The 54,422-nt window shown below is 45.7% G+C and carries 48 protein-coding genes and 2 pseudogenes; 23 read left to right on the top strand and 27 right to left on the bottom strand.

Translation table 11 applies throughout. The annotated features are described in order from the left end of the window. From BN161_RS13480 to BN161_RS13455, 5 genes and pseudogenes are all read left to right on the top strand, one after another. Positions 1-1,888: pseudogene (locus BN161_RS13480) on the top strand (GLUG motif-containing protein); the annotation flags it as partial. Positions 1,889-1,924: 36 nt separating this feature from the next. Beyond that, a complete protein-coding gene (locus BN161_RS13475; protein ID WP_044267049.1) occupies positions 1,925-2,779 on the top strand; it encodes a hypothetical protein in 855 nt (284 codons plus the stop codon). 205 nt (positions 2,780-2,984) lie between these two features. Next, the gene (locus tag BN161_RS13465; protein WP_125910825.1) at positions 2,985-3,485 is read left to right on the top strand and encodes a helix-turn-helix transcriptional regulator; all 501 of its coding nucleotides are present in this window, start codon (positions 2,985-2,987) and stop codon (positions 3,483-3,485) included. 392 nt (positions 3,486-3,877) lie between these two features. Then, positions 3,878-4,300, top strand: coding sequence for a DUF5053 domain-containing protein (locus BN161_RS13460; RefSeq protein ID WP_052356284.1), 423 nt, complete (start codon positions 3,878-3,880; stop codon positions 4,298-4,300). A 130-nt stretch (positions 4,301-4,430) separates the two neighbouring features. Beyond that, complete coding sequence (locus tag BN161_RS13455) at positions 4,431-6,143, top strand: ATP-binding protein (RefSeq protein ID WP_044267043.1); 1,713 nt, start codon at positions 4,431-4,433, stop codon at positions 6,141-6,143. Between the two features lie 35 nt (positions 6,144-6,178). Here the strand turns inward: BN161_RS13455 and BN161_RS28675 are convergent. Continuing rightward, positions 6,179-6,352, bottom strand: a pseudogene (locus BN161_RS28675) (AAA family ATPase); the annotation flags it as partial. A gap of 179 nt (positions 6,353-6,531) precedes the next feature. On the opposite strand from BN161_RS28675, the gene trhA reads away from it, so the two are divergent. Next, the gene (gene trhA, locus BN161_RS13450) at positions 6,532-7,185 is read left to right on the top strand and encodes a PAQR family membrane homeostasis protein TrhA (protein WP_044267041.1); all 654 of its coding nucleotides are present in this window, start codon (positions 6,532-6,534) and stop codon (positions 7,183-7,185) included. 1 nt (position 7,186) lies between these two features. On the opposite strand, the gene BN161_RS13445 is transcribed toward trhA, so the two are convergent. After that, positions 7,187-7,609, bottom strand: a complete 423-nt coding sequence (locus tag BN161_RS13445) for a hypothetical protein (protein ID WP_044267039.1) — start codon at positions 7,607-7,609, stop codon at positions 7,187-7,189. A gap of 153 nt (positions 7,610-7,762) precedes the next feature. Between BN161_RS13445 and BN161_RS13440 the strand changes: the two genes are divergently transcribed. The 4 genes from BN161_RS13440 (at position 7,763) to BN161_RS13425 (ending at position 12,510) form a co-directional block, all read left to right on the top strand. Next, the gene (locus BN161_RS13440) at positions 7,763-8,584 is read left to right on the top strand and encodes an ABC transporter ATP-binding protein (protein ID WP_044267037.1); all 822 of its coding nucleotides are present in this window, start codon (positions 7,763-7,765) and stop codon (positions 8,582-8,584) included. Positions 8,585-8,811: 227 nt separating this feature from the next. Further along, positions 8,812-9,576 (top strand): hypothetical protein, encoded by a 765-nt coding sequence (locus BN161_RS13435; RefSeq protein ID WP_044267035.1) that lies wholly within the window; start codon positions 8,812-8,814, stop codon positions 9,574-9,576. Positions 9,577-9,579: 3 nt separating this feature from the next. Next, entirely contained in the window at positions 9,580-9,948 is a 369-nt protein-coding gene (locus BN161_RS13430) for a GntR family transcriptional regulator (RefSeq protein WP_044267034.1), read from the top strand. Positions 9,949-10,179: 231 nt separating this feature from the next. Continuing rightward, complete coding sequence (locus tag BN161_RS13425) at positions 10,180-12,510, top strand: TonB-dependent receptor (RefSeq protein ID WP_044267032.1); 2,331 nt, start codon at positions 10,180-10,182, stop codon at positions 12,508-12,510. Positions 12,511-12,879: 369 nt separating this feature from the next. Here BN161_RS13425 and BN161_RS13420 read toward each other — a convergent pair whose 3' ends face one another. Together BN161_RS13420 and BN161_RS13415 are read right to left on the bottom strand one after the other, a co-directional pair. After that, entirely contained in the window at positions 12,880-13,440 is a 561-nt protein-coding gene (locus tag BN161_RS13420) for a nitroreductase family protein (protein WP_044267030.1), read from the bottom strand. Between the two features lie 5 nt (positions 13,441-13,445). Beyond that, positions 13,446-14,573, bottom strand: coding sequence for an HpaII family restriction endonuclease (locus BN161_RS13415; RefSeq protein WP_044267028.1), 1,128 nt, complete (start codon positions 14,571-14,573; stop codon positions 13,446-13,448). A 208-nt stretch (positions 14,574-14,781) separates the two neighbouring features. On the opposite strand from BN161_RS13415, the gene BN161_RS13410 reads away from it, so the two are divergent. Continuing rightward, positions 14,782-14,991: a CDGSH iron-sulfur domain-containing protein gene (locus BN161_RS13410; protein ID WP_007213658.1), complete on the top strand. Its 210-nt coding sequence runs from the start codon at positions 14,782-14,784 to the stop codon at positions 14,989-14,991. Positions 14,992-15,021: 30 nt separating this feature from the next. Here the strand turns inward: BN161_RS13410 and BN161_RS13405 are convergent, their stop codons facing one another. Beyond that, complete coding sequence (locus BN161_RS13405; RefSeq protein ID WP_044267025.1) at positions 15,022-15,624, bottom strand: IMPACT family protein; 603 nt, start codon at positions 15,622-15,624, stop codon at positions 15,022-15,024. A 212-nt stretch (positions 15,625-15,836) separates the two neighbouring features. On the opposite strand from BN161_RS13405, the gene BN161_RS13400 reads away from it, so the two are divergent. Both BN161_RS13400 and BN161_RS13395 read left to right on the top strand, forming a co-directional pair. Then, entirely contained in the window at positions 15,837-16,454 is a 618-nt protein-coding gene (locus BN161_RS13400; RefSeq protein ID WP_044267023.1) for a hypothetical protein, read from the top strand. A gap of 4 nt (positions 16,455-16,458) precedes the next feature. Then, on the top strand, positions 16,459-17,586 hold the full coding sequence (locus BN161_RS13395) for a glycerate kinase family protein (RefSeq protein WP_044267022.1): 1,128 nt from the start codon (positions 16,459-16,461) through the stop codon (positions 17,584-17,586). 27 nt (positions 17,587-17,613) lie between these two features. Here the strand turns inward: BN161_RS13395 and BN161_RS13390 are convergent, their stop codons facing one another. Next, positions 17,614-18,186 carry a flavodoxin family protein gene (locus BN161_RS13390; protein ID WP_044267021.1) on the bottom strand — a complete coding sequence of 191 codons (573 nt, stop codon included), beginning with the start codon at positions 18,184-18,186 and terminating at the stop codon, positions 17,614-17,616. Between the two features lie 13 nt (positions 18,187-18,199). Then, the gene (locus tag BN161_RS13385; protein WP_044267020.1) at positions 18,200-18,601 is read right to left on the bottom strand and encodes an FKBP-type peptidyl-prolyl cis-trans isomerase; all 402 of its coding nucleotides are present in this window, start codon (positions 18,599-18,601) and stop codon (positions 18,200-18,202) included. A 118-nt stretch (positions 18,602-18,719) separates the two neighbouring features. Here BN161_RS13385 and BN161_RS13380 point away from each other — a divergent pair, with 118 nt between their 5' ends. Continuing rightward, a complete protein-coding gene (locus BN161_RS13380) occupies positions 18,720-19,511 on the top strand; it encodes an aspartate dehydrogenase domain-containing protein (protein WP_044267018.1) in 792 nt (263 codons plus the stop codon). A 5-nt stretch (positions 19,512-19,516) separates the two neighbouring features. Here the strand turns inward: BN161_RS13380 and BN161_RS13375 are convergent, their stop codons facing one another. The 3 genes from BN161_RS13375 to BN161_RS13370 all read right to left on the bottom strand — a co-directional run bounded on the left by BN161_RS13375 (position 19,517) and on the right by BN161_RS13370 (position 21,486). Continuing rightward, complete coding sequence (locus tag BN161_RS13375) at positions 19,517-20,401, bottom strand: D-isomer specific 2-hydroxyacid dehydrogenase family protein (RefSeq protein ID WP_044267016.1); 885 nt, start codon at positions 20,399-20,401, stop codon at positions 19,517-19,519. 379 nt (positions 20,402-20,780) lie between these two features. Beyond that, entirely contained in the window at positions 20,781-20,954 is a 174-nt protein-coding gene (locus BN161_RS29860) for a hypothetical protein (RefSeq protein WP_167332539.1), read from the bottom strand. Positions 20,955-21,087: 133 nt separating this feature from the next. Further along, on the bottom strand, positions 21,088-21,486 hold the full coding sequence (locus BN161_RS13370; RefSeq protein WP_081743709.1) for a DUF6249 domain-containing protein: 399 nt from the start codon (positions 21,484-21,486) through the stop codon (positions 21,088-21,090). 143 nt (positions 21,487-21,629) lie between these two features. On the opposite strand from BN161_RS13370, the gene BN161_RS13365 reads away from it, so the two are divergent. Both BN161_RS13365 and BN161_RS13360 read left to right on the top strand, forming a co-directional pair. Then, positions 21,630-22,178, top strand: a complete 549-nt coding sequence (locus BN161_RS13365) for an RNA polymerase sigma factor (protein ID WP_044267014.1) — start codon at positions 21,630-21,632, stop codon at positions 22,176-22,178. Next, entirely contained in the window at positions 22,175-22,549 is a 375-nt protein-coding gene (locus BN161_RS13360; protein WP_044267013.1) for a hypothetical protein, read from the top strand. Before BN161_RS13365 ends, BN161_RS13360 begins: the two co-directional genes overlap by 4 nt. A gap of 59 nt (positions 22,550-22,608) precedes the next feature. On the opposite strand, the gene BN161_RS13355 is transcribed toward BN161_RS13360, so the two are convergent. From BN161_RS13355 to BN161_RS13300, 12 genes are all read right to left on the bottom strand, one after another. Then, on the bottom strand, positions 22,609-23,856 hold the full coding sequence (locus BN161_RS13355) for a DUF1015 domain-containing protein (protein ID WP_044267012.1): 1,248 nt from the start codon (positions 23,854-23,856) through the stop codon (positions 22,609-22,611). 24 nt (positions 23,857-23,880) lie between these two features. Continuing rightward, positions 23,881-24,075, bottom strand: coding sequence for a hypothetical protein (locus tag BN161_RS13350; protein WP_044267011.1), 195 nt, complete (start codon positions 24,073-24,075; stop codon positions 23,881-23,883). Between the two features lie 2 nt (positions 24,076-24,077). After that, positions 24,078-25,001 carry an NAD(P)-dependent oxidoreductase gene (locus BN161_RS13345; RefSeq protein WP_007213644.1) on the bottom strand — a complete coding sequence of 308 codons (924 nt, stop codon included), beginning with the start codon at positions 24,999-25,001 and terminating at the stop codon, positions 24,078-24,080. A gap of 109 nt (positions 25,002-25,110) precedes the next feature. Next, positions 25,111-26,178, bottom strand: coding sequence for a 3-phosphoserine/phosphohydroxythreonine transaminase (gene serC, locus BN161_RS13340; RefSeq protein WP_007213643.1), 1,068 nt, complete (start codon positions 26,176-26,178; stop codon positions 25,111-25,113). Between the two features lie 274 nt (positions 26,179-26,452). Continuing rightward, positions 26,453-27,796: a DEAD/DEAH box helicase gene (locus BN161_RS13335; RefSeq protein WP_044267010.1), complete on the bottom strand. Its 1,344-nt coding sequence runs from the start codon at positions 27,794-27,796 to the stop codon at positions 26,453-26,455. Between the two features lie 155 nt (positions 27,797-27,951). Further along, complete coding sequence (gene nqrF / locus BN161_RS13330) at positions 27,952-29,226, bottom strand: NADH:ubiquinone reductase (Na(+)-transporting) subunit F (protein ID WP_044267009.1); 1,275 nt, start codon at positions 29,224-29,226, stop codon at positions 27,952-27,954. 19 nt (positions 29,227-29,245) lie between these two features. Continuing rightward, positions 29,246-29,872: an NADH:ubiquinone reductase (Na(+)-transporting) subunit E gene (gene nqrE / locus BN161_RS13325; protein ID WP_007213640.1), complete on the bottom strand. Its 627-nt coding sequence runs from the start codon at positions 29,870-29,872 to the stop codon at positions 29,246-29,248. 101 nt (positions 29,873-29,973) lie between these two features. Further along, positions 29,974-30,609 carry an NADH:ubiquinone reductase (Na(+)-transporting) subunit D gene (locus tag BN161_RS13320; protein WP_044267008.1) on the bottom strand — a complete coding sequence of 212 codons (636 nt, stop codon included), beginning with the start codon at positions 30,607-30,609 and terminating at the stop codon, positions 29,974-29,976. A 5-nt stretch (positions 30,610-30,614) separates the two neighbouring features. Then, positions 30,615-31,301 carry a Na(+)-translocating NADH-quinone reductase subunit C gene (locus tag BN161_RS13315; protein ID WP_044267007.1) on the bottom strand — a complete coding sequence of 229 codons (687 nt, stop codon included), beginning with the start codon at positions 31,299-31,301 and terminating at the stop codon, positions 30,615-30,617. 13 nt (positions 31,302-31,314) lie between these two features. Then, complete coding sequence (locus BN161_RS13310) at positions 31,315-32,484, bottom strand: NADH:ubiquinone reductase (Na(+)-transporting) subunit B (protein ID WP_007217903.1); 1,170 nt, start codon at positions 32,482-32,484, stop codon at positions 31,315-31,317. Between the two features lie 31 nt (positions 32,485-32,515). Further along, positions 32,516-33,871 carry a Na(+)-translocating NADH-quinone reductase subunit A gene (locus BN161_RS13305; RefSeq protein WP_007213636.1) on the bottom strand — a complete coding sequence of 452 codons (1,356 nt, stop codon included), beginning with the start codon at positions 33,869-33,871 and terminating at the stop codon, positions 32,516-32,518. A 149-nt stretch (positions 33,872-34,020) separates the two neighbouring features. Then, on the bottom strand, positions 34,021-35,421 hold the full coding sequence (locus BN161_RS13300) for a C1 family peptidase (RefSeq protein WP_044267053.1): 1,401 nt from the start codon (positions 35,419-35,421) through the stop codon (positions 34,021-34,023). 203 nt (positions 35,422-35,624) lie between these two features. Here BN161_RS13300 and BN161_RS13295 point away from each other — a divergent pair, with 203 nt between their 5' ends. The 3 genes from BN161_RS13295 (at position 35,625) to BN161_RS13285 (ending at position 40,969) form a co-directional block, all read left to right on the top strand. Further along, positions 35,625-36,830, top strand: coding sequence for a BamA/TamA family outer membrane protein (locus BN161_RS13295; RefSeq protein ID WP_029428900.1), 1,206 nt, complete (start codon positions 35,625-35,627; stop codon positions 36,828-36,830). A gap of 238 nt (positions 36,831-37,068) precedes the next feature. Then, positions 37,069-38,262 carry a glycosyltransferase family 2 protein gene (locus BN161_RS13290; RefSeq protein ID WP_044267005.1) on the top strand — a complete coding sequence of 398 codons (1,194 nt, stop codon included), beginning with the start codon at positions 37,069-37,071 and terminating at the stop codon, positions 38,260-38,262. A 40-nt stretch (positions 38,263-38,302) separates the two neighbouring features. Beyond that, complete coding sequence (locus BN161_RS13285) at positions 38,303-40,969, top strand: ATP-binding protein (RefSeq protein ID WP_044267003.1); 2,667 nt, start codon at positions 38,303-38,305, stop codon at positions 40,967-40,969. 70 nt (positions 40,970-41,039) lie between these two features. Here BN161_RS13285 and BN161_RS13280 read toward each other — a convergent pair whose 3' ends face one another. Both BN161_RS13280 and BN161_RS13275 read right to left on the bottom strand, forming a co-directional pair. After that, complete coding sequence (locus BN161_RS13280; RefSeq protein WP_044267001.1) at positions 41,040-42,815, bottom strand: biotin/lipoyl-binding protein; 1,776 nt, start codon at positions 42,813-42,815, stop codon at positions 41,040-41,042. 553 nt (positions 42,816-43,368) lie between these two features. Then, positions 43,369-43,872, bottom strand: coding sequence for an RNA polymerase sigma factor (locus BN161_RS13275; RefSeq protein WP_044266999.1), 504 nt, complete (start codon positions 43,870-43,872; stop codon positions 43,369-43,371). A gap of 265 nt (positions 43,873-44,137) precedes the next feature. On the opposite strand from BN161_RS13275, the gene BN161_RS13270 reads away from it, so the two are divergent. Continuing rightward, positions 44,138-47,038 carry a M16 family metallopeptidase gene (locus tag BN161_RS13270; RefSeq protein ID WP_044266997.1) on the top strand — a complete coding sequence of 967 codons (2,901 nt, stop codon included), beginning with the start codon at positions 44,138-44,140 and terminating at the stop codon, positions 47,036-47,038. 138 nt (positions 47,039-47,176) lie between these two features. Here BN161_RS13270 and BN161_RS13265 read toward each other — a convergent pair whose 3' ends face one another. Beyond that, positions 47,177-47,809, bottom strand: a complete 633-nt coding sequence (locus tag BN161_RS13265; RefSeq protein WP_044266995.1) for a trimeric intracellular cation channel family protein — start codon at positions 47,807-47,809, stop codon at positions 47,177-47,179. Between the two features lie 121 nt (positions 47,810-47,930). On the opposite strand from BN161_RS13265, the gene BN161_RS13260 reads away from it, so the two are divergent. Further along, a complete protein-coding gene (locus BN161_RS13260; protein WP_209441902.1) occupies positions 47,931-49,034 on the top strand; it encodes a UDP-N-acetyl glucosamine 2-epimerase in 1,104 nt (367 codons plus the stop codon). Positions 49,035-49,061: 27 nt separating this feature from the next. Here BN161_RS13260 and BN161_RS13255 read toward each other — a convergent pair whose 3' ends face one another. Next, the gene (locus BN161_RS13255) at positions 49,062-49,931 is read right to left on the bottom strand and encodes a glycosyltransferase family 2 protein (protein ID WP_044266993.1); all 870 of its coding nucleotides are present in this window, start codon (positions 49,929-49,931) and stop codon (positions 49,062-49,064) included. Positions 49,932-50,067: 136 nt separating this feature from the next. Between BN161_RS13255 and BN161_RS13250 the strand changes: the two genes are divergently transcribed. Together BN161_RS13250 and BN161_RS13245 are read left to right on the top strand one after the other, a co-directional pair. After that, the gene (locus BN161_RS13250; protein ID WP_044266992.1) at positions 50,068-52,656 is read left to right on the top strand and encodes a DUF5686 and carboxypeptidase-like regulatory domain-containing protein; all 2,589 of its coding nucleotides are present in this window, start codon (positions 50,068-50,070) and stop codon (positions 52,654-52,656) included. A 6-nt stretch (positions 52,657-52,662) separates the two neighbouring features. Next, positions 52,663-53,940, top strand: a complete 1,278-nt coding sequence (locus BN161_RS13245; protein WP_044266991.1) for a replication-associated recombination protein A — start codon at positions 52,663-52,665, stop codon at positions 53,938-53,940. Positions 53,941-54,084: 144 nt separating this feature from the next. On the opposite strand, the gene BN161_RS13240 is transcribed toward BN161_RS13245, so the two are convergent. Then, on the bottom strand, positions 54,085-54,378 hold the full coding sequence (locus BN161_RS13240; RefSeq protein WP_007213620.1) for a nucleotidyltransferase family protein: 294 nt from the start codon (positions 54,376-54,378) through the stop codon (positions 54,085-54,087). Positions 54,379-54,422: the final 44 nt, after the last annotated feature.

Here is a 54,422-nt window from a genome sequence, read left to right as displayed (position 1 = left end):
CGCTTCTCCGGATGATAGCGGCAGGGCGAGCTTCCGGCTGGAACTGCCCGGTGCAACGACACGTGCGGCGGGTGACGCTTATACACCTACGCGCTACATTATGGAAGTCTATCCAAGCAGCAGTGCCGCAAGTGGCACTCCTCTTATGCATATAGAGCAGGATAACGGAACATTTAACGTATCGCTAACCTACGGCAGCACCTACACCTGCCTCTTTTGGGCGGACAACGGCACACCGGATAGCGCAGTGAACGATGAATATGAAGCTGCCGACCTGAAAGCCATAAAGATAAAAGCCGACGTCTGTCCCGCCAATCCGGCATACGGTGGAGCGGCGCAGGTGACTGCCGGAGTTTCCAGTGCAGATGCCTACACCATCCGGCTCAATCATGCCGTGGCAAAGGTGAATTACATTCAGACGAAACCCTTGACAGCGGCAGGCAATACGTTGACTGTTGTATTTCCTACTACTTTCCAACTGAATGTGGGAGACTGGAGCACCAGTGAAATTGCGGGCACCGGTGAAATAGCAAGCACCACCACGCATGTTTTCACTAATATAGATAAGGTGGAAAACGAAACCACCATTGCCACCAGCTATATCATTGCGCCATCGGAAACGGCAAGCACACAGAACCTCAGCATTACACTGAATAGCGAATCTGCCAAGACAATCTCAAACGTACCTTTGCAGAGGAACTATAAAACCAATATGAAAGGTGCATTCAGTGACCTTTACAATGCCGATATGGCATGCACGCTCACTCCGGATTGGGAATCGTCCGAAGGAGACAAGGATTTGATTTCCATTTGGGACGGGACGACCATTACCCAGCCGGGAGATTATACCGAAACGCCAGGAGAAGTAAAGATAACCTCTGCCACCCAGCTGGTGTGGCTGGCCCAACAAAGCGATGCCACCAATCAGAAGACTTTCAGCGGCTATACCTTCATCCTAACCACAGATATTGACCTGAAAAGTCATTTATGGCCGCAGATAGGACGTAACAAACAAGGCTTCCAAGGCACACTGGACGGCAACGGACACACTGTGCGAGGCATCTATGCCAATAATGGCGATACGGAATGGTACGTCGGCTTCATCAACTACCTGAATAATGGCGGAACAGTGAAAAACATGACTATCCGTGGCTACGTAAGCGGCTTTGGGCCTGTAAATGCCCATTGCTGTTTTGGAGGTCTTGTGGGGCAAGCAACAAGAAGTACTATAGATAACTGCCGCAATGCCTGCACACTCATGCTCAGTGGAGGATTTGCAGCCGGAGGCATTGCCGGAAATGTGGAAAGCACGCTTATCAAAGACTGCACGAATGAGGGAACCATTAAGAACATCGGAAACAACGGTGTAGATATCTATATCGGAGGAATTGTTGGAACTTTGAATAGAGAACCCACTGTATCTACTTTAAGTGGGAATGTGAATAAAGGGAAAATAGATTCCCCCATACCAAACAATGCGTATTTAGGAGGAATAGCCGGAAGTATTAGCTCTCAGGGAACGGTAGAAGTGAGCAATAACGTGAATAGCGGAGAGATCATATCAACCCCCGGAGAACGTAACACCATTAATACAATGGGAGGTATTATAGGAGAACTTTATGCTTTTAACGGTTATACAGGAACAATCACAATAAGCGACAATCAGAACAAGGGAAATATATCTTCCGATTATGAAGAAGACTATAGGGGAGGCATTATAGGTCAGGCTATGGCGAGAGACAAGATGCCCATCACGTTGACGAACAACAGCATAACGGAAGGTACACCCACAGATATAGTTATTGCCTATTGCCGACTGCAAGACGGTACCATTACCGTTGACGGCCATGCAGCAACTAACTGGAGGCCTTATCCAAACAACGAATAGTTTATTTAAAGTTTAATCATCATAAATTATAAAGACATGAAAAATTATATCCATATCCTTTGCGCAGCACTCACAGCAGTCCTTGCATCGTGCAGCAACAGCGACCTGCCCGCAGACAGCGGCGCCAATCTGAGACAAGTAACCGTCAGTGTAGCGACAGACCATACTCCGGCAACCCGTGCAACGGCTCCGGCCATAACCCGCTACGCCATCTCCGTATGGGAGGATGAAGCATATAGCACGCCCGCCGAAGTATTTACCGGCAGTACGAACTGCGCGAATAATACTACCGGTGTGTTTGCCATGATTCTCAACTGCACGAAGTCCTACTACTGCCTCTTCTGGGCAGACAACGGCACCGGTTATACCCTCGACGATGCCCTGAAAAGCATCACCCTGAAAGATGACAGCAAGGCTTCCGAAGCCTATTGCGGCAAAACCACCATCCCGGCAAGCACATCGACCACCTCCTACACCGCCCACCTGAAACGTGCCGTAGCCAAAATCACCCTGAAAGAAACAAACGAAATGCCCGCAGGCAACACAATGACGGTAACATTCGACCAATACACCGTTTTCGACGTGCAAAACGGAACAGCCGGAACCCCGGCACCCTGCACCGTCACGTGGACTACGACCGCCAAGACCGGAACAACTGAAGCCCCCGTGCAACTGAATGACGAGGATATCTTTGCCCTTGCCCCCATTGCCGGGGCTTCCCTTGCCAACGTCACCTTCCAGTGCAACGACGAAGGCGGAGTGATGGTTCCCAACGTTCCCTTCCGGGCAAATTACAATACAAATATTAAAGGACACTATACTACCGTCTCCGACCAGACATTCAGCGTGAGTGTAGATGATACATGGGAAGCCGAAGAGCATGCACCCTAAACAAGAGGAATTCATCAGTAATACCATCTTCAACCACCCTTACAGCCCTGTACAACGCATTGTACAGGGCTGGTCTATGCGTTTTTCTATATTGTAGAGAGTTTTGTCTATATTCCATCTACAGCCTGTTATGTCTATAAACGCTACTTTAGCAACCGCAAAACAGATGTACTGTTTCGCCGGAATATGAATAGACAAAACAATCATGAATCTATCTAACGAAATCATCGGAGGAAGCCTCCTCATCATAATTATTTGCATAACCTTGCTCATGCGCTATGCCTTTGCCTGGTATGCCGACATCCGGGACATGCGGATGCGGCTGACAAAGGTCGAGGAAGAAATACGCCAACACTCGCAAACATGTCCGGTGAAGCATCAGGTGGAAGCTCTTGTGCGTCCCCGCCCTACTTTAGCCGATAGCTCCACCCCGAAGAGCGTAGACATGGTGCGCCATTACATCCAACTCTATCATCCCGACTTTCTGGAGTTGCTGACCCGCAACAGTTCCGAGAAGTTGACCGGCTCGGACGAACTACTCTGCATGATGATAAAGCTGGAATATCCCAATAAGGAAATAGCCTCCATCCTGTCCATCACCCCCAACAGCGTCATCACCGCCCGCTACCGGCTGAAACGGAAGCTGGGACTAACGCAAAACCATCAACTGGACGCCTGGATTCAAAGTATCGGGAAAACGGAATAACGGGTATCAACCCACTAATGTCCCTTCTCCCCCACGGCTTTTTCATTTAAGCTTTGAATTAGTCGTACAATCCCCCTCCCCATGCCAGTACGGCATGAGGGGAAATTTTGCTTCGCAAAAACAAAGGCGGAAGACAATATCAACATTATCCAAAAGATTATTTTTATTGCTTTTAAGTTGCATAATAACTAAAAGGTTATTATATTTACAGAGTCATCGGTAGATGATAAAACGATGTTTCAGAAAGCCGTCTTAGATGTATTCAAAGAATTCATCAACCAACTGTAATTTGAAATGAAAGAATACCGAGGCTGTGCATTTATGCAGCCTCGGTTTTCAAAAAACAGTATTCAGACATCGTTTTTAATTGATTATTAGAAAAATGCAAATATATGAAGCCTGAAGTAAAAGCATTGATTGACCGCTTTGTGGAGAATATACCTAAGAGTAAGACGCCGGAAGGTAAAGCGGAAAGTGACAGGGTACTCAATGAAGCTATGTCGCTCACTGTGACTGTTGAAGAAAAGAAAGAAGCTGGTCAGTATCTTACAAAAGCTATGTGTCGCCGTCGAAGACCGGACATTGATGCGAAAGAACTTATGAAGGAAGTGACACCGGCATTGTCATTATCTTATATAGCTGAGAACTATTTCGGTAAAGGAAAATCATGGCTTTATCAGCGCATCAACAATTCTGTGGTTAACGGAAAGCCTACTTCCTTTACACAGGACGAACTAAAAATATTGGCTGATTCTCTTGGCGACCTCAGCAATCGCCTTTCAGCCCTTTCGCTTGTCATACATCGAAGCCTCTGACAAAGGCAAAAGTCAGATGGCGAACCCTTCAGCAAGGTTCGCCATCTTTTTTTCTCTCCGCATCGTTTGCTTTCTGCCCCAAAAGACCTACCTTTGCGGAAGTGTCACGAATACTAACCGAAAAAATCGTATGGCAAGAATAACAATTCCTTATGCAGTGGCCGACTTCGCCGATTTGCGCGAACGTGGCTTTTATTATGTAGATAAGACCGAGTTTATCTCCCATCTGGAAGATTATAACGCCCCTGTGTTCCTGCGCCCCCGCCGATTCGGCAAGAGTCTGTTGGTATCTACCCTGGCACATTACTACGACCGCACGCAAGCCTATCGCTTTGATACTCTCTTTGGAGGTACCTGGATAGGCGAACACCCCACCAAGGAACGAAACCAATACATGGTGGTCCGCTACGACTTCTCCAAAATGGTGATGGCGGATGATATGGAAGGACTGGAACGGAACTTCAATGACTTGAACTGTAGCCCCGTAGAAATTATGGTGACACACAACCGGGATATCTTCGGAGATTTTCAATTCAACAACCGCGGCAACGCTTCCAAAATGCTGGAAGAAGCCTTGGCTTATGCCCGCGAGCACAATCTGCCCAAGGTCTATATACTGATTGACGAATATGACAACTTCACCAACCAGCTACTCACCTCCTACAATGACCCGCTTTACGAACAAGTCACCACCAAAGACAGCTTCCTGCGTACCTTCTTCAAAGTAATCAAAGCAGGCATAGGCGAAGGCAGCATCCGCACTTGCTTCTGCACCGGAGTGCTGCCCGTGACGATGGACGACCTGACCAGCGGATATAATATAGCCGAAATACTGACGCTGGAAAACGACTTCATCAACATGCTGGGCTTCACTTATGCTGAAACGGACGTGTACCTGCGCTACGTGCTCGATAAGTATACCGGAAGTCAGGAACGTTATGATGAAATCTGGCAGCTCATAGTGAATAACTACGACGGTTACCGTTTCAGCCCCCGAGGAGAAAAGCTGTTCAATGCAACAATACTGACCTATTTCTTGAAGAAATTCGCTGTCAACAAGGGTGAAGTCCCCGAAGAACTGGTAGACGAGAACCTGCGTACCGATGTGGGTTGGTTGCGTCGGCTCACCCTCTCGCTGGAGAACTCAAAGGGAATGCTGGATGCCTTGTTAATGGACAACGGATTGGCGTACAACGTGGCCGACCTCTCCAGCAAGTTCAACAAGCAGAAATTCTTCGATAAGAATTTCTACCCTGTCAGCCTCTTCTATCTGGGTATGACGACGCTACAGACTAACTTCCGCATGTCCCTGCCCAACCTGACCATGCGCAGCATCTATATGGACTACTACAATGTAATAAATCGTATAGACGGCAGTGCCAACCGATACGTGCCTACTTACGAGCGCTTTGTTGAAGACCGTGTACTGGAACCTCTTGTGCAGAACTATTTCGAACAATATCTCGGACAGTTCCCCGCACAGGTGTTCGACAAGATAAACGAAAACTTCATCCGCTGCTCCTTCTACGAACTCGTCTCTCGCTATCTGAGTATGTGCTACACCTTCGCCATCGAGCAAAACAACTCCGCCGGCCGCTCCGACTTCGAAATGACCGGCATACCCGGCACTGATTATTACACCGATGACCGTGTAGTGGAATTCAAATATTACAAAGGTAGCGAGGCCAAGAAAATGCTCGCCGCAGATGCTCCCTTGCCCCAGCAGATAGAGCAGGTGCACCAATATGCCGAGGACACAAGGCGGAAGTTCCCCAACTTCCACGTGCGTTCATACATCGTTTATATATGTGCCAATAAAGGTTGGAAATGTTGGGAAGTGTAAATATTGCCTGACTATTGGTTTTATTTTCTTCCCTAAAAGTAGCAGGCGAGGGTACTCACCAGCAAACTCTTGCCAAAGCGACGGGGACGGCTAAGGAAATAAACTGAACCATCATTTACAAGATCATAAATCATGTCGGTTTTGTCTACGTACACAAATCCATCCTCGCGGATGCGGTCGAAACTCTGTATTCCAATAGGATATTTCATCTTTTTATATGCTTTTTGGTGATTACAAGGCGAAGATACTAAACTGTTCAATACAGAGGGCTAAATCAACAGATTATTTGAACTGCACCGCTTACCTGATTTTTCCTCGCACAAAGTTTGCATCCTGCCCGAAAAGGCCTACCTTTGCGAGGTACAAAATACTAACCTCCCCTTTACCAATGAGCATCACCCGAAAAAACAAACGCAGCGGGCTTTTCTATACAAAAACCGAAGAGAGAATCAACACTCTTTCGCATGCCGCAGGCATCCTGATGGGCATTGTCGTAGGTACGTTGTTCCTCATAAAAAGCAGTGGAAACTTTTGGGCTACATTCGGCATCTGGCTCTACCTGTTCGGGATGGGCAGTTCTTACATCTTCTCTACCCTTTACCATGCCATGAAGCATCACAATCCGTGGAAACGACGCTTACGGCATTGGGACCATGCTGCCATCTACTGGCATATTGCGGGTAGCTATTCGCCCGTCACACTGGTTGCGCTGCGCAATGTAGGCGCCTGGGGATGGGGATTGTTCAGCTTCGTTTGGTTGTGCGCCATCATCGGCACCATCGTAAGTTTCCGCAAGATGAAGGAACATAGCAATGTGGAGACTATTTGTTTCATCGTTATGGGGTTGTCCGTGCTGGCAGCCTTCAAGCCATTATATGCTGTTGCCGAAGGAACTTGTTACTGGATGATTGCCGAAGGGGTGTGCTACATCACCGGAGCGGTATTCTATTCTTTCCGACAGCGCTACATGCATTCCGTGTTCCATTTCTTTGTACTGGGAGGTTCGGCGTGCCACATGGTGGCGGTGTGGCTGATTTTATAAGTTACATACATGCCCAACCAAACTTACGCACAAGCTCCGCCAATAAGCTACGGTCTTTTATCGGTAAATTGATAACTACATTCTCGCGTACGTCTCCTGACAAGATATATCCATCAGCTGGCAATTTATCCTCAGATAAAGTCTTTTCTGCGGATAATACCTTCTGATATTTCTCAGTCTGAAATACTACATCGAAATACTCTTGTTCCGTTTCCGGATGGATAAAAAGTGAACGTAAATCAACACTTCCTGCTAAAAAGCCCTCAAAACGTTGTGCAGAAATACGAATTGCCGTATAGCGACATACTGGCTCATCGTCATATAGCAGACAGAGATATAAAGTATCGAATGCATCCCGTGCAACAAAGTTACCGTTTATACGTAAGTAAACAAATATTTTCTCTGTTTTGTTATGTTCTGTCATACTTAAAAGTAAGTAGTCGCCACACCTGAATGCATTATGGACAACCTCCTTTCAATTGCTAAAATACATTAATAATCCTCCCCCTTCCTTGCTTTTCTCCTTCGCTTCGTTTACGTTTGCAGTGTTATACATCAGTACAACACCTTGGATATTATGATAAAGATAGAAAACATCAGCTACGGCTACAAGTCTAATCACCCTATTTTCAATGACATATCTTTGAAAATAGGCAATGGAATATACGGACTTCTGGGAGAGAACGGTGTAGGAAAAACCACACTGATACATCTCCTTTGCGGACTACTTTTTCCCTGGAAAGGAGAATGCAGCATTGATGGGATGAATCCGGCAAAAAGAGAACCCGCCCTGTTAAGCCGCTACTTCTTTCTGCCCGAAGAGATGCAGATGCCTTCCGAAAGCATTTCCGCTTTTGCCACACGTCATTCCGCTTTCTATCCGCACTTCAACCACAAAGAGTTTGAACAGAACCTGGAAGAACTGAAGATTGACAGGGAGCAGAAACTATCCGCAGTCTCCTACGGTCAGCAAAAAAAAGCGATGCTGGCGTATGCCTTCGCGCTGCATACCCCGCTCCTGATACTCGACGAGCCTACAAACGGACTGGACATCACATCCCGCCAAGTTCTGAAACGTATCATCAGCCGCAGTATAGATGATGACAGCACATTGCTCATCTCCACCCATCAGGCACACGACTTTGAGAACCTGCTGGATCACCTCATCATTCTCGGCGAAGGCGAAATCCTGCTGAACCGTTCGCTGGACGAAATCAGCCAACGCCTCCTCTTTGCCCGGACAGACAGCCTGCCCGAAAACAGCATTTACAGCGAACAGGAATTGCCCGGATATTTCTCCGTGCTGCCTAATGAGGAGGAGGAAGAGAATACACCGGATATCGAATTGCTGTACAAAGCAATGCTGCAAGTGCCGGAAAAGATAAAAATGATAATTTAGCGCTCCGCGCTAAATTAAGTTATGAGCTACAGGCTACGAGTGACAAGTTGCCTTAAGGAATTCTTTTCTTACCTACCACCTCCCCCCGTTGGGGTACTCCTCCTTCCAGAAGGAGGAGAACTGAGATACTCAAGGGATCATCCCAAAGGGTAACTTGTCACTGGTAGCTCGTAGCTTAGCGGGCTGCGCCCGCTAAGCTATCATTTATAAAATAACAACAAGAAATTATGAATGCAACCTTCAACCTGAAACGTTTCTTCCTGCTGGAACAGTATAAGAAACTAGAAACCGGCAAACACTTGCTTTGGAGTGCCGGCATTGTGCTGGGCATTTGTCTTCTCTGCATGATGTATGACATCAACAAGGGCACAAGCTATTACACAGAACATACACAGGCTCTCTCCCTTAGTCGCTACGTGCTGTGGTTCCTCTGCATTGCCCCCTGCCTGTTGGAGATAAATATCACCAAACAAACCTCCACTCTATACTTGTTGATGCCCGCTTCCGTTTTTGAGAAGTTTCTGCACTTGTGGATGAAATACATACTTATAATCCCGTTATTCTGCATTTTGCTAATAGCAGTTCTTAAAGGAATATTCAATCTATCAGGAATCGACTATCTGCAATATTTCGGAAGCCAGATAGAACCTTATACCATTCAAAAAGACCAGATGCTAACGTACAGTCTGCTACAAGGCATATTCTTTATCGGATGCATAGCCTTCAAACGCCAGAAACTGATAAGCTCCTTCATCGTGTTATGCCTCTGCCTCAGTGCCCTGCTTAGTCTTGGCGCATTTACATACTTATGCAGCCCTGCTGATACCAAAGGCTACTGGTTGTCCAATATCATAGCCTATCCTATATATAATTTTCCCATGAGCAGTACGGGAGAAGCCGTCATTGCCTTTTGCAATTACGCCACCCCGGCTTTGTTCACCATCGGCACATGGGTATCGAGTTACTTCCTACTCAAAGAAAAACAACTGTAAGCTATGGACTTCAAGACCAACAAACCGATATACCAACAGATTGTAGACTTCTGTTTCAGCAAGATACTCACCCGTGAGTGGACGGCGGGCGAACGGGTAGTCTCGGTCAGGGAACTTTCCACGCAGCTTGCCGTGAACTCGCGCACCGTGCTGAAGGCCTACGAATACCTGCAAGCGGAGGACATCATCTATCCCGAGCGGGGCATGGGCTTCTATCTCTCAAAGGACGCCATGAAGAAAGTGATGAAGATACAGAAGAAAGAATTCTTCGACAACCAACTGGCCGATGTATTCCTCAATATGGAACTGCTCGGCATCAGCATAGATGAAGTGATAGAACGATATAATAAACTTAAAAATAGCAGTTCATGAAGAGATACGCAAAGACAGCATTATTGATTACCTTCGGACTCCTCTTCGTGCTCATCATAGTCAAAGTTTTTACTCTGATGTACGAACTGAATTCCGCTGTACAGTCTTAACTTTTACAGCCTCGACGCCGAAAGTATAAACATCTGAAATACAAATTAGAGAATCTTCCCTGACAGGGAGGAGTGTCTTTTACATCTCTAATCAAACAGTAATCTACTAACAGAAACGAATATGAAAACAAAACTATTTTTACTACTGACGGTCCTCTCCGTACTCAGTACGCAGGCACAGAACCTTACAATCAAAGGACGTGTTACAGATACTTCGCAAGAAGCCATCATAGCCGCCAATGTATCGCTATGGACCACGGACTCTACCTTGGTGACCGGAGTGACTTCGGACGCACAAGGCAAGTTCACTCTCAATAAAATCAAGGCGGGCAATTACCGCCTGGCCATTACTTTTATCGGCTATCAAAGTGAAGTCATCCTACTGAAACTGAACAACAACCTCGACCTGGGCGATGTACAGTTGCAGGAAAATGCCGTAAGCCTGGGTGAAGTGACCGTATCCGCCAGCAACGTGCTTCAACGCGTGGACCGTCAGATTATCCTGCCCACCGAGAGCCAGCTAAAACGCTCGTTCGGTGCCTACGACCTGCTGAACAAGCTTGGCATCGCCCGCCTGCAAGTGGACAATTTCACCAACAGCATGAGCGTCAGCGGTGGCGGAGCCGTACAAACCCGTATCAACGGCATCAAAGTGACGGACAAGGAAATAGCCGCCGTCAGAGCCAAAGACGTGCTACGCGTGGAGTTCATCGAAGACCCAGGCAAGCAATACGGTGACAACGAACTGGGTGCTGTAGTCAATATTATCCTGCGTCGCCGCGAAACAGGTGGTGTGGTAAACTTCCAGCTTTCCGACTCGCCCCATACCCTGTGGGGAGAGAATTTCCTGAGTGCGAAGTTCAACTACAAGAACTCCGAATGGGGCATCGACTACTTCAACAAGAATGGCAAATACCACAGCCGCCTCGAATCTCACGAAACGTTCTATCTGAGCGACCGTACCATCGACCGCATCAAGAAAGGTATCGAAGATGAATCTCCCTCACTCAGTTTCATCAACAACCTGAATCTGACTTACAATCTGACGAAGGCGGACAAGTATGTATTCAATGCCATCTTCCGCAATAATCTCAACAACGCTCCTTATCAGAATGAGTTGAACAAAATGTGGGCGGTAGGCGATACGGAATCTATTTATTCGTACGTCAACAACCATTCGTCCAGCTATTCTCCGGCACTCGACCTTTACTTCCAGCATACCCTGCCCCATCAGCAGAGCATTCAGATGAATGTGACGGGAACGCTCATCCATACCAAAAACAACCGGAAATACAAGGAGTACAAGAACGAGAATACGCCACTGGCAGATATTCAGACACTGGTGGACGGTGACAAACGCTCCATCATCGGTGAGGCCATTTATGAAAAGAGTTTCAAGGATGTAAAACTAAGCGGCGGTGCCCGCCACTATCAGATGAGAACGGAAAATGAGTACAAAGGTTCCAACCCCACAACTTCGAAGATGGATCAGGCACAGACATCGGCTTTCCTGGAGGTGCAGGGCAAGGTGAAGGACTTCAGTTATGCGGGCAGTGTGGGCATGACGCGTGCCTGGTTCAAGGAAAGTGACGAAGACCATGCTTACTATACTTTCACGCCTACCGTACGGTTGAGTTATAATTTGAAGAAAGCGGGCTTCCTGCGCTACCGGTTCAATATCAGTCCCGCCATACCTTCACTCGGTTCGCTGACGGATGTGGAACAGGCTATTGATACCATACAGATTGTTCGTGGCAACCCGTTGCTGAAAACATACCAGCAGTTCACAAATTCCTTGTCCTACAGTTATTCTAAGAAACAGTTCAATGCCAATCTGAGCCTGCGCCATCAGTATTACGACAGTCCCATCATGGAAAGTATCTTCGTCGAGGATGGGAAACTGATACTGAAAGATGAAAACCAACGCTCGTTTCAGAGCCTGAATGCGGAACTGATGATCGGCACAAACGGGGCAACGCTGTTCGGACTGAAAGATTTCCTGACTCTTTATGCTTCGGGAGGATACACCCGCAGTTGGTCGGAAGGTTTGGAATACAGCCACACGTACGATGAATTTTACTACAGTGTGATGGCGCAACTGCAATACAAAGGCTTCTCTTTGCTCGGGCAATTCAGAAAGGTGCAGAACAACTTCTTCGGTGAGACCATCAAGAAGAATGAAAATCAGACGGCATTTATGGCAATGTACGCCAAGCAGAACTTTCAGGCAGGGATCGGTGTTCTGTTTCCTTTCACCAATAATTATAAGGTGGGAAAAGAACGCATCAGTGAGGTGGCTCCCTTCCGTTCGGAAACTTTTGTGAAGGAGACTGGGCAAATGTTCATACTCCGCATAGGCTATACGTTCGAGTTCGGCCGCAAGCACAAAGCCGGAAACAAGGGATTGAACAATAGTGATACGGACAGTGGCATCATTGATATGCAGAGATAAAGATCCGGATATAATTTCATTTCAGCCCTCTTTGTGAAAAGAGGAAGTCCAAAGGGCGAGGTGGCGGATTATACAAAATTGCTTCATGTATAATTCATTAATTACCTGACTGCCGCCTCCCCTGCGGACTTTTTCTATTTATAAACGGAAAGAAAAATCTATCTTCCGTATGATCCCTTTTTCATCCTATTCTTCATTTCCTGTTTCAAAGGATGAAACTGTCTGTTTCTCGGTGTGAAACTGTTTGTTTCAAGCAATGAAACTACTTGTTTCACGGCATGAAACTGAGAGTTCCAAGCCATGAAACAAATCTGAAAATATAGAGATGAATATTATCAGGTTGATAGTTCCTGAAAAGCAGGTCCGGTATTACTTAATAATAGTCACAGTGCCTTCCGCAAGCTGCCTTTCCTTAACCGGAGCAGCTGCCGCATAACCTAAAGCAGCGCAACCGTACACACGATGATTTTCGGGAATACCCAGCTCCGTCAGGAAAGCACGTACCTCAGGATCATCATAAGTCTGCCCCAATTGATTGATCCAACAGGAACCTATTCCGAGAGATTTTGCAGCAAGGAAGATATTCTGCATGGCACAGGCACAATCCATAGCTGCCCACCACTGCGTCGGTTCATTGGATACGATGACAAGCGTAGGCGCATGATAATAACAGCAATAGGTCTGGCTGTGTCCACGCTCCTGCAAACGGGGCTCTTCACTCTTGACAAAAGCGCCTTTGATCTTCTCATTCAGTTCTTCCAGCACCGTGGCATTCTGAATGGCTGTGAAATGCCACGTCTGATAGTTCATACCACTGGGAGCATAGGTTGCCGCTTCCAAAATAGCATTCAGATCTTCTTGTGAAATCTGTTGTTCCGTATAGGCGCGTACACTGCGACGCGACTTGATGGCTTTTAAAACTTCATTCATACTCTTTATTTTTTTGTCAATCCAATCTTAACATTCAGTCTGAAATAATACACGCCGTTCTCTTTTTCCAGAAAGCCGTACTTGTCCTTGTCTACCGAACCTTTCTCCAAACGGGTATTCAGGAAGAGGAAGTCGGCAAATGTCCGGTGCTCCGACTTATGATAGCAAAGCACTTCTCCTTCTGCATCCACCAGAAGAATACCTTCTACGGCAGAGTCCGTACCGTTATAAATCTTTGCCGGACGCATACCAAGGGCAAGTGCCAACAAGAACTGCTTCATCTTAAACTCGTAGAAACCATGCTTGTTTATCAGCTCATCTTTTATTTTCAAGGGATTTATCTCTTTGATGCGTTCCGTCAGTTCACTGATACGAGCTATGCCGTCGAGATGCATCATACGCACCATTTCAGCCAGCATACGAGGAAAATGCAAATCAATCATCAGCAAATTACAACGGAATACACGGTCGGCTACATCGGAATATTTCAGTACTCCGCCCAGACGTTCAATCATCAGCATACGCTCAGTCACTTCGGTAGGAGACTCCGGCAAAGCATTCACCTTATTCACCGTAGGCGTGGCAAATTTAACGCCCGACTGTTCCAGTTTCAGATTTGCCGTACGTCCACCATCAAGCAACGGATTCATTGAGCTGAGACGACAACGAACATTGAATCCCGTCAACGGAGCCTCGGGATGCCAGAAAGCTACTGAGAAATCCGTACGGTCTTCCGTCTTCGCTTCCAGGTCGTAGATATTGACCGCATCCAGAAACGCCTCCAGTCCTTCGGGAACTTCAATGGCGTCAGTGCCGCTGGTAGTCTTCAGTAACTCAAGAATAAACTCGACCGCTCCGCCAAAATCTTCACGGGGGATGACTTGTTCCTCCTTATCGGCTGCAACAAATGTCCCCTCCTTCTCTATCACACCACTGACAATGCGGACATTGCCCTGCTCTATATAATAACGACGCGTACCGTCATGTTCCTCTCTCTGTATCAGCGCAACAGGCCAGCACTTCGTTTCATCCTTCCGGGCTTGCGGTGTACCCAGTGAAACCTTTCCGTCTGCCAGGAGGCGAAAGAATGTGTAGAGTTCGCCCAACTCACGTTTTGTAGCTTCAAATGCCATAATAAATTATTTTTTTTCCTAATTAACAAGTGTGCAAAGATAATGCAAATCGAAGGTAGAACTTTCATGCTGGCATGAAAAAGTTATGCTGAAGTGCAGCTTATTTTATTTAAAGATAAGGAAATCCCCCCAAAAGAAAGTGAATAGACAAACTATTTCCATGTAGAAACGTTCTACTTAAAACATCAAACATTTAACTCCCTATAGCATGGAAAATGAAAAGAATATAGTAGCCATCACAGCTACACCGAATGGGCCTTTCATTGTGGAAGGCAATTTTAAACTGATAGACAGAGAAGGAAAAGCAGAAATACGAACAGGTAGAATTGCCTTATGCCGGTGCGGTAAGTCCTATAAACAACCCTTTTGCGATGGTACACACCGGAAAATCCACTATAATGATTTATCTTTGAAATAAACGTACTGGATCACCAGGAAGCCAGAGACATTACACTTCCTCGAAGCGTAATGTCTCTACTTTTTCCAGACGCGCCATCAACTTCGGCATCATCGACTTCCGGATGCGAAGTGTCATACGGCAATCCATATCATACGACTGTTCCAGAATTTCCGGTTCTTCTTCCTTTACGATACGCATTACATCATTCATAAGGGGATATTCAAACAAGAAGGTCACCGCTTCGTCCACCGTTTTCTCTATCACTTCGGCAACAGCTATCGCCTCGGCAGCGGCAGCTTTATAAGCAACAATCAGTCCGCTTGTTCCCAACTTTATGCCGCCGAAATAGCGGACAACGATTATCAGTATATCCGTCAGTTCATTGGAGTTTATCTGTCCCAGGATCGGCTTTCCTGCCGTACCGGAAGGTTCTCCGTTATCATTGGCGCGGAAATCTTTACGTTCGGGCCCCAGCATATAGGCGTAGCAAACGTGGCGGGCATCATAATATTTCTTCTGATAAACTTCCAGATGCGATTTTACCTCATCGACAGTACGCACGGGCAAAGCGATAGCAATGAACTTGCTGCGCTTCTCAGTGTAAATCCCTTCGGAAGGGGCGCTTATGGTTTTGTAGGTATCTTCACTCATGCTGCAAAGATAAGTATTCTTATTGTTATGAGAAAATAGTTTCTAATCCTCTCTCTTTTTCAGACGAAACAGGCAGACTTTAGAAGTTTTTTCGTAAGTTTGTCAAAAGTACGACGCATTCCATAGAAAAAAGTCTGATTATGAGTATGTATCAGGGCCTCATACTGATAATCTTAGCATGCAAGGCCCTCCCATAAGTAACATTTATCACTATGAACAACAAGCTGTTTACCTTTCTCGACCCTCTGCTGGGTTACATCGACAATGGTCGTTTCTTCCGCGAACCCTTCCGCTGGCTCTATGTCATCTTTGCCGTATTGAACTTGCTGTTTCCTATTTTTATACTGGCAAAGGTCATCGAGATGGACTTCTTTAAATATGCCGAAGGGAAATTAATCCTTGCTTTCATTCTGCTATTCATTATCCTTTGCGCAGGAGCATGGGGAAGCTATCTGCTCTGGATGAACCGGAAAAACAAACTGAAAGAAGCTATCCAGGAAGAAAATGAATTCATTGCCATTCCCGTTGTATCGCACCTGACACAGACGATGGGTGAATGGCTGGGACTTTATATCGGTGTCATCGGTACACTGTGTTCGGTGATTATTACAATCTTTGCTGCCAATGAAATCAAATACATACTGCCGATACCTTCCGGTATGTTCTTCCTGATGCCTATATACGGCTTCCTGATTGTGGTGTTCGCACGCCTGCTTGCCGAGTTGTATCGCGCATTGGCCGTCATTGCCAACAACACCAAGAAATTGACAAAGATAGAAGCAAAAGCCGAAGCCAAACTGGAAGATATAGAAGATATAGAGGAAATCTAAATATATGAAGAAAGTAGTCATAGCTATTGACTCCTTTAAAGGATGTTTACCCTCGGCAGAAGCTGGAAAAGCAGCTGCCGAGGGTATTCGTTCCGTATACCCGGAATGTGAAGTTATCTGCCTGCCCATAGCCGATGGGGGCGAAGGAATGCTGGATGTGCTGATTATGGCAACCAACGGTCAGGAAGTTCCGATCTCCGCCCACGATCCATTGATGAGGTGGCACAATACTTATTACGGCATTTCCGAAAATGGAGAAACAGCTTTCATAGAAATGGCAAGCATCAGCGGATTGCCTTTAGTTCCGCTGGAAAAAAGAAACCCGATGCTGACTACCACTTACGGTACGGGAGAAATCATTCGTGATGCTCTGGAACGTGGTTGCCGCAACTTTATCATTGGCATTGGTGGCAGTGCAACCAATGATGCAGGGTTAGGAATGCTTCAGGCATTAGACTTTCGTTTTTCAGACAAGGAGGGTAAAGAAGTAGGGACAGGCCGTGGAGAAATATTAATAAAAGTAGCGCATATAGACAGTACTTTTGTCCATCCGGCTTTAAACAGTTGCCGATTTACTGTTGCCTGCGATGTACAAAATCCATTCTATGGTCCCGAAGGAGCGGCTTATGTCTTTGCACCTCAGAAAGGAGCAGACCGGAAAATGGTGGAGGCATTGGATGCAGGACTGCAAAACTTTGCAGAAGTCATCCGTCATACGACGGGAAAAAATATTTCCCATCATCCCGGAGCCGGTGCCGCCGGAGGTATGGGCGGTAGTTTGCTGGCTTTCCTGAATGCGGAACTGAAACCCGGCATACAACTGATGCTGGAAGCTCTTGACTTCAGTAATAAAATAAAAAACGCTGACTTGATCATTACCGGAGAAGGAAAAGCAGACCGGCAAACATTGATGGGAAAAGTTCCTTCCGGCATACTTGCTGAAGCCCGGAAACAAGATATTCCGGTAATCCTGTTAGCCGGCAATATAGAAGATTCGGATGAATTACAACAAGCCGGGTTTGAAGGGGTCTTCTCTGTTAACCCTCCATTCATATCGTTAGAAGAAGCCATGAGACCGGAAGTTGCACGCAAAAACATACAGCAAACAGTCGAGTGTATTTGCAAGAAGTAAATGATTAGAAGAAAGTGTATCTCCGTATCAGAGTTTATGTATCACTCCGCGACAACGTTTCATTTCCCTTTCCGTCAGTCCGGGATGTTGTTTCGTTCCGCCTTTCTCGATGGCTGAAACAACTTTAAAGCCGCTCCATTTCAGGATTTCTTTCAGCGCTTTTACTACTCCCCTTGTCTGATTAAAGAATATATTGAAAGGATATGGAGTAGTGCAAGTGCTTACGATAACTGCCTTTTTACCTTTATGCAGGCCGATAGGAATACCTCGTGAGGTCTCTCCCATCATTCCGTAAACGATGCGGTCGAACATCACTTTCAGTTGTCCCGGCAGGTTTCCCCAATAGCAGGGAGCGCCGATTATCAGTGCTTGTGCTTCTTCTATCTGCTTCAGCACACGTTGTGCATCATCCTCAGGCAAACAACATTTCAGTTTCTCACGGCAACTCATACAGCCGATGCAGGAACGGATTTGCAGGTCAGCCACTCTAATCACAGTAACTTCGTCACCATTCGCCCGGGCTTCCGTTTCCATCAATTGCAACATTTTCGAGATATGTCCTTGCTTGCGGGGACTTCCGTTGATAATCAGTATTTTCATAACTAGTCCGTATTTACGCAATTCCCAATAGCTGGACATCAAACACCAAAGTAGAGAAAGCAGGAATAGGGCCACTGCTACGTGTACCATACCCCATTGCATAAGGAATATAAACAATCCAATGATCTCCTACATGCATTCGTTGCAGGGCTATCTGCCAGCCTTCAATGACTTCATTCAGACGAAAAGCCTCAGGGTAATTCCGTTTCCAGGAGTTATCGAACTCGCGGCCATTTATCAAAGTGCCTTTATAATGCACAGTTACGATGCTATTCAAACGGGGAGTATTGCCGCCATTCCCTTCTTCCAATACCCGATATAGAATTCCGCAAGGCAGTTCCCGGATATCATTCTCTGCACGCAAAGCCTTCAGGTATTGCTCATTCTGCAATTTATATTCTTCTTTTCGTCCCATAAGTTATAAATGATTCTTCTTTCCCACAAAAGTACAACATTTATGCTATCCACCCAAATACGGAATAAGCTCATCGTGCGTTTTTGGAGATTATATGAATAAGCGGTATCTTTGCTCCATGAAAAAATTAGTTATTGTCGGATGTGGACGACTGGCCGGAATAGTTTCGGATGCAGTTGTTAATGGCTTGTTGCCGGAATATGATTTAGTTGGAGTTTACTCACGTACAGCAGAAAAAGCTGAGCGTATAGTTAGTAAAATGCAGCAACACGGGAAATCCTGCGTAGCATGTACAACCCCGGAAGATTTACTGGCACTTAAACCGGACTATCTGGTAGAAGCAGCCTCTCCTGCTGCCATGAAAGAGTTTGCATTACCCGCCCTAAAGAACGGTACTTCCATCGTCACCTTATCTATCGGCGCTCTGGCAGACACTGCTTTCTATCAGGAAGTGATGAAGACTGCCAAAGCGAACGGTACGCGTGTATACATCGTTTCCGGTGCTACGGGCGGTTTCGATGTTCTGCGGACAGCTTCTTTAATGGGAAATGCAAAAGCTAAATTCTTTAATGAAAAAGGTCCTGATGCCTTGAAGGGAACAGCCGTATATGATGAGGCATTGCAAACGGAGCAACGTGTTGTCTTCTCAGGAAATGCTACTGAAGCCATAGCCATGTTCCCAACAAAAGTCAATGTAGCCGTTGCAGCTTCACTGGCCTCCGTCGGCCCGGAGAATATGGAAATGTCCATGCAATCCACTCCCGGATTCGTGGGAGACACTCAAAGAGTGGAAATAAAGAACGATCAGGTGCATGCCGTAATTGATGTGTACAGCGCCACTGCTGAAATTGCAGGGTGGTCTGTTGTGAACACCCTGCTTAACATAACATCACCGATTGTATTCTTCTGATTACATTATCGGTTATATGCTTCTATATTGGCCAGTACTTTCTCGCTCAGGCGGTCAAACGCCTGACGGGTACGGCCTGTAGATACCTGCATACAGCGGACATGCGGATGGCTTAAAAGATGTGCTCCACCCAAAGCTCCCAGTGTATCACAAAAACAAAGGTTATCACCTTTCAGCCACTTAACGAACGCGGGTTCGTCCCACGCCGGAGACAGCCCGGTATTGAACAATATCTTTTTATTTCCGAGTTGTTCGAACTCAGCCTCATGCAACAGGACTGTATTCTTATTGAGACAACAGAAAACGACTTCACTCTGAGAAAGAAGTTCTCCCAAGGGTAAGAAACGATATCCTTTGGCAGCCGCATCCTCTTTTTCACTACGGGCAAAATAAGCGATATCCGCCCCAAAGAATTTCAATGCATCGGCAATCATACCACCGGATTTACCCAATCCTATGACACCTACTTTCAGCCCTGTGATCTCCCGGGGCATTTCTTCCCAGGATTCCTGACCAAATCCATGCAGGCAACGCACCAGTTCGCTGACTACATATTCCACCACACCTTCATCCCCATAATCCCGGATACCGGTTACAGTAATCCTCCGTTCATTCGCATAACGAATGTCTACATTGGCACTCTCCGGCGAATACAGCGAGCAGCACATACCGATATACCTTATATTCGGACACTTCTCAAGCACACTCCTGTTTATTTGTGAAGTATAACTCAATAGCACAGCATCGGCATCTCCGATACGGGCTACTATTTCATCATCCCCTGCCGGAACATCAGGGAACATCACTACCTTTTCTGCATACGAATGCAGTGCTTTTTCTGCTGACGGAATCAGACTTACGGGTTCTATTGCTACAAGTTTACGAAACATAGTTTTTTATTTTAGAGAGGACGAAGTTAGCAAAAAGAGTGATATAAAACAAAAGAGCTGCCATCGATCATACGTGGCAACTCTTTCTTACTATCTTTACGACAATACTTTTTCTTGTTCTTATGCGGACGATCTTTTGCAATCCAACGTCCACCATTGCGTTCCATCTCTATCAAGCAGTTCGCTTCCTTGAATGCCGACAGGGCATCCCTACGTTTTTCGTCTTCATTGTTCTACAATTTTTATACATTACAATATAGCTGAAAAGCTAATGTTTTGCAAAGATAATGCAAATTGAGCGCAGAGCTTTCATGCTTGCATGAAAAAGTTATGCCGAAATGCAGCTTATCTTATCCAAAGGTAGTTAATAAAGCCGAAACTATCCTCTGCTGCCCAAACTATTCTTATCCGGATTTATCTCCGAAACCATATTGCGCACTTCTTTCTTATCGACTTTGGAATATAAGCCCAATTGTCGTCCAGGTAATGTTTCTTCAGCATCTTTTTGTATCTTGCTCTTCTCTTCAAGAGCCTTTTCATCTTTTTTATCCATATCGTTATCTGGTTTAGGTTATTTACTAATATACTAACAAACAGATGCTCCTTAAAGTTCTACTTTGCTGCAAAAAAAGAGAGTTGACAGGGACATTGTCAACTCTCTTTTTTAAATTCTTCAGAATAGAGTATTATTTCTTACTCAGTTTCAGCTCCGTAATAAAAGCTGCAACAAGCCCTATACCACCAAATACAAGTACACATGCTCCATAAACCAAGGAAACTGTTTCTCTATACACACGCCAATCATCCATATTCTTATCCAAATATCCGGGAACCGATGAGGTACAGATAATAAAACCTATCAACAGACCTAACCCCATACCCAGCAGAAGACATCCTATCTTCAACGCCGAAAAAGAATAATTACTGTGAAACCTCGGTATGGATGTCACATCCGGTTCATATTTATCTCCCATTTTTTCAATAAGCATCAACCGCTCTTTCTTACATACAAACAGTTCAAACAGTTTGTAAATCCCTACAGTAATGATTGCCATTATCGCAGGCACCATAATAAAATCCATCATATTCGTTTCGTTTTAAATTAGTATTTTTGTTCCTTTGTACACTTTAGACGCAGTGTCTTGTGTAAGGTTACACATTTCATCAAAAAAAAATATTTCTCAGAAATAATGTAACCTCCTACAAAGAGTTGCGTCTAAAAGGCAGAATGGAGAATAACGAAACACATATTATCCAACGCATACTGAGAGGGGAAACTGCTCTATACGAATACTTCCTGAATCAACACGGTCAACAGGTCTTTTCCCTGATTGCCCGCATCATCTGTAATCAGGAAGATGCCGAGGAGTTGACGCAAGACGTTTTTCTGAAAGCGTTCCAGCACCTCTCCTCTTTCAAAGCCGAAAGTTCGTTCTCAACATGGATCTATTCCATTGCTTATAATACGGCGATTTCGGCAACCCGTAAGAAAAATTTCGAGACCTTTGCCATGGATGATACGTTGCTCGCCAACATTTCCGACCAACAAGTAGATGAAACGCTTAATGATGAAAGTGAGGAAATGATTATCAGATTAAACAGAGCCATAGAAAAACTTAACTCAGACGAACGTGCCTTGATTACCTTGTTCTACTACGAAGAAAAGTCATTGAATGAAACTGCCCTGATTCTGGGCCTGACGGAAAGCAATGCAAAAGTAAAATTGCATCGCGTACGCAAAAAGATATATGTACTCATAAAACAAGAGGAAGTATGAACGAAGAACAAAAAGACAAAGGGCTGAAAAAAGCCATAAAAGAGGAAAACGGATTTCGTCTACCTTCCAATTTCGCCTACCATACCATGAGGAAGGTGGAAGAAGCCATACGCTTACGCGAAAAGAAATCGGAACGAAGAACGCTGTTTGCTACGATAGCCGCTTCCATATTCTTAATAGGATGCTGCATTGCCGGATTAGTGATTTATTTCGGTAATACAATCAGAGAAGCCTTCACCCGCCCTGAAATACTGGAAACGGAAAAGATCCAAATTCCCTCATTCTATTTAGTGATACTTATCGCAATACCTCTGTTCCTTATCTTTGACCGCTGGATGAGGAAACGATATTTTAATAAGCATCACCCTTAAAGAAAAAGCGAGGATATCCTTTGCAGGAACATCCTCGCTTCACTTTTTTATTCCATATTTTAATCCAGCTTATGAATCACCAACCCCGAACGTAGTTTCGGTTCAAACCACGTTGTCTTAGGCGGCATGATATTGCCCGTATCTGCAATATCCATCAATTGCTTCATGCTGACAGGATAAAGTGCCAAAGCCACTTTCATTTCACCACTATCCACACGTTTCTTCAACTCACCCAGACCACGGATACCTCCAACAAAATCAATACGTTTATCCGAACGCAGATCTTTGATGCCGAGAACTTCATCCAGAATAAGGTTGGAAGAAATAGTAACATCCAGTACACCAATCGGATCATTATCGTTGTAAGTACCCGGTTTAGCGGTCAGACTGTACCACTTACCATCCAGATAAAGGGAGAAATTATGCAAACCGGCAGGTTTATAGATTTCAGTGCCTTTTTCTTCTACCGTAAAATTCTTGCTGACAGCTGTCAGGAATTGTTCAGGTGTCAAGCCATTCAAGTCTTTTACAACACGGTTGTAATCAATAATGGTCAGTTGGTTAGCAGGGAAACAAACGGCCATGAAGTAATTATATTCCTCATTACCGGTATGGTTTACATTCTGCTTGGCTTTCTCCGCTCCTACCAAAGCGGCGGCGGCACTACGATGGTGTCCGTCGGCAATATAAAGAGCGGGCATCTTAGCAAATTCCTTCGTAATGGCATCAATGTCTTCCTGCTTATCAATAATCCAGAAAGTATGACCAAAGCCATCACCGGGAGCAATGAAATCATATACCGGCTTTTCGGCTGTATAATGAGCGATAATAGCATCCAGAGTAGCATTGTCAGGATATGCAAAGAATACCGGCTCTATATTGGCATTATTCACACGAACATGCTTCATACGGTCTTCTTCCTTATCGCGACGGGTCAGCTCATGTTTCTTGATGACGCCGTTCATATAATCAGGTACATAGGCACCTACTACTAAACCGTATTGCGTTTTCCCATTCATGGTCTGCGCATAGACGTAGTAGTTTTCTTTATCATCCTGTACCAGCCAGCCTTTGTCCTGAAACATCTGGAAGTTTTCGGCAGCTTTCTGATAAACACATTCATCGTGTTCGTCGGTACCTACGGGAAAGTCTATTTCGGGTTTAATGATATGATACAACGATTTTTCATTTCCTTTTGCCTCTTCACGTGCTTCTGCTGAGTTCAGCACATCATATGGGCGGGAAGCTACTTGCTCCACCAGATTCTGCGGTGGACGGATACCTTTAAAAGGTTTAATTATTGCCATAAGTCAAGGTGTGTTTTTAATGGATTATTGAGATCTCTTTTTCATGAAATGCACTATCAAATAGATTGCGCTGCCTAATATCAACACAACAGATACGCCCTCGCAAAAGCCGAGGGCGAAATCTGAAAGTTCTTTTCTGAATAGACTGCTTAGTGCAAAAACACCAGCACCTATCATCAGATAGACAACTGCAAATTTATAGGCAGTTTTACTATTCATTCTTATTTCTTATTAACACGGAATTTCTCGCAACCGTCTTTCAGGAAACCAACAATCTGTTGTGCAGCAGCAATACCGGCATTGATGTTAGCTTCAGCAGTCTGTGCACCCATCTTCTTCGGTGTAGAGAAATAACGGCCTACGAACTTGGCAGCAAATGTTTCGTGAGCTGCGGGCATGATATCAGTCATGTATTTCAGGTCACCGCGTTCTTCCATCAGCTGAATCAGTTCTGCTTCGTTGATAACTTCCTTACGTGCAGTATTTACCAATACACCACCCTTCGGCATTTTATTTACCAAAGCATAGTTGATAGAATTCTTCGTTTCAGCAGTAGCCGGAATGTGCAATGAAACTACGTCACAAGCAGAATAAAGCTCATCAGCAGAGTCAACAGCTTTCACGCCGTCTTTCTCAATCACTTCTTTCGGACAGAAAGCATCGAAAGCAAAGATTTCCATACCGAAACCTTTGGCTATGCGAGCCACGTTGCGACCTACATTACCATAAGCGTGAATACCCAGTTTCTTACCCTTCAATTCCGTACCGGAAGTACCGTTATACATATTGCGGACAGCCATCACCATCATGCCGAAAGCAAGTTCGGCTACGGCATTAGAGTTCTGTCCCGGAGTGTTCATTACGCACACACCATGAGCAGTGGCAGCTTCCAGGTCTACATTATCGTAACCTGCACCTGCACGTACTACAATCTTCAGTTCTTTTGCAGCGTCCAATACTGCGGCATCTATAATGTCGCTACGGATAATGATGGCATTGGCATCCTTCACTGCGTCCAGCAACTGGGCTTTCTCTGTATATTTCTCCAACAAGGCAAGTTCATAACCTGCTGCTTCAATTTCTTTGCGAATACCGTCTACAGCTACTTTAGCGAACGGTTTGTCGGTTGCAATTAATACTTTCATGATTCTTATGATATTAAAAAAAGACTCACCACAGAGGACACAGAATACACAGAGTTTTTATTAATTATCCTCTGTGACCTCTGTGTACTCTGTGGTGAATAAAATATTATTAATGAAGTTTCTCAAATTCCTGCATGCAGTCAATCAAAGCCTGTACGCTTTCCTTCGGCATAGCATTGTAGCAAGATGCACGGAAACCACCCACTGAACGGTGTCCCTTGATACCTACCATACCTCTTTCTGTAGCAAACTTCATGAAGTCAGCTTCCAGTTCTTTGTATTCGGGAGCCATCACGAAGCAGATGTTCATGCGTGAACGGTCTTCTTGTGCGGCCGTACCTACGAACATCTTGTTGCGGTCGATTTCAGCATACAGCATATCTGCCTTTTCTATGGCACGGCGTTCCATTTCTTTCACACCACCCTGTGCCTTGATCCAACGCAAAGTCTGCAATGCAGCATAGATGGGAACAACCGGAGGAGTGTTGAACATAGAACCGCTGTCAATATGTGTCTGATAGTTCAGCATCGTAGGAATATAGCGGGACACCTTACCCAAAGCGTCATTCTTCACGATAACGAAGGTTACGCCTGAAGGAGCCAGATTCTTCTGTGCACCGCCATAGATACAGATATATTTAGACACGTCGATAGGACGGGAGAAAATATCGGAAGACATATCGGCAATCATCGGAACGTTTACATCCAGGTCTTCTTTAAGTTCAGTACCATAAATAGTGTTATTGGTCGTGATGTGGAAATAATCAGCATCAGCAGGCACTGTATAATCCTTAGGAATATAAGTATAAGTAGACTCTGCGGAAGAAGCGACTTCAACTACTTCACCGAAAGCTTTGGCTTCTTTCATGGCTTTCTTAGCCCATACACCTGTATTCAGGTAAGCAGCTTTCTTTTCGAGGAAGTTGAAGGGGACCATGCAGAATTCCAAACTGGCACCACCGCCCAAGAACAGTACCGAATACCCTTCGGGGATATTGAGTAATTCTTTGAATAGTGCTACGGCTTCGTCCACAACAGGTTGGAAGTCCTTAGCACGGTGGCTGATTTCCATCAGTGAGAGGCCTGAGCCGTTGAAATCAAGAATAGCTTTTGCCGTATCCTCAATCACCTCACGAGGAAGAATAGAAGGTCCTGCATTGAAATTATGCTTTTTCATTTGAAGTTTGTTTTGGTTATACAATTTCGTTCATTAGTGTCTTTAGACCTTGCGAAATTACGGAAATATTTCTTTAAAACAAACCTTTCATAATGAAATTCTATTTTAACAGCGCATTTAGCTTACTTTTTTATGGTTTATACAGGATATATGCACCATTTTGTTATCCATACTTATCAAGAACGGACTTTTAGAAGAATCTAATAGTAATACGATTTTATTACTTTACATTCAGAAGTTTAGACGCAAAAAAAGTGAATATTTATAAGAAAACTTACTTAGCTTCCTCAATTATCGTCTTTACTCCTTTAATTTTCTCACCTTGTATCAACGTGAGCAACTGTTTCATCTTACTACGGCGCACAGCTACGAAAGCATAGTGTTCTTTCACATCCACTTGTCCCACATCTTCACGCGCCAGTCCACCTTTCTTATATAAGAAGCCGACAATATCGATTTTGTTCAGCTTATCTTTCTTTCCTTTACCTATATATAAGGTAGCCCACCGGGACTTGGCCGGCTTCGGCAGTACTTCCGGAAACTCAAAGATTTCAATATCTTCGGGAATGTATTCAGGAACCCGCTCTTCATTGTACAGGATGAGATAGGAATTTCCGTCAGCTTCCCAACGAGCCGTACGTCCGTTGCGGTGCGTATAGGCTTCTTCATTGACAGGAAGATGATAGTGAACTACGTTTTCTATACCGGGGATATCCAGTCCGCGGGCAGCAAGATCAGTAGAGATTAATACGGCACAACTGCCGTTACGAAACTTATAGAGCGCCCGTTCACGGTCGGGTTGCTCCATACCGCCATGGAACATATCGCATGGGAATTTCTTTGCTTGCAGATATCCGGTGACTCGTTCCACACTTTCACGATAGTTGCAGAATACAAGGGTAGAATGATAACCAAGCACACAAAGCAGATTATAGAGAGTTTCCAGCTTATCTTTTTCGGGAGAAACAACTTTATGAAGTTTCAGGCGCGGTGCAAGGGCATCAGGGTCCAAGAAATTCAGTTTGATAAGTTGAGAACCGTCAGCAGAAAGTTGGTCCTCACCTCCTACTCCGGCAAATTGGGGAATTTCTTCAGCATCCGTAGCCGAAAGCAGAATACGCTTCTTTAATGATGGTAACTGTCCGATCACTTCCGCCATTTCATCGTGGAAACCGAACTCAAGGCATTTATCGAACTCATCTATCACCAATGTAGTGACGGTAGCCGCATCGAAATTCTCTTTCCGCAGATGATCGTTCATTCGTCCCGGTGTACCGATAATGACGGAAGGATGAATCCCCTTCATCGTCCTGTGCTCTTCCATCGCAGGACGACCACCGTAACAACTCATAGCTTTAAACGGGGTCCCCATGGATTTGAATACCGTTTCAATCTGCAATGCCAGTTCTCGTGAGGGCACCAGAACAACGGCTTGTACACCTTGCACATCCGTTTTCAGAGTCTGCACCAGCGGAAGCAGAAAGGCCAGCGTTTTACCCGATCCTGTGGGTGAAAGCAGCACCAAGTCTTTATTTTCACGGTAAGCTTCCCGGGTTGCCTCTTGCATCGGGGTAAGTTGCTCTATTTGCAGATTACGCAGTATATCTTGAATTTCCATAATAATCTTTTGTTATGACGAGCCAAAGATAATGCAAATTGGGCGTAGAACTTTCATGCATGTATGAAAAAGTTAATAAAAAAACTCCTGCTCAGCCGTAGCCTTGCAGGAGTTTTCAAAAATATCGAAGTCATTTACCAATTTTAGCGTATGCCTTATCCGCCGAAGTTGTCGAACATCAAGTTCTGAGCTGGAACGCCGAGATCGTCGAGCATCTTTTCGACAGCTTTCGACATCGGGCCAGGACCACACATGTAGTATTCGATATCTTCGGGAGCTTCGTGATCCTTCAGATAAGTTTCGTAAATCACCTGGTGAACAAAGCCCGGAGTATACTTCACGCCTGCTGCATCTGCTGCGGGATCCGGACGGTCCAGAGCCAGATGGAACGTAAAGTTCGGGAAATCCTTCTCGATTTGCAGGAAGTCTTCCAGATAGAATACCTCGTTCAATGCACGTGCACCGTAGAAGTAAGTCATCTTGCGGTCTGTAGTGTGCAGTGTCTTCGTCAAGTGCATGATTTGTGCACGCAACGGAGCCATACCGGCACCACCGCCAATCCACATCATTTCCTTCTTAGAATCGAATATCGGGTGGAAGTCTCCGTAAGGACCACTCATCATCACCTTATCACCCGGTTTCAGTGTGAAGATATAAGAAGAAGCGATACCCGCAGGTACATCCATAAAGCCTTGTCCCTGATCTTTCGGCTTGAACGGAGGAGTTGCGATACGTACCGTCAACATGATACGGTCGCCTTCTGCCGGATAGTTAGCCATAGAATATGCACGGATGGTTTCTTCGTTGTTGTCACACTTCAATGTAAACAAACCGAATTTCTCCCATGCCGGCAGATACTCGTCACCAATCAGGCTCTTGTCAATGTCCTTGTTATAGTCCATTGAGTATTTAGGTATCTTGATCTGTGCATAAGATCCCGGGATAAAGTCCATGTGTTCGCCCTTAGGCAACGCAACGATGAACTCTTTGATGAACGTAGCCACGTTCTTGTTGGAGATAACCTCGCACTCCCACTCTTTTACACCCAGTACGGACTCATCAATCTTGATGGCCATATCACTCTTCACTTTCACCTGGCAACCCAGACGCCAATGATCTTGCACCTGTTTGCGGCTGAAATGAGGAACTTCAGACGGCAGAATCTCGCCACCGCCATCCAGTACCTGGCATTTGCACTGTCCGCAAGAACCCTTACCACCACAAGCGGAAGAAAGGAATATACCGTTCACAGACAACGTATTCAGCAACGTGGAACCAGACTCTACGTCCAGCACATTGTCGCCATTGATAGTCAGTTTTACATTACCTGAAGGTACCAGGAAGTTCTTGGCAACCAGCAGGATAACGACAAGCAGCAGAATAACCACCAGGAATACTCCAATGCTCGCTAATATTAAATTCATATCCATTGTTCTATTCCTTTCTTTATTAGATGTTCAAACCAGAGAAACACATGAATGCCATTGCCATCAGACCTACTGTAATGAACGTGATACCCAAACCTTTCAGCGCGTCGGGCACGTCAGAGTAAGCCATTTTCTCACGAATAGCCGCCAGACCTACAATGGCCAGCAACCAGCCAATACCGGAACCGAGTGCATAAGAGATGGCATCCCATACGTCACCGATGTATTTCGGATCGCTCTCGCCCACATTGATACGTTGCTGCATGAACAGCGAAGCACCCATGATGGCACAGTTTACGGCAATCAGCGGCAAGAAGATACCCAGTGAAGCATAGAGGGAGGGACTGAAACGTTCCACAACCATCTCTACCAACTGCACGATACCGGCAATTACCGCGATGAAAAGAATAAAACTCAGGAAGCTGAGGTCAACGCCTTCAATGATAGCGTTGGCAGCCAGTACCTTGGTTTGCAACAAGTAGTTGACCGGAAGCGTAACCACCAATACGAAAGTTACGGCAATACCCAGTCCTACTGCAGTTTTCACGTTCTTAGATACAGCCAAGTAAGAGCACATACCCAGGAAGAACGCAAATATCATGTTGTCCACGAATATGGAGCGGACAAATAAACTTATTAAATGTTCCATAATTCTTTGAATTAAGAATTAAGAATTAAGAATTAAGAATTTCTATGCAGCGCCATAGTGCCGCCAATTCTTCATTCATCATTCTTCATTCTTCATTTATATTATTTTTCTTGCAATTCTTTGTGACGGGCACGTTGATACCAGATGATACAAGCACAGATGATCAAAGCCATCGGCGGCATCAGCATCAAGCCGTTGTTCACATAACCCAGGTTTATCAGCCATTCATGGTTCAGAATATTGAAACCGAGCAATGTACCGGAACCTAACAGTTCGCGGAAGAAAGCTACGATAATCAAAATCTTGGCATATCCCAAACCGTTACCTATACCGTCGAGGCAAGACTCCCACGGACCGTTCTGCATGGCAAACGCTTCCAGACGCCCCATCAGGATACAGTTTGTGATAATCAGACCTACATAAACAGAAAGCTGTACACTTACGTCATAAGCAAACGCTTTCAGAACTTCACTTACGATGGTTACCAAAGCGGCTACCACAACCAACTGAACGATGATACGGATACGGTTGGGAATGGTTTTGCGCAACAATGAGATAACCACATTGGCAAAAGCCGTAATCACCGTCACCGAAAGCCCCATTACGATGGCAGGTTCCAGTTTGGCAGTCACAGCCAGTGCAGAACAGATACCCAGCACCTGTATGGTAACAGGGTTGTTCATACCCAGCGGAGTTGAGAATACTTCTCTATTTTTCTTTGAAAATAACTGTCCCATATCCTTTATTCCTCATCATTATTGGTTAAAAAACTCTTGTAACTATTCAGACAAGCTTTCAGCATGGCATCTACACCTACAGAAGTAATCGTACCACCGGAGATACCGTCCACCTGGTAATCAGGTTTTTCCACCTTACCGTTCTTCACGACGCCCAGGGCAACTTCACCATTGTCCAGCGTCTTTTTGCCCAGGAACTCATCTTGAAAGTGTTGTCCGGCGATTTCGGCACCCAGACCCGGAGTTTCACTGGCATGAGAGAAGTAAACACCGTAAACGGTATCCTTGTCACTGTTCAGTGCAACATATCCCCAGATAGCACCCCAAAGACCGGCACCGTAAACAGGGAATACATATTTAGTTTCTCCATTTACTTCTGCAACGAATACGTGCAGGCGCTGGTGTTCTTTAGCTTCTTTTTCGTAGCCGGTAGCAAACGTTCCGGTGTTCTCGGTCAGAGTACCGTCTACGTTCATCAGCATATCTCCTTTTACATACTTATTATATTCAGCCTCGGCATCTTCCACATTTTTGATGTTCAATGCAGCGAGTATTTGCTTCTTCGTATCCAGTTCCACGTTTTTATCCTGAATGCTTCTCAGTGAGGAACTAACGAATGCCAGCAAGAATGCCACGATAACAACCATTACCGAAGCATAAATGATAGTATAACTATTACTATTGGTATTCATTTTCTTCGGTATTTTAATTGTTAGACTTAATTGCACGTTTCTCGCGACGACTGATATTGCCCTGTACTACACAGTAGTCAATCAGCGGAGCGAAGATATTCATCAGCAGGATGGCAAGCATCATACCTTCGGGATAACCGGGGTTCAGCACACGGATCACGATTGCCATGACGCCAATCAGGAAACCGAAGATGTACTTACCCGTCTCGGTACGTGCCGAAGTTACAGGGTCGGTAGCCATAAATACGGCACCGAAGCAGAAACCACCCAGCACGAGGTGTTCGTACCAAGGCATCTGAGCCATCGGAGTGTCAGGACCGATAGCATTGAATACCCAAGCCATGAACGCACCGCCCACGAATACGGAGAACATCGTCTTCCAGCTTGCGATACCCGTTGCCAGCAACAGGATAGCACCCAGAGCGATAGCAATTACACTGGTCTCACCGATAGAACCCGGTATCAAGCCCGTCACCATATCCCAGGAGAATGGTGGCACAGCCCCCGAAGTGGCAGCCGCACCCAACGGAGTAGCTACGGTCAGTCCGTCAACCGCTTGTCCCAGACCGAAGATTGTGTCGCCTGATACCCAAACGGCATCACCGGACATCTTCGTAGGATATGCAAAGAAAAGGAATGCACGAGTGATCAGGGCAACGTTGAACACGTTCATACCCGTACCACCGAACACTTCTTTAGCAAAAATTACAGAGAATGCAGTAGCCACCGCCAGAATCCACAGCGGACAGTCTACCGGAACAATCATAGGAATCAGGATACCGGAAACAAGGAAACCTTCCTGGATTTCTTCTTTCTTCCACTGAGCCACAACGAACTCAATGCCCAGACCTACTACATAAGAAACGATGATTTTAGGCAATACAGCCAGAAAACCGTAGGCAAACATTTCAATGAAGCTACCTGTAGCACCGGTATTCGTGAAATGCTGATAACCTACGTTATACATACCGAACAACAACGCCGGTACCAACGCAATGACCACCATCGACATAATGCGCTTGCTGTCGATAGCGTCGTGAATGTGCGTTCCCGATTTCGAAGTCGTGCTGGGGACGAACAGGAATGTTTCGAATCCGTCGAACACAGACTGGAATGCGTGGAATTTGCCGCCCTCTTCAAAGTTCGGCTTTATCTTGTCGAGATAATTTCTTAACGCTTTCATTTATAAGTATTAATTATATAAGTATTAATTATTAGGCCATTTCGGCGCGAAGCATGTCAAGCCCTGCACGAACGATACGTTGAACTTCTACCTTCGAAGAGCAAACGAATTCGCAGAGGGCAAAATCCTCGGGAGCTACTTCGTAGATTCCCAAAGCCTCCATACGGTCGATGTCACCTGCAATGATAGCTTTCACCAGATATTCGGGGAAGATATCCATCGGGAATACACGGTCGTACTCATTGGACATGATCATGTGGCGTTCACCACCCTTGATGCGGGCATCCAGCACATATTCCTTGTTGTTACCCAGCAACCAGCTGAAGTAAGAACGGTTCACACTGAACTGATTGAAACGCGGCATAATCCAACCCAGCATTTCGTGGATGTCATCGCCTTCGGGAATCACCGTCAGCTGGCTGTCGAATGCGCCGAGGAAAGCGTTTGGAGAAACCTTCTTGCCTGTAAGCACATTACCGCTGATGTAGCGCAAGTCTCCCTTGCCCGAACTCACGTTTCCACTGAATACGTTTGTCAGCAAAGCACCTACTTTCAGTTTGCAGTATGCAGGTTTCAACACTTCGGAACCTGTAACGGCCACTTTGCGCGTCATGTCCACACGTCCTGTATTGAACAGGCGTCCGATGAATATAACGGCTTCCGGACTGATTGTCCACACAGTTTCGCCTTTCACGATAGGAGAAATGTGGTTGATCTGTACGCCTACATTGCCGGCCGGGTTCGGTCCGTCAAATGCGTTAATCGTTACATTCTTAGCTTGCGTCAACGCGGTTGCCTTTTGTTTTACACTAATACTCAGATACGTCTTTGCCATCTTGGAAAGAGCATCCAATCCTGTCTGGAAGTTTGCTTCCTCGCCTTTCAGAACGAATTCGAAATCGGGTGCCAGCGGGTTACTGTCGAAGGCCGAAACAAAGATAGCTTTCGGATACATCGTGGGGTCAGCAATCACGTCATAGGGACGCTGACGGATGAACGCGAACATACCCGCTTCCAGCAATGCGGCTTTCACTGACTCGCCGTTCAGGGAACTCACGTTTTTCTTACCGAATTCTTCATAGTCTTGCTCAGCTGCAGCTTCAACGACAATATTCAGCACTTTACGACGTGCGCCGCGCTCCACACTTGTCACTACGCCGCTAACGGGCGAAACAAATTTCAATTCAGGATGATTCTTGTCGATAAACAAGGGTCCTCCGGCCATCACATATTCCTGTTCTTTGACTACTACCTTCGGAGTAATACCCGTAAAATCTTCAGGAACCAATGCGTAGAATCCCGGTTCTTTCACAGACATAAACTCCTGAGAAGCCTTACCTTTCAGGTTGATGTCAAGGCCTTTACGTAACTTAATTACATTTGCCATGCGTTTATATAAAATAATGGTTTCATTAATTTGCCGCAAAAGTAGCAAAAAAGAACGTGAATAAAGAGCAAAAAAGAAAGGAATTACGGATAAATTTCCGTAATTCCTTTCGTTAACGAACACGATGATAACAAGATGAGTTATCGTGTTTAATTTTCTTCTGCAAACATCGGATCCCAGGCAGGCAAACGAATGGGGTTCTGCTTGAATATATCCATTACTTTAGCAGGAACGTATTTAGTCTCCAGCACCAGACGGAACATATATTCGTCGAACCATTCATCGGTCATGATCAGATGTCCCTGATAACCGTTGGCAGGTCCCCAACTATTTTCAACCATCCATTTCACGGGTTTTCCGTCTTTATTCAGATCCACAGCCATAAGGGTCATGGCATGAGACGAGCCGCTGGAGAAGGTTTGGATGCGTTGTTTCTTATCCATATTGAAGGTGGTGCCCATGAGCGATTCATAATCATAGTTTTTCACATCGAGCAAGCCACGCTCGGAATTCAGGAACTTGCCTACGTCGCAAGAGAAATACATCATGGTGCTGTCCTTCAGGGAAGCGATAGCCATCTCTTTGATATCTTCCACAGGCAGATTGACGTACGTCCAGTTCTTCCCGTCGTAGCGGTGACGGTCGTAATCTATTTCATAACACTTGTAGTACTCGCGCGAAGGATCGTTCATAACCATCACATAATTGGTCAACAGATTCTCGTCGCCATACTTCTTGAGGAAGGACATCGGGGTGTGATGTTCCGTTTCGACAGGATTGCCCTGGGCATCTTTACGCACATAGTCAAACTCCGTAGGAGGAACGCCAAGATTCAGCACCAGCATGCGATAGATAGTGCCGAGCATCGCAGTCTTTTCCTTATCCAGCGCCGCAGGTCTCGCCCCTTTAGAAGCCAGATCACGCAGTTGCAGACCGTATTCCTTTAACTTCAAAGAAATCAGATTTGCCATACGCGACGTATTGTCGCTGCTGTTCGTTTCCGGCATGGCTTCTTTAGGAACCAAACCATATTTACCTACAATGTCTGCAACGCCCGTAAAAGTTCCTCCATCGCTTAGCGGATGTTGGAAAAGCCATTCTACGGTTTTATCGTTCAAGGGTTTGTCACGGGTATCAATGACGCCTTGCAGGAAGAGGTTAGCCTTCTCCAGCTGGTCCCAGAAAAAAGGATAAATTTCCGAGAATTCAAAAGACTGGAAGCCGTATTTACCGATGGCTTTGGCACGCATCACGTTCAGCCCTGTGAAAAGCCAGCAACGACCGGATGATTTCTGGTCGGTGATGCCTTTCGAATTTACTTTTACGGAGAAATGAGTATCCATTCCGGTCAGATTCTCCTGGTTGAGTGCAAGTTTGCGGATGTCATTGTTGCCAATGGCATTACGCAGAGCTTTGTCGGCACTGGTTCCCTCGTAACTCTGTTTGATCTGGTTCAGCATCGCATCGCTGATACCGCCTTTCCCGTCTTGCGCCTGTACGGAAAGTAATGCGGCGCTGAAAACAAAAACGGATAAAATTCGTCTATTCATCATATATGGTTTTATAGTAATTGGTCTGTTTCTCCGATTATTTCGAGAAAGACTGATTTGGAAATTCTCGCAACCAGACTTCAGATCATATGCAAAAATAGCCGTTTTTTTGAAACTTTTAGTGAAATCTTTAGATTTATTGTCTATCAACTTGAAAACTTATCCAAATAATTTAGTTTTCTTTGCACCCTCATTCGCACGATATGAAGAAATATATAATAGGTATTATGACGTTACTGCTTTCAGTAACAAGCCTTTCCGCTCAGGAAGCTACAAATTTAGTTAGCATCAGTGACACTACACCGGCATTGACTAAACGTGAATTACGAAAACAGAAGGTAGCACAACGAAATTTGCACTACAACATTTTGGGTGGTCCGAGTTACACCCCCGACTTTGGTGCCGTACTCGGTGGAAGCGCCCTGATGACCTTCCGCATGAACCCAAGTGACACCACACAACTGCGCTCCGTGGTTCCCGTAGCCATCGCTTTCCTCTTCAATGGCGGTATCAACCTTTTCTCCAAACCCCAACTCTTTTTTAAAGGTGACCGCTTCCGCATCTTCGGAAAGTTTGCCTACAAGAATACGGAAGATAACTTCTATGGTTTGGGCTACAGCACGAACAAGAATTATGTCCGGAGCGACACTACCAGTCAGTATCGCTACAGCGGCATCCAGTTCAACCCCTGGTTCCTGTTCCGCCTGGGCAACAGCAACATTTTCGCCGGACCGCAGATAGATATAAATTACGACGACATCACGAAACCAGCCAAATATCTGGTGGACGAACCGTCGTACAAAGCAGCCGGAGGAACGGACAAAGGATACAAGAATTTCAATTCCGGTGTCGGCTTCCTGCTGACCTATGACAGCCGAGACATTCCCGCCAATGCCTATCGCGGCACGTACCTGGATTTCCGGGGAATGATGTATACCAAATTTCTTGGAAGTGATGACAATTTCTATCGCCTGGAAATAGACTATCGCCAATATAAGACTGTCGGTAAGCGCAAGGTCATTGCCTGGACTGCTCAAAGCAAAAACGTGTTCGGTGATGTACCCCTGACACAATATATCCTGACAGGAACTCCTTTTGACCTGCGGGGATATTACATGGGGCAGTATCGCGATAAATCATCCCACGTAGTCATGGCCGAATACCGTCAGATGATAAATACCGATAAAAGCACCTGGCTGAAACGCATGCTCAATCACGTCGGCTTCGTGGCCTGGACAGGCTGCGGATTCATGGGACCCACCCCCGGCAAAATAGAAGGTGTGCTGCCTAACTATGGCGTAGGACTGCGTATCGAAGTGCAACCACGTATGAACGTACGCCTCGACCTGGGTAAAAATACGGTCAACAATCAGACGTTGTTCTATTTCAATATGACGGAGGCGTTCTGATTTTTTTTCGGTTATGAATCTTTTCACCACAGAGTAACACAGAGTATCACGGAGTTCTATTATTCTGATTTCAAATCGATTAAACTCTGTGATACTCTGTGTTACTCTGTGGTGAATAATTCATTTCTTTCGGGATATAAATCATAAAATCCCCCCCTCTCTTGCATCAGTAAAAAAATATTCATATTTTTGGGCTCTATTATTTTGTTTACCTTAAACAAGATTGAGGACACTTGTTATGAGAACTTTCGAGATATTATTCTGGATAAGCCTGTTTATCGTATTCTATACTTATATAGGATACGGAATTGTGCTATACATTCTGGTCAAAATTAAAGAAACTTTCCGCAAACCGGTACACTACCCCATGCCTGCTGACGAGGAACTGCCCGAAGTCACACTCTTCATCGCAGCTTACAATGAGGAAGACGTGGTGGACGAAAAGATGCAGAACTGTCTGGCGCTGGATTACCCCGCAGAGAAATTACAGATATTCTGGGTCACGGACGGCAGCAATGACCACACCAACGAACGGCTTTCCCACTGGCCCCGTGCCACCGTTCTCCACCAACCTGAGCGACAAGGAAAAACCGCCGCCCTCAACCGCGGAATGAAGTTCGTGAAAACGCCACTCGTCATATTCACTGATGCCAATACCCACCTGAACCGGGAAGCATTGCGCGAAATCGTTCATGCTTTTGTCAACCCCAAAGTGGGCTGCGTGGCAGGCGAAAAACGCATTGCCATGCAAAGCAAAGATAATGCTGCATCAGGAGGAGAAGGTATTTACTGGAAATATGAATCCGCCCTGAAAGCACTCGACTCACGGCTCTACTCAGCCGTAGGCGCTGCCGGAGAGCTGTTTGCCGTACGCCGGGAATTGTTCGAAGACATGAGGACGGACACACTGCTCGATGATTTCATCCTCTCCCTCCGCATCGCCATGCGTGGCTACACCATCGCCTACTGTGCCGCGGCTTATGCCACCGAAAGCGGTTCCGCCGATATGCAGGAAGAAGAAAAACGCAAAGTACGCATCGCCGCCGGAGGTTTACAGTCTATCTGGAGGCTGCGTCCGCTGCTGAACCCTTTCCGATACGGTCTGCTCAATTTCCAATACGTATCCCATCGTGTCTTGCGATGGTCCATCACTCCTATCCTATTGTTCCTGTTGCTCCCCCTCAATGTAGCGTTACTTTTCACCACCGCCCAACCACTGTTTTACGCTGTCATCTTAGGGTTGCAAGCGCTGTTCTATCTAATGGGAATCTGGGGTTACATCCTTTCCCGAAGGCACATAAAGAACAAGATACTCTTTATTCCATACTACTTCCTCTTCATGAACGTAAACGTGATAAGAGGATTCCGTTACTTGAGCAAACGAAATGGCAATAAAAGCGGAGCCTGGGAAAAAGCGCAAAGGGCAGGCTGATAAGCCCACCACCAATAAATCTAAAATACAAAGAAAGATAATGAAAAGCATTCTGAAAGACACGAACAATTCCGAGAAACTCCTGAACATGACATCAGATACATTGATACTCATGGACAAGGATGGAGTGTGCGTAGATATAGCCATCCACAACGTGGATCTCTGGTTTCTGAAAGAAGAAAAACTGCTCGGAAAGAACTTGCTGACAATGCTGCCGTCCAGAACATACAGCGAGTTTTATCCGGAATTCAAGAAAGTCATGTCGCACAGAACAAAGTCGACACGCAATTACGAACTCCGCCTGAAGGATAATACCTATTTCTTCAAGTGCATCATGCAGCCGTACGGTGACCTGGTATTATGCCAATACCGTGACATTACGGAGCGCAGCCAACGAAAGCTGGAACTTGAAAGGAACAACCGGGAACTCTACGAAATTCAGAAAGCCGCCCTTATCGGCAGTTGGCAATACGAGTCCGACACATGTATTTTCAGCTATGCCGGCCATACCGATATCATGTGTACCAAAGAACCACAGCATATCAAAACGGACATATACCTGCAATATATACTTCCGGAAGACAGGGAAACCTTCAATAACTGGCTGGAACAAAACCTGCAAGGTGATATGGAGAACAGCGTGGATTATCGCATTCTTTATCAAGGACAAATCTTCTACATCCGCCTCAAAGCCTTTGCGCGCGAACGCCATAGAGACGGCAGCACCACTATGGAAGGTTACATACAAAACATCACAGATATACAGCGCCGCCGCAATGACATCAACCTGCTTACCCATGCCATAAACAATTCAACAGAAGATATCTACTCAGCCCGGGAAGACGGTACACTTATATTCGCCAACCGCTGTTTCAAAGAACGGCACAGCATAAGCAATACGGATGACATTACTCAAATGAAGATATACGACCTCCAGTCGTATGGCCGCGACCGGCAGACATGGGCAGAATTTGCCGCCAGCGTCAAACGGGGAGAATTCAATCAAGGTTACATCGTCCATAACCCGTTGCCACTTCGTCCCGAAGTGCTTGCCATCGAAGGAAATTCTTATTGGGTCACCAGCGACGAAGGAATAGGCACGGTCTGGACATTCGGCAGGGATGTTACACAACGCATCCGTCAAGAACAGGAAATCAAGCAATTAAATCAAGTCCTGGATAAAATTTTTGAGAACCTGCCCGCCGGTGTAGTCGTGAAAGATGTCAAGAACGGCTATAAATATATCTACCGCAATCGCGAGTCATACAATCGGGACATTACCATGCAAGAAGCTCTGGGAAAAAACGACTATGACTTTTATAGTCTTGAAATAGCGGAAGAAAAGAGGAAGCAAGATATTGAAGTAGCCACCACCGGACAGGAGATGCATTGGGTGGCGGAAGAACGCGACGGTAACGGCAATCCCCTCTTCCTCGACAAGCGGAAGATGAAAATAGAAAGTAACGACTTCCCACCCATTTTGTTAAGTATCGAATGGGACATCACCGACATGGAACTGATGAGACGTGAACTGATGGTCGCCAAAGAGAAAGCCGAAACTTCCGACCAGCTAAAATCGGCATTCCTCGCCAATATGAGCCACGAGATACGCACACCGCTCAACGCCATCGTCGGTTTCTCACGCATCATTGCCGAAAGCAACGATACCGAAGAACGCAAAAGTTATTATAACATAGTAGAGGCAAACAACGAGCGCCTGTTGCAACTCATCAATGAGATTCTCGACCTCTCGAAGATAGAAGCCGGCATTGTAGAATTCAGTGTAGCCACGGTTCGCCTGCATCCGCTGTGCAAGGAAATACATGACACTCACGTATTCCGCTGCCCGGAAGGTGTCGAGCTGATTTTTGAACCTTCAGACGAAGAACTCCGCATCGAATCGGACAAGAACCGCATCTTTCAGGTCTTTTCAAATCTGATAGGCAATGCGTTCAAGTTCACTACCAAAGGCAGCATCAGTTACGGATATCGCCAGGAGGAAGAAAAAATAGTATTTCATGTGACCGATACCGGTACGGGTATCGCTCCCGAAAAGATAGGAAAAGTATTTGAACGCTTTGTGAAAGCCAATAACTTCGCACAAGGTACAGGCTTGGGATTAGCCATTTGCAAGACCATTATCGAGCGTCTGGGCGGAACAATTTCCGTAACTTCCGAGCTGGGTAAAGGTACTACTTTCACCTTTACCCTGCCTGCCAATACAGCCAAGGAGAAAGAAAAGGAAATGCTTAAAAGCGCACTTGCAAGCAGCGAACTGACAGCCGAAGAGCAAAGTATAATAACTGCAAATGCAGAAGGTACGCCAACTCCGGTCACTAAGGACACGAAGAAGAAAACTGTTCTGATAGCCGAAGACACGGACAGCAATTACATCCTGGCCAAAGCTATTCTTAGTAAAGAATACCACTTGGAACGTGCCAAAGATGGTATGGAAGCCGTCAACATGTTCGTAGAAATAAATCCGGACATCATCCTAATGGATATGAAAATGCCCAATCTTGGCGGACTGGATGCAACGAAGATCATTCGTGAACTGTCACCGGACGTTCCCATTGTTGCCCTGACTGCCTTTGCCTACGATCATGACCGCAAAGCAGCACTCGAAGCAGGTTGCAATGATTTCCTGACCAAACCTTTCACACAGGAAGTACTGAAGGAGACAATAAAGAAGTGGGTTAATAAATGATTAACGGCTAGTGATCAGCTTCTGCGGTATCATAGCGCAGCCTGCTAATCACTAACCATTCATCACTTATTCACGCAAAGATATCACTTCTCTGAATATAGGCAATCACATCGCCCTTATTCACAATATCGCCTTGTTTGGCGCATATCTCTACGACGCGTCCGGTGAATCCGGTCAATATCTTTTCGTATTCTCCCCACGGGGTGGAGAGGTAACAGAACACTTCATCATGCTGGTATTTACGCCCTATGAACGGAGCCACGGAAGGACCTTCCACAGATACTTCCCACAGCACCTGTCCTTTATCCGGTGCAATAATCGGATCGGCCTTGGCACGTTTCAATTTCCGGATTTCTTCTTCCGAATATCCATTCTTCGCCATAGACGCATCTTTGGCACGTTGCAATTCATCCTCGAAACGCTTCTTGGCTGTACCGGACTTGTAATCACGATACTGACGGTCGTGCATGGCAAGTTCAAAGAGTTCTTCTTCATCATCTCCATATTCCCAACCGTTCTCGTCCATTTCTTTCCGATATTCATCCAGAGCATCCGGATAGTTCAATTGTGGATCGGTATCCACAAATTCATATCCTTTTGATTTCGCCAATTCCACAATTTCAGGAGCCAGCTCGCCCGGCAGACGTCCGCTCTTACCGAGAATCATATCCCACGTATGATTATCTATCATCGTCCAGCGCTCTTCACCTTTCACCAACTGCATAAGGTTCATCAATGCCACATTCTTCACATACTGGCTGAAAGGCGTTACCAACGGAGGATACCCCAGCTTAGGCCATACGTATTCCACCTCGTCGAAGAGCATCACCAACAGGTCGTCAATGCTGAGTTCCGGTTCATTCTTCCCTCTTAATATCATGTTTATACCCGAATGTACTCCCTTCAGATCAGCCATCATGGAACCCATCATACCACCCGGAAGGCCACACTTCAACAGCAAAGAGGACATGTGTTTATTGGTCGGATCCATAAAATAGCCCAGGAAGTCATCTATAAATTCCTGTGTCATGGCACGTGCCTTCATATATGCCTTCATATTGATATCGGGCACCTGGAAGCCCTTATCTTTCAGCATGGCTTGTACGGAGATTACGTCCGGATGTACTTTACCCCAGGACATCGGTTCCATAGCCACATCAATAATGTCAGCGCCATTCTCGCAAACTTCCAGGATAGAAGCCATCGACAAACCCGGTCCGCTATGACCGTGATACTGGATAATCACTTCGGGATGCCTTTCCTTAATCGTCTTCGTCAACCGTCCCAACATACCCGGACGGCCGATGCCTGCCATATCTTTCAGGCAGATTTCGGGTGCTCCCGCTTCAATCAGCTGGTCGGCAACATGGGCATAATATTCCACCGTATGCACAGGTGAGTGTGTGATACAAAGGGTTGCCTGCGGTATCATCCCTGCCTCCAATGCATATTTAATAGAAGGAATTATATTCCGTGTCTCGTTCAGTCCACAGAAGATGCGGGTGATATCCACCCCTTGCGCATGCTTCACACGATACATCAGACGGCGTACATCGGCAGGCACAGGATACATGCGCAAAGCGTTCAGACCACGGTCCAGCATATGCGTTTGTATACCCACTTCATTGAAAGGTTTGGTAAAAGCACGTACGGCTTTGTTAGGATTCTCACCGTACAACAGATTCACTTGCTCAAAAGCTCCCCCGTTCGTTTCCACACGGGCAAAACACCCCATTTCAATAATCAACGGAGCGATACGTACCAATTGGTCTACACGAGGTTGATATTTACCGGAAGATTGCCACATATCACGGTAAACAAGACTGAATTTAATTTCCTTTTTCATCGCAGTCAGCAGTTAGCGGTTTAACATATATGAATTACTCGGTTAACTTAATAAGTACAAATATAAAGGTTTATTCTGACATATAGTCAAATTTACGCTTGAATTATTTAGCATAAAAGATATGTTTAATATCATATTGAAACAGATTTTTCATTTTATAACATTTTCCGCCATTTCATTCCTCTATGATTCAGACGATAATTTATCGGAAAGGATGGAGGGGAGTCATTACAGGAAAGTAATGAATTAAATGATAATTTAGCGGCTTCGCCGCTAAATTAAGTTACGAGCTACGAGCTACCAGTAACGAGTTGCTGCGCTGTACTCGTGGGTGAATAATAATTCGCCCGGCTATCACGCCGAAAGGTACTTGTCACTTGTAGCTTGTAGCTCGTTACTTATCGCGCAAAGCGCGATAAATTCCCATTTAACTCATAACCCTATAGAAAGGAACCAATCCCATCACTCCCCTCCCACAAAAAAAACATGCCCAGAGCATTGCCCTGGGCTATAAATATTAAGTTTGTCAGTCTTCAGTCTGCACTGTTTGTTTTCAAACAAAGTCTTTCAGTTCTTCTTGTAGCCGTTGGCGGGTAAAGAAGATACGGCTTTTTACGGTTCCTAAAGGCAATCCGAGACGGTCAGCTATTTCACGATACTTGAAACCGGAGACATGCATGGAGAAAGGAACTTTATAATCGCGGGGTAACGAATTCACGATGCGATGCATTTCTTTTAAATCATAAGATCCTTCGGCATTTGCAAAACCGGAGTTTTGCGGCAGGTTTAAGTGATAAAGGTTATCTGTCTGGTCCACGAAAGTTTGTTCGCGAACGATTCTGCGGTAGTTATTAATAAAGATATTCCGCATAATGGTGTACATCCACCCTTTGAAATTGGTATCGGGCATGTACTTGTCTTCGTTGTCCAATGCTTTGAGTGAGGTTTCCTGCAATAAATCATTCGCCTCCTCTTTATCGGCTGTCAACTTATATGCAAAGCGAAGCAGTTCTTCTTGCACACTAATCAAATCCTTCCTAAAACTGTAGGTATTCATACTTTGCTCTTTTAAATAGTTAATAATTATTTTAAATTCACGATTGCAAGTATAGGGAAGTTTTGGGGTTTCCGAGGACCGAGTTTTGTTTTTATTTAGGGCGAAAACTATCAATTGACAGTTTTTACCCCCTTTTTGAGAGTTTTCTGGTGGTGATTTTTGTAAAAAGCGTATCTTTTTCCGAAGATTTCGTAAACAGTTTGTGATTTTTTTATAGTTTTGCCTACATATAGCAAAAACACTTTATTTAAAAACACTTTATTTTATGAGACGAATTATTAAATCAATCACTCTTCTGGCTATCATGGCTATCGCTTTGCCGTCATTCGGTCAAGGATTGAAAGCTTTCAAGCTGAAGAACGGCCTTTCCGTATATGTATGGGAAGACAACACGAAATCGGATGTATTTGGTGCTGTAGGTGTTCGTACAGGCTCTGTCAACGATCCGGCTGAATATACCGGTCTGGCACACTATCTGGAACATGTCATGTTCAAAGGTACGGATAAAATCAGTACACTTGACTGGGCAGCAGAAGAGCCTATCTACAAAAAGATCATCGCCAAATACGACGAGATGGCCGATGAAGCTGATCCTGCAAAGAAAGAAGCTATCGGGAAAGAAATCAATGAACTTACGATTGAGGCTGCCAAAGTAAGTGTATCTACTGAATTCTCCAATTTAATGGAGAGTATGGGTGCAAAAGGGCTGAATGCCGGTACAAGCTACGATTACACTTACTATCATAACTCTTTTCCGGCATACCAGATCAACAAATGGCTGGAAATCAGTTCTCAGCGTTTTATTAATCCTGTTTTTCGCACTTTCCAGTCCGAATTGGAAACAGTATACGAAGAATATAACCGCGCACAGGATAATCAAGGCAGAGTACAACAACAATTCCTGTTGGGTAAAGCATTCGAAGGACATCCTTACTCCCGCTCAGTATTGGGATTACCCGAACATCTGAAAAATCCGCGACTGAGCAAACTGATTGAATTCTACAACCAATGGTATACTCCACAAAATATGGTACTGATTCTTGTAGGCAACGTCAACGCCCAACAGATCAGCGGACGTATTAATGCTGCTTTCGGGCGCCTGCAGAATCATGAACTGCCAGCACGCAAGGAGTATCCCGACCTTAATATAAAAGGCCGTACGCAACATACAGCCAAAATAGGCTACTATCCCAGTGTATACCTGGTTTACAAAGGTGTACCAGCCGGACATCCCGATGAAAACGCACTGAAAATAGCGCTCTCATTACTCTCCAACGGTAGCAATACAGGTGCGTTAAACAAGCTGATCATAGACGGTGAACTAACCAGTGGATATGCAACCACCCTTACGTTCCGTGAACAGGGCCGTAACATAGTTCAGGTCACTCCATTATACGACGAGAACCAACGACGCTTCGAATCAAACAAAAGTGCTGAGAAGAAGGCACTAAAGGCCATTGAGAAGATTGCTAACGGAGACTTCGCAGATTGGACAATCGATGCCATCAAGAACAATATGTGCCGCGATTTCGACTTGATGATGGAAGACAACGAAACGAAGGCCGAGATGCTATTGGAAGCTTTCACCAACGAACAGGATCTTGGTAAAGTGCTCAACTACAAAGATGAAATTATGTCTATCACCAACGATGACATCAAGCGTGTAGCCAAACAGTATCTGACCAATGATTATCTGGCACTCTACATAGAAAAAGGTAAGACAAGTAAAGAAGGCAAACTGAAGAAGCCCGAATACAAGCCTATCGAACCGCCTGTTGGCAAACAATCTCTTTATGCTACTCAGTTCAAGAGTATGCCTATCGGACAAGTAGACGAAAAGTTCATAGATTTCAGTAATGTACAAGTGAAACAGCTGAATGACCGCTCTAAGATGTATTACTCGCCCAACCCTGAAAACAACGTATTCAGCATGACGGTAAGATATGGAGCAGGAACACGCGAATTCCCCAAATTGGGTATTGCCGCCAACCTGATGAATAATGCCGGTATCATGGGAACTTATGAGCCCCAACAACTGAAAGAAGAACTCAGTAAACTGAATGCTACCTGCCACGTTAGTGCAGACGATGATTATCTTTATGTTACAATGAGAGGATACGAAGAGACATTGCCACAAGCCTGCCAACTACTCGCCCGCCAAATCCTTATGCCGAAGTTGGACGACAAACAGTTGAGCCGTATCAAAGGTTCCATGCTGGGAACCCGTCAGCAACGCAAGGAAAATGTAGCTCTATTGGCAGATGCCCTTTTCCAATATATCCGTTACCAGAATAAATCGGATTATATTGAAGAACTGACGGATAAGGAAGTCTATGAACTTCAGATTTCCGAGTTGACAGGAGACATTAATCGTGCATCCAATTACGAAGCGGAAATTTTCTACTGCGGAACTCTGCCTTTCGATAATGCTTATGAAATTCTCAGCAAGAATCTGCCGCTGGTAGCTAACGAGCGCCCGACAACTTCTCCACAAGACAAACCATTGGCACAGGTAACTGAAAACACTGTTTATTTCCTGCCGAACTCGGATGCAGAACAAGCCCAGATATACCTTTACATGCCTATGCAGAAGTATGACAAGAAAGATGACGTTTTACGTGATGCTTTCTACCAATACTTCTCAGGTGGCTTCAATGGTTTGGTGATCAATGAAATCCGCGAGAAAAGATCCATGGCATACACGGCCGGTGCATACGTTTCCACACCTTCCCTGCCTGGTAATCCAACGTATCTAATAGGACGTATCGGTACACAGAATGATAAGGCAAACGATGCCATAGACATTTTCATGGGACTGATCAGTGACATGCCGAAAAACGCAGAGCGTATTGAAAACATCAAGAGCTATATGCGCCAGGAAGCATTGACTTCACATCCGGACTTCCGCTATAAAGCGCAATACCTCCGGATGTATCAGCGTATGGGCTACCAAGGTGACCCTGCCGAAGAAAACCTGAAGAAAATTGACGCATTGACTTTTGACGATATCGTGAAGTTCTACGAAGAGAATATTAAGGGCAAGCCTTACTGCATCGGCGTCATGGGTAACCCGAAAGATATTGATCTGAAGAAACTGGAGAAATACGGCAAAGTAGTGAAACTGAATGAAAGAAAATTATTCAACACGAAAGACGCACTGTTCTAAAGAGCTACGAGTTACAAGCTACGAGCTACAAGTTGCTGCGCTATGACGCTGAAAAGAGCTACGAGCTACAAGTTGCTATGCTATGACGCTGAAAAGCACTTGTAGCTTGTAGCTCGTAGCTTGTAGCTCTTTCTTTTATTACTCCTTGCCTTCCTCCTCTTCTCCGCCTCCCGTAAGAATCGGCAGACAGATATTATACTTCACCGCCAGAATGCGCGTCACAAACACCGATACTCCGCCCACCACCTGACAAGCATAGGACTGCATTCCCAGCAGATCGCACAACCAGTAGGCCGTACCGCCTACCACACATGCCATCGCATAAATCTCTTTTCGGAAAATCAGCGGTATCTCATTGATAAACACATCACGGATCACTCCACCCGCAGCACCCGTAATGCTACCCATAATGATGGCTACCCAGAACGGATATCCCAATGCAATGCTCTTCCCTACACCGACCACCGTAAACAGTGCCAGACCGATACTGTCGAAGATAAAAAACGTATTGTGCAAGTGAATGAGATGCTTTCCGAAAAGAATGACCCAAAGTAAAGCCAGTCCCGTACAAATCAGATAGATAGGATCAGTCATCCACCCCGGCGTCACTCCCAGCAATACATCGCGGATGGTACCGCCGCCGATAGCCGTCACGAAACCTACCACGTACGCCCCAAACCAGTCGAACCGCTTTGCCGATGCCAGACGGATGCCGCTGATGGCAAAAGCGAACGTACCTATAAAATCGAGAATTTGAACAAATGTAGGCATGATAATCAATGATTAACGTTAAATGTTTAATGATTTATAATCGGTATTCATTAAAATTATGGGCAAAGTAACGAATAATTTCCCTAAGAAAACGTATTTTTGTCTCATCAATTTATATGCAATGAAAATAACAATCGTATCGGGCGCACGCCCCAACTTCATGAAAATAGCTCCCATCACCCGGGCCATCAAAGCCGCGCAGGAAGCTGGAAAGAAGATTTCATACCGTCTCGTCTACACCGGGCGACAGGATGATACCAGTCTGGATGCCTCCTTGTTTTCCGACCTGGACATGAAGCGACCGGACGGTTATCTGGGAGTCACCGGACACGACTATTCGGAAGTGGCAGCCGCCATCATGCTTGCTTTCGAAAAGGAACTGAACAATCATCCCGCGCAGGTAGTACTCGTTGTAGACGATCTTACCGCTACCATGAGCTGCTCCATCGTTGCCAAAAAGCGCGGTCTGAAAGTCGCGCACCTCATTGCCGGAACCCGTTCGTTCGATATGAATATGCCCCGCGAAGTAAACCGCACCATCGTAGATGCCATTTCCGACTATCTGTTTACCGCAGGCATGGTAGCCAACCGCAACCTGAACCAGGAAGGCATGATTCCCGAATACATCCATTATGTAGGCAATATATTGATAGATACCGTCCGCTACAACCGTCACCGTCTGTTGCAGCCTGTATGGTTCTCCACCATAGGGCTGGAAAAGCGCGGTTACCTGTTGCTGACCCTCAACCGGCACGACCTGCTGACCAAGAAACATGTACTCAAATCGTTGATACAAACATTGATTGAGAAATCCGAAGGCATGCCCATCATTGCGCCCCTGCACCCTTATGTGCAAAAAGCCATCAAATCGCTGGACATCCCCGCGCCTAATCTGCACATCCTGCCGCCTCAAAGTTATCTGCATTTCGGTTACCTCATCAACCATGCAAAAGGCATTGTAACGGACTCCGGAAACATTGCCGAGGAAGCTACCTTCCTCGATGTCCCCTGCATCACGCTCAATTCCTACGCTGAGCACCCCGAAACCTGGCGTGTAGGTACCAATGAGTTAGTAAATGAAGATTCCGTGGCTCTTGCCAATGCTCTGGAAAAACTAATGCTCGGCGAATGGAAACATACTACCCTGCCCGACCGTTGGGATGGACGTACAGCGGAACGTATCGTACAGACGTTGATTAACGGAGAATTAAAAGAGCATTACTGAATTAGGAGTTAAAGGGAGTTATAGGAGTCAACTCCTATAAACAGATAACCAACAGAAATAACCTAACTTATAGAAAGCGAAAAGCCGTAAAGAGGGGTGTTTTCCTGTCAGGTTCTTTTCCAAAAGACTCTCAGATATACGAAATAGGAAAGCGGTTAGTGCAACAGCATGAAACCGCTTTAAACTATTGTACCAGCGCAATAAGCGGACGTATGGAAGCAATTCCTGTTCACAGCCCAAGAGGTTTTTCACAGAACGGCGTGTTTTCACCAAAAAAGAAGCCGCATCTTCCTCCACCAGATGCCAGACCGGATTTTCAATATGCAACACCGGTATACCCGCATCTTCCAGCCTCTTTCCGAAAGCGGTATCCTCATATCCCAAATGAAACGTTTCGTCAAAACGGACACGCAGAAAAAGCTCTCTCGGAATAAAAAAGTTCATACTTATAAATCGCTGATAAGGATGCTTGCGGCGTTTGGCAGCCGTTTGCGCTTCCACCTGCGCTCCGTATTTATTGCGCAGAAAGGAGTCCCCCTCCTCCGGATAACAAAAACCACCGCAAACTACTTGTCCGCCCGCATTCTTGAGGTATAAAGAAAGAAAGTCCTCACCTACCGGACTTGTGTCCGTATCCAGAAAAAGCAAATAAGGATAACGCGCCTGTTCGCCCAGATAGTTCCGGACAAATGCCGGCCCGTGGTTATCATCAAGTTCATGCACACAACAGCCATCCAGCATATTCAGCTCCCGGTTACTTTCTCTCACCTCTTCGCAAGACGCATCATCAGCCAGCAGAATTTCAAAAGGAACTCCTGTCAGCAAGGCCATCTCATGCAGTTTCTTTACTAATGAAACGCAAGTGATATTGTACACCGGAATAAGTATGGATAACATAAATGCAAATATACTTTTTCTTTTGCATCAAGGCAAAAGAAAAGTACATATAAACATTCCTCTTATTTCTTTAGATTATATTTACTTCTTATTTTACTGTATTTTGTTAACTTTGCGGCCTCATACTGACTTAAATATGAAACAACAATATATAGTTCTCATCCTTTTTCTGCTGTCATTATTCGTCGCACACAGCGCATCCGCACAGATTAAAGGTGTCGTGACCGACTCCCTCACCAATGAACCATTAATGTACATCACCGTTCAATACGAGGGAAAAGGCGTGGGTGCCATCACCAATGCCGAAGGCGAATACACAGTGGAAACCCGTAAAGGCTGGAATGAATTATCATTCTCCGCCATCGGATACGTGACCAAGAAAGTTACCCTGAAGCCCACCACCAAAGTACTGAACGTGAAACTGGCACCTGCCGACGTCATGCTCTCCGAAGTTGTGGTGAAGCCCCAGAAAGAGAAATACTCCCGTAAGAACAATCCCGCCGTGGATTTTATGAGGAAAGTTATAGAGAATAAGAAAGAACTGAAACTGGAAGCCAACGACTTCTACCAGTATCAGAAATACGAAAAGATGAAGATGTCCATGAATGACGTCACCCCCGAAAAGATGGAAAAGGGCATCTACAAGAAATTCTCATTCTTTAAAGACCAGGTGGAAGTATCGCCCAAGACCAACAAGATGATCCTCCCCATCTCCATCAAGGAGACGTCTTCGAGAACCATCTACCGCAAAAGTCCCAAAAGCGAAAAAACCATCATCGAAGGTGTGAATTCCAGCGGTATCGAGGAGTTTTTCAATACGGGAGACATGTTGGGAACCATCCTGACCGATGTCTTCTCCGATGTCAATATCTACGACGATGACATCCGACTCCTGCAACGCCGCTTCGTCAGTCCCATCGGTCGTGGGGCCATCAGTTTCTATAAATACTACCTCATGGACACCGTCATGGTGGACCGTCAGGAGTGTGTGCACCTCACCTTCGTGCCGCAAAACTCACAGGATTTCGGTTTCACGGGACACCTCTACGTAGTGAAGGATTCTACTTATGCCGTCAAGAAGTGTACTATGAATCTGCCTAAAAAGACGGGTGTGAACTTTGTAGACAACCTCGACATTGTACAGCAATTCGAGCAGATGCCGGACGGAAACTGGGTACTTACGGACGATGACATGACCGTGGAACTGCAATTCGTAAAAGGCATACAAGGACTTGAAGTGCAGCGTACTACCAAATACTCCAATTACAACTTTGAAGACATTGAGCCTCGTCTCTTCCGCCTGAAAGGCAACGTCATCAAAGAAGCCAATATGCTCAACAAGAGTGATGAATATTGGGCGAGTGTGCGTCAGGTTCCCCTCACAAAGAAAGAGAGTAACATGGATGTCTTCATGAACCGCATTGAGCAAATTCCCGGATTCAAATATGTCATCTTCGGTGCGAAAGCCCTGATTGAGAACTTCGTGGAAACGGGCACCAAGAAGCACCCCAGCAAGTTCGACTTCGGGCCTATCAATACCACCATCACAAGCAATTACGTGAATGGTACACGTTTCCGTCTCAGTGGTATGACCACCGGTAACCTCGATCCGCACTGGAGCTTCAGCGGATATGCGGCCTACGGTACGAAGGACAAGAAATGGTTCTATAAAGGTCAGGCAGCCTACTCGTTCAACAAGCGCGAATATGTATTGTGGGAATTCCCCAAGCACTACCTGGCTTTCGATTACAGTTACGACGTCATGTCTCCCATGGATAAATACCTCTCAACGGACAAGGATAATATGTTTGTGGGCTGGAAGTGGACCAAGGTAGACCAGATGTCGTACATGCGCGACGCTACCCTGACCTACGAACTGGAAACCAATACCGGTTTCTCCATCAAAGCCATGGCACGCCACCGCAACGACCAGCCTGCCGGGGGTGTATTGCAATACTGGAAAAACGATGGTAACATCGCCGGAATATGGGATGATACGAATACCTTCATCAAGGACATCACCACCACCGAACTCGGTGTCACCCTGCGTTACGCACCGGGTGAGACGTATGTCAACACGAAGCAGCGCCGTGTGCCCGTATCGCTGGATGCCCCGATCTTCTCCCTCTCCCATACCCTCGGTCTGAAAGGCGTGTTAGGTGGCGAGTACAACTTCAACCTTACGGAAGCCAGTATCCGCAAACGTTTCTGGTTCGGTTCGTGGGGTAAACTGGATATTACCGCCCGTGCCGGCGCGCAGTGGAACACTGTACCGTTCCCCTTGTTGAACCTGCCCATGGCGAATCTGTCATACATCACCCAGCACAACGAGTCATTCAGCCTGATCAACAACATGGAGTTCCTGAACGACCGTTACGCCTCTCTCGCCCTGACCTACGACATGAATGGAAAGCTGTTCAACCGCATCCCGCTTATCAAGAAGCTGAAGTGGCGCGAAACTTTCCGCATCCGTGGTATGTACGGCACCCTGACGGACAAGAACAATCCGTACAAGAGCCACAGCGACGAACTGTTCCTTTTCCCCATGCGCGACGGTGTCCCCACCAGCCACGTAATGGGCAGCACTCCCTACTTGGAAGCCAGTGTAGGTATCTACAACATATTCAAGCTGTTGCACATCGAATATGTACGCCGCCTCACCTACACCGATATACCGGGAGTGAAGAAAGATGGCATACGCTTCATGATATTAATGATATTCTAAATTCACATGACTCCATTAGCAGAAAGGCTTCGCCCTAAAACCTTAGACGAGTACATCGGTCAAAAACACTTAGTAGGACCGGGTGCGGTGCTGCGCAAGATGATTGACGCAGGACGAATTTCTTCGTTCATACTATGGGGTCCTCCGGGTGTAGGGAAAACCACTCTGGCACAGATCATCGCGAATAAATTGGAAACTCCGTTCTACACATTGAGCGCCGTGAGTAGCGGGGTGAAAGATGTGCGCGAAGTGATAGACCGCGCGAAGAGCAACCGTTTCTTCTCGCAAGGCAGTCCCATCCTGTTCATTGATGAAATACACCGTTTCAGCAAGTCACAGCAAGACTCACTGCTCGGAGCTGTGGAACAAGGCACAGTGACGCTGATAGGCGCTACCACGGAGAATCCGTCTTTTGAGGTAATCCGTCCGCTACTGTCACGCTGCCAACTCTATGTGCTGAAATCTTTGGAAAAAGATGATTTACTGGAACTGTTGCAACGTGCCATTACCACCGACCATATACTGAAAGAGCGTACCATCGAGCTGAAAGAAACCACCGCCATGCTTCGCTACAGTGGTGGAGACGCCCGCAAATTGCTCAACATCCTGGATCTCGTTGTTTCTTCCGAAGCCGGAGATCCCGTCGTCATCACCGATGAGATGGTGACAGAACGCCTGCAACAGAATCCGCTTGCCTACGACAAAGACGGAGAGATGCATTATGACATCATCTCCGCCTTCATCAAGTCCATCCGTGGCAGTGATCCCGACGGTGCCATCTATTGGCTGGCCCGCATGGTGGAAGCCGGAGAAGATCCCGCATTCATCGCCCGCCGCCTTGTCATTTCCGCTTCGGAAGACGTGGGACTGGCAAACCCGAACGCCTTGCTGATTGCCAATGCGTGTTTCGACGCCGTAATGAAAGTGGGATGGCCCGAAGGACGTATCCCTCTGGCGGAAGCCACCGTTTACCTTGCCACAAGCCCGAAGAGCAACTCCGCCTACATGGCCATCAACAATGCCCTGGAGCTTGTACGCCAGACCGGCAATCTGCCCGTACCCCTGCACCTGCGCAATGCACCTACCAAACTGATGAAACAGTTGGGTTATGGAGACAATTATAAGTATGCGCACGATTATCCCGGCCACTTCGTCAAGCAACAATTTCTGCCCGACGAGCTGAAAGACCGCCGTCTGTGGGAAGCACAGGACAATGCTGCCGAACAGAAACATGCGGAACGGATGAGAGCATTGTGGGGCGAGGATAAGTTCAGAAAATCGTAACTTTATAAAAAAAAGAGCTGTGAGATATTTATTCCAGCTCTTTTATCATTCTTCGGATTACCGGTATCTACCACAGACGCACGCTCAACTATTAATTGCAATGCAGAAGCAATAGTGTGCAAACTATCCAATGCCAACTCTTTGTCAAACATAAACTCCCTCCCTATTGATTCTGTTCTTTAAACGGACATTCATTTGTTCTCGTATTCTAACTAAATCAACCGGACATCCTAGAAGTTCTTCCAACTCACTCTGAATACGATCTAATGTAAGAAGAGAAGGTGCGTTACCTTCGTAACAAATATCGACATCGCTATGTTCCGTTTGTTCTCCACGAGCTACAGAGCCAAACACTCCTAAACGGCTAAAGCCATATTTACGGGCATTTACCTGCTTATACAACTTCAATAATTCTAATATTTCAGGAGTAGATTTCATATTACTATAATTTTATATCTATACAAAGATATGAAAAGATAGGT

This window comes from Bacteroides timonensis, from assembly GCF_000513195.1.
In the GTDB taxonomy this organism is placed as follows: Bacteria; Bacteroidota; Bacteroidia; order Bacteroidales; family Bacteroidaceae; genus Bacteroides; species Bacteroides timonensis.
The sequence above is the reverse complement of the archived record's forward strand: the minus strand, read 5'-3'. Positions and strand labels throughout refer to the sequence as shown.

Bases quoted from the DNA above. Each gene is read 5' to 3' on its own strand.
- BN161_RS13475 (WP_044267049.1), top strand. From the start codon at position 1,925: ATGAAAAATTATATCCATATCCTTTGCGCAGCACTCACAGCAGTCCTT.
- BN161_RS13465 (WP_125910825.1), top strand. From the start codon at position 2,985: ATGAATCTATCTAACGAAATCATCGGAGGAAGCCTCCTCATCATAATT.
- BN161_RS13460 (WP_052356284.1), top strand. From the start codon at position 3,878: ATGAAGCCTGAAGTAAAAGCATTGATTGACCGCTTTGTGGAGAATATA.
- BN161_RS13455 (WP_044267043.1), top strand. From the start codon at position 4,431: ATGGCAAGAATAACAATTCCTTATGCAGTGGCCGACTTCGCCGATTTG.
- trhA (WP_044267041.1), top strand. From the start codon at position 6,532: ATGAGCATCACCCGAAAAAACAAACGCAGCGGGCTTTTCTATACAAAA.
- BN161_RS13445 (WP_044267039.1), bottom strand. From the start codon at position 7,609: ATGACAGAACATAACAAAACAGAGAAAATATTTGTTTACTTACGTATA.
- BN161_RS13440 (WP_044267037.1), top strand. From the start codon at position 7,763: ATGATAAAGATAGAAAACATCAGCTACGGCTACAAGTCTAATCACCCT.
- BN161_RS13435 (WP_044267035.1), top strand. From the start codon at position 8,812: ATGAATGCAACCTTCAACCTGAAACGTTTCTTCCTGCTGGAACAGTAT.
- BN161_RS13430 (WP_044267034.1), top strand. From the start codon at position 9,580: ATGGACTTCAAGACCAACAAACCGATATACCAACAGATTGTAGACTTC.
- BN161_RS13425 (WP_044267032.1), top strand. From the start codon at position 10,180: ATGAAAACAAAACTATTTTTACTACTGACGGTCCTCTCCGTACTCAGT.
- BN161_RS13420 (WP_044267030.1), bottom strand. From the start codon at position 13,440: ATGAATGAAGTTTTAAAAGCCATCAAGTCGCGTCGCAGTGTACGCGCC.
- BN161_RS13415 (WP_044267028.1), bottom strand. From the start codon at position 14,573: ATGGCATTTGAAGCTACAAAACGTGAGTTGGGCGAACTCTACACATTC.
- BN161_RS13410 (WP_007213658.1), top strand. From the start codon at position 14,782: ATGGAAAATGAAAAGAATATAGTAGCCATCACAGCTACACCGAATGGG.
- BN161_RS13405 (WP_044267025.1), bottom strand. From the start codon at position 15,624: ATGAGTGAAGATACCTACAAAACCATAAGCGCCCCTTCCGAAGGGATT.
- BN161_RS13400 (WP_044267023.1), top strand. From the start codon at position 15,837: ATGAACAACAAGCTGTTTACCTTTCTCGACCCTCTGCTGGGTTACATC.
- BN161_RS13395 (WP_044267022.1), top strand. From the start codon at position 16,459: ATGAAGAAAGTAGTCATAGCTATTGACTCCTTTAAAGGATGTTTACCC.
- BN161_RS13390 (WP_044267021.1), bottom strand. From the start codon at position 18,186: ATGAAAATACTGATTATCAACGGAAGTCCCCGCAAGCAAGGACATATC.
- BN161_RS13385 (WP_044267020.1), bottom strand. From the start codon at position 18,601: ATGGGACGAAAAGAAGAATATAAATTGCAGAATGAGCAATACCTGAAG.
- BN161_RS13380 (WP_044267018.1), top strand. From the start codon at position 18,720: ATGAAAAAATTAGTTATTGTCGGATGTGGACGACTGGCCGGAATAGTT.
- BN161_RS13375 (WP_044267016.1), bottom strand. From the start codon at position 20,401: ATGTTTCGTAAACTTGTAGCAATAGAACCCGTAAGTCTGATTCCGTCA.
- BN161_RS29860 (WP_167332539.1), bottom strand. From the start codon at position 20,954: ATGGATAAAAAAGATGAAAAGGCTCTTGAAGAGAAGAGCAAGATACAA.
- BN161_RS13370 (WP_081743709.1), bottom strand. From the start codon at position 21,486: ATGATGGATTTTATTATGGTGCCTGCGATAATGGCAATCATTACTGTA.
- BN161_RS13365 (WP_044267014.1), top strand. From the start codon at position 21,630: ATGGAGAATAACGAAACACATATTATCCAACGCATACTGAGAGGGGAA.
- BN161_RS13360 (WP_044267013.1), top strand. From the start codon at position 22,175: ATGAACGAAGAACAAAAAGACAAAGGGCTGAAAAAAGCCATAAAAGAG.
- BN161_RS13355 (WP_044267012.1), bottom strand. From the start codon at position 23,856: ATGGCAATAATTAAACCTTTTAAAGGTATCCGTCCACCGCAGAATCTG.
- BN161_RS13350 (WP_044267011.1), bottom strand. From the start codon at position 24,075: ATGAATAGTAAAACTGCCTATAAATTTGCAGTTGTCTATCTGATGATA.
- BN161_RS13345 (WP_007213644.1), bottom strand. From the start codon at position 25,001: ATGAAAGTATTAATTGCAACCGACAAACCGTTCGCTAAAGTAGCTGTA.
- serC (WP_007213643.1), bottom strand. From the start codon at position 26,178: ATGAAAAAGCATAATTTCAATGCAGGACCTTCTATTCTTCCTCGTGAG.
- BN161_RS13335 (WP_044267010.1), bottom strand. From the start codon at position 27,796: ATGGAAATTCAAGATATACTGCGTAATCTGCAAATAGAGCAACTTACC.
- nqrF (WP_044267009.1), bottom strand. From the start codon at position 29,226: ATGGATATGAATTTAATATTAGCGAGCATTGGAGTATTCCTGGTGGTT.
- nqrE (WP_007213640.1), bottom strand. From the start codon at position 29,872: ATGGAACATTTAATAAGTTTATTTGTCCGCTCCATATTCGTGGACAAC.
- BN161_RS13320 (WP_044267008.1), bottom strand. From the start codon at position 30,609: ATGGGACAGTTATTTTCAAAGAAAAATAGAGAAGTATTCTCAACTCCG.
- BN161_RS13315 (WP_044267007.1), bottom strand. From the start codon at position 31,301: ATGAATACCAATAGTAATAGTTATACTATCATTTATGCTTCGGTAATG.
- BN161_RS13310 (WP_007217903.1), bottom strand. From the start codon at position 32,484: ATGAAAGCGTTAAGAAATTATCTCGACAAGATAAAGCCGAACTTTGAA.
- BN161_RS13305 (WP_007213636.1), bottom strand. From the start codon at position 33,871: ATGGCAAATGTAATTAAGTTACGTAAAGGCCTTGACATCAACCTGAAA.
- BN161_RS13300 (WP_044267053.1), bottom strand. From the start codon at position 35,421: ATGAATAGACGAATTTTATCCGTTTTTGTTTTCAGCGCCGCATTACTT.
- BN161_RS13295 (WP_029428900.1), top strand. From the start codon at position 35,625: ATGAAGAAATATATAATAGGTATTATGACGTTACTGCTTTCAGTAACA.
- BN161_RS13290 (WP_044267005.1), top strand. From the start codon at position 37,069: ATGAGAACTTTCGAGATATTATTCTGGATAAGCCTGTTTATCGTATTC.
- BN161_RS13285 (WP_044267003.1), top strand. From the start codon at position 38,303: ATGAAAAGCATTCTGAAAGACACGAACAATTCCGAGAAACTCCTGAAC.
- BN161_RS13280 (WP_044267001.1), bottom strand. From the start codon at position 42,815: ATGAAAAAGGAAATTAAATTCAGTCTTGTTTACCGTGATATGTGGCAA.
- BN161_RS13275 (WP_044266999.1), bottom strand. From the start codon at position 43,872: ATGAATACCTACAGTTTTAGGAAGGATTTGATTAGTGTGCAAGAAGAA.
- BN161_RS13270 (WP_044266997.1), top strand. From the start codon at position 44,138: ATGAGACGAATTATTAAATCAATCACTCTTCTGGCTATCATGGCTATC.
- BN161_RS13265 (WP_044266995.1), bottom strand. From the start codon at position 47,809: ATGCCTACATTTGTTCAAATTCTCGATTTTATAGGTACGTTCGCTTTT.
- BN161_RS13260 (WP_209441902.1), top strand. From the start codon at position 47,931: ATGAAAATAACAATCGTATCGGGCGCACGCCCCAACTTCATGAAAATA.
- BN161_RS13255 (WP_044266993.1), bottom strand. From the start codon at position 49,931: ATGTTATCCATACTTATTCCGGTGTACAATATCACTTGCGTTTCATTA.
- BN161_RS13250 (WP_044266992.1), top strand. From the start codon at position 50,068: ATGAAACAACAATATATAGTTCTCATCCTTTTTCTGCTGTCATTATTC.
- BN161_RS13245 (WP_044266991.1), top strand. From the start codon at position 52,663: ATGACTCCATTAGCAGAAAGGCTTCGCCCTAAAACCTTAGACGAGTAC.
- BN161_RS13240 (WP_007213620.1), bottom strand. From the start codon at position 54,378: ATGAAATCTACTCCTGAAATATTAGAATTATTGAAGTTGTATAAGCAG.